Here is a 53992-nt window from a genome sequence, read left to right as displayed (position 1 = left end):
TCAGGTTGCGCGATATTTCGCCGAGGCTGGCCAGGCCCATATAGAACACCAGGGTCTGCTTGCCTTCCACCAGGCTGTTCCAGGGCAGTTGCAGCGCACCGTCTTCCTGCAGATGGCCGGTGATGAACTGGCAGGAATGCGCGAGATCGCGATGGGTCAAGGGAATGCCGGCGTAGGCGCTGCACCCGGCTGCGGCGGTGACACCCGGGACCACTTGCCCGTTGATGCCCTGTTCGAGCAGGTGCTCGAGTTCCTCGGCGCCGCGGCCGAAGATGAAAGGATCGCCGCCTTTCAGCCGCACCACGCGCAGATTCTGTTTTGCCAGGTCCACCAGCAGTTGATTGATCTGCGGCTGCGGCAGGCTGTGATAGCCGCTGGTCTTGCCGACGTAGTGACGGGCACAGCGCGCCGGCAGGAGTTGCATCAGATCGTCGCTGACCAGGCGGTCGTAGACCACCGCGTCGGCCTGCTGCAGCAGGCTCCAGGCGCGTAGCGTGAGTAGCCCGGGATCGCCTGGGCCGGCGCCGATCAAGGCGACTTCGCCTGGGGCCAGCGTGGCGCCGAGCGAAGCGGGGAGGGGGATTGGCTGGTCCATGCGAACTCCTGAAAATCTCGTCGGGCTGCGGTAAGTCATGGGCGGCGTCGGGGCCGCGCTCGGTATCAAATGGAGAGGCTGGGAATGCGCTGCGGTTGCGGCAAACCGATTTCCTGGTCACTGAGGTAGCAGCCGGGGTCTTCGCCCCAGAGGTTGCCCTCGGCCCAGGCGCGGGTACGGGTGTTGCCGTTGCAGATCGACAGCCAGCGACACTCGGCGCAGCGCCCGCCAACGGCGCGCGGATGCTGGCGCAGCTCAGTGAGCAGAGGCTCGGGCTGGTCCAGCCACAGTTCGCGGAAGGATTGCCGCCGCACGTTGCCGACGGTGTGCTGCCACCAATAAGTGTCCGGGTGCACGTCGCCGATGTTGTCGATATTGGCGATGCCGCTGCCCGACGCATTGCCGCCCCAGGCGCGCAGCATCCGCTCCAGGCGGTCGCGATGTTCCGGCAACCGGGCCTCGACCCACTGCAGCAGGAGCACCGCGTCGGCATCGTTGTTGCCGCTGACGAAATCGGTCTCGCGGCCGTTCTGGACGTCGTCCCAGGCCTGCTCGAACAGCTGGTACATGGCGTCGCGGGTCATCTGGTGATGGGCGTCGGCCTTGCGGCTGCGTTTGCCGCGGCCGCTGTAGTTGAGGTGCGAGAGGTAGAACTTCTGCACGTCGTGTTCGCGCATCAACGCCAGCAGTGCCGGCAGTTGTGGGTAGTTGTTCTGCGTCAGGGTGGTGCGCAAGCCGACGCGGATGCCGTGCTGGCGGCAGAGGTCAATGGCGTGCATGGACGCGGCGAAGCTGCCCTTGAGCTGGCGCCAGTCGTCGTGCACCGCTTCCAGACCGTCGATGCTGATGCCGACGTAGTCGTACTTCGCGGCGGCGATCTGCTCGATGTTCTGCTCGTCGATCAGCGTGCCGTTGGTCGACAGGGCAACGAAGAAGCCGCGCAGGCGCGCGTATTCCGACAGCTCGAAGATGTCGTCGCGCAGCAACGGCTCGCCACCGGAGAGGATCAGCACGCGAACGCCCGCGGCATGCAGGTCGTCGATGACCTTGAGGGCTTCGGCGGTGTCCAGTTCGTCGCGAAATTCACTGTCGGCCGAGGTCGCATAGCAGTGCTTGCAGGTCAGGTTGCAGCGCCGCAGCAGGTTCCAGATCACCACGGGCGGCCGCGCTGTACCGGTGCTGCGTGCGCCCAGCACCGGCATGGCGGGCCGGGCAAGGGCGCGCAGGTAATGGCTGATTCTCAACATGTGCTTTCTCCTGCCGCATCACGCTGGTTGTGCGGTTTGTTAGGCGCAGCATCCCCGAGCGGCACGGGCCGATCCTTGACTGGAAACAATAAAAGCCTTGGTCCCGGTAAGGGCATGCGCCGTTGAACGGCCATGAGCCGGGTCTTTTTCACAAACCGAACGCGTGCCCACTCGCCGTGGTGGACGCTGAAAATACGCCCCGCTACTGTGTCGAGCGTCCCGTTTGGATGGGATGTGGACGACCACCTGGCTGGGTTCCCGGCTGCAACGCCAAGGCATTCAAGGACGCGCTGATGAGCACTCTCGAATTCGTTGCGCTTTACCTTCTCAACAGCGCGTTCTGGAAATGGATCATCAGTTGGGGCGGGGCCCAGTGGCTCGAGGGCTGGAAGAGCATGGTCGTTCTGGACTGGTTCGCCTGGGCCTGGAACGCCGAGCAGATCCGCCTGTATGCGCTGCTGATGTGGGGCTTCTCCACGCTCTGCTTCGTGGTCGGGCTGTTCAAGCCCGAGTGGCGCTTCTGATGGTCTGGCGCGTGGCCGGAGGCGCTAGCGAGCGCTGCCCACCCGCAGGCCGGTCTTCTTGAGGATACGGCTGCTGACCAGCATTTCGTCGGCGCGGCAGGCACTGCCGAGCAGAGCGCGGATCTGGGCACGGTAGTCGTCGATCTCTTCGGCGCTGCGGCCATGCACCATGGCGAAGAGGTTGTAGTGCCAGCCATCCTGGCGCGGCCGGCGATAGCAATGGCTGACGAAGGCCTGTGCGCCGACCAGCGGGCCGAGACGGGCGATCTCGGCGTCTTCCACGTCCCAGACGGTCATGCCATTGTGCCGATAGCCCAGGCGGTAGTGATTGGGCACGGCGGCGATGCGGCGGATGGCGCCCTCGGCCTGCAACTGCTGCAGCAACGCGAGGGTGGCCTCGACACTGATCTCCAGGCGCTCGGCCAGCCAGCCCCAGGGGTCCTCCACCAGCGGCAGCCCGCCTTCGGTGAGCGCCACCAGGCGCCGGGCCAGCGCGGCCTGTTCGGCCGGGTCAAACCGCGAAGTGCAGGCCGACATGGTAGGTCTCCTCCTTGGGCAGGTTGAGCACCGGCAGGCCGGTCTCGGCTTCGATGCGGGCGATGGTGTCGGCGATGCCCTGCGGGGTGGCGCAACCGAGTACGAACCACATGTTCCAGGCGTGTTCGCGGCGGTAGTTGTGCGCCACTTCAGGCATCGCGGCCAACTGCTCGGCGACCTGATCGAAGCGCGCTTCGGGCACCGACAGGGCGGCCAGGGTAAAGGCGCCGCCGAGACGCTCGATGTCGAACATGGGGCCGAAACGGGTCAGGGTGCCGTCATCGAGCAGCGCCTGGACGCGTTCGCGCAGCTGGGCGGCGTCGGCGTCCAGCTCCTCGGCGAGGGCCTGCCAGGGGTGACGGACCAGCGGCAGGCCGTGCTGCAGGCGATTGATCAGGCGCCGGTCGAGTTCATCCATGGGCGGCCACCGGGCTTGCGGGCGGCGCGTAACGGCCGCCGCATTGCTTGAAGGCGCGGGTGCTGAACAGCAGCTGGTGCGGCACGTCGCTCAGGCCCTGCTCGGCGAGCAGCTCGGCGATCAGCCGGCAGACTTGCTCGCGCTCGCGGCCGTGGACCATGCAGAACAGGTTGTAGGGCCAGTCCGGCAGGCGTCGCGGCCGTTGATAGCAGAGGTTGATGCCGGCGGCCTGGCCGAGGCGCTGGCCGACCGCGTCGACGATCTCGTCCGGGATGTCCATCACCAGCATGGCGTTGGCGCGAAAGCCCAGGGCGCGGTGCTTGATGACCAGCCCCATGCGGCGAAACAGCCCGCTGTCGCTCCAGCGACGGACCTGCTCGAGTACCGCCTCTTCGCTGGCACCGATGCGCTCGGCCAGCAGCTGGTAGGGGCGGGCGGCGAGTGGCAGGCCGGCTTCGAGCAGACGGCGCAGCTGCAGGGCTTGCAGCTCGTCGAGCAGGGCGGTCATGGCGCGTCTCCAATAGGGAAGCCAAGGTCGATGCGGTAGGCCGCCTGCATTGGCAGATCGAGCGGCGTGAGTCCGGTGTCCGCCTCGATCTGCGCCAGCAGCGCCTCGACGTGGGCCCGGTCCGGGCCGGTCACCACGAACCAGAGGTTGTAGCGGTGCTCGCGCAGGTAGTTGTGGTTGACCTCGGGATAGCTGTTGATCAGCGCCGCGACCGACTCCAGGCGCAGCTCGGGCACGGCCAGGGCGACCAGGGTGCTGGCGCCGGCGCGGCTGTGCTCGAACACCGGGCCGACGCGCGACAGGCCGCCGCCGTGCTCCAGGCGTTCGAGGCACGCCAGCACCTCGGCTTCGCTGCACTCCAGCGCCTCGGCCATGGCGCGGTAGGGCTCTGCGCACAGCGGCATGCCGTGCTGGAAGCGGTCGATCAGGCGGCGGCTGAGGGCGTCGATCTGCATGTCACAACCCCGTCTCATGGGCGCGGCTGGTGAAGAAGATGCCGCTCGGGCTGTCGGCCGGCAGGCGCTTGAGCAGCTTCAAGGTGTAGGGGTCCCAGACCTGGATCTCGTTGCCGTCGCGCACCGACAGCCAGAGCTGCTCGCCGCGCGGGGTGAACTCCATGTGCAGCACGGCCGGGCCGGGTTCGAGGGTCTTGATGATTTCGTGGGTTTCGCTGTCGATGACCTGCACCTTGCCATTGTCCGGGTGGGCGAAATTGACCCAGATCTGCCGGGTATCCGGACGCGCCATGACGAACACCGGCTGGCCGGCCACCTCGATGGCGTCGGTCTGCTTCCAGTTCTGCGAATCCATCACCAGTACGCGATGCTGGCCGACCGCGGGCACGAAGGTCTGGTTACCGGCTACCGTCCAGCCTTCGAGGTGCGGCATCTTGTAGACCGGCAGTTTTTCCTGGCCACGGCCGTAGCCGTTGATGATCCGCTCGACGCCACGGGCGGTGTGCCAGAGGTCGACCTTGGCCATGCCGTCCTCGCCGAACAGGCCGGCGATGTAGTAGCGCCCTTCGGGCGTCAGCAGGCCGTCGTAGGGTTGCTTGCCGACGTTCTCGAAGCGGGTCACCGTCGGGGTGTTGCCCTGGCTGAAGTCCAGCAGCCAGGTCTCGTTGGTATCGAACAGGCTGTAGATGAAGCGGCGGCCCGGCGCGTCGATGACGCCAACCACACGCGAATTGCGGCTGCCATCGGCGAGTGGGGTGGCCGGTATGTCGGCCACCAGTTCGAGCGTCTGGGCATCGAAGACTTTCACGCCACCGGGCTCGTAGTTGCCCACGGCGATCAGCTTGCCGTCCTGGCTGATGGCGCCGCCGATGCTGTTGCCGCCCTGGATGATGCGCTTGTCGATGCGCTGGCGCAGCAGATCGACCTTGGTCAGTCCGCCGTCGCGGCCGAAGACATAGGCGAAGCGCTCGTCGCGGGAAAACACCACCGAGGCGTGGGACAGGTCACCCAGCCCTCCGATTCGGGCCAGTCGCGTCTGGTTAGTGGTTTCGACGATCTGCAGGCTGCCGGTGGCGCGCTCCACCACCACGCCGAGATCGCCAGTGGCACGCAACGGCTGTCCGGCACAGGCACTGAGCAGCAGGCTGGCCGCGGCCAGCAACAGGGAGGGACGCATCATGGCGTGGGTTTTCCTTCGATCAGTCGGTCGACCAGCCAGGCGATTTCCTGCTCGCTGAGCAGGGCGTTCCAGGCGGGCATTGCAGTGTCGGGCCTGCCGTAGGTCACGGTGGCGATCAGGGTGTCGCGGGGTTTGCCGGCGAGGGCGCCCGGGGTGATTGCGGGGCCAAGGCCGCCGGTCAGGCGCATGCCGTGACAGGAGCCGCAGTCCTGCAACAGCAGGCGTTCGAGCTGACCCTGGCGCTCGGCCGTTAGGTCGGCAGCCAGGGTCGTGGAAAAGGGAAGGAGGGACACCAGGGTGAGCCCCAGACCGATAACTGCGTGGCGGGACCGAAACATGATGTCCTCCTGGGCGTTACTTGAGGCTCAGAACCCACTCGGCGAGGGTTTTGGCTTCTTCTTCGGTGACAGGGTTTGGCGGCATCGGGATCTGGCCCCAGGCGCCGACGGTGCCGTTCTTGATGTGACCGGCGAGCAGGTCGGCAGCGCCTTCCTGACCGGCGTACTTGGCCGCGACTTCCTTGAGTGCTGGGCCAACCAGTTTGGAGTCGACGCTGTGGCAGGCAGCGCAAGGCTTGCTCTTGAACAGCGCTTCACCGTCCTGCGCCATGGCAGGCTGGAGCATCATCGCGCCGCCCAGGGCGAGCAGTGGGATCAGTACTTTCTTCATCAGTTACTTCCTCAAGGCTAGATGGGGGAGTCTGCGCTCCCCCGACGGGGCACTCAGTACACGTCGTGCTGAGTGTTGTAGACGTTAAATTTACCGGTTGGGGTGATCAACCTTTTGTCCTTAATCACCTTTTTCAGCTTTAGCGTCTTATCATCGACAACCACGATGGCCGAAGGCTCCTCTTGGCCGCTCCAGACGGAGAACCAGACTTCGTCGCCGGCTTTGTTGTACTCCGGCTGCACGACGCGTTTGGCACCGCCGGTCAGGCCGGACCACTCACCGATCGGCAGCACAGTGTAGCCCGCCCCCAGATCATTGATGTTGAACACCGCGGCCGACTGGCTGACCTTGGCGTCGGGGTTGAACGTGGTGTCCAGGTAGATGTGGTTGGATTTCGGGTGGGTCTTGATGAACAGCGAGCCGCCGCCCTGGCCCTTGAGGGTTTCGACCACCTTCCATGCCTGGTCGGGGTGCTTGTCCGGGTCGGTGCCGATCAGCGAGATGGTCTCGTCACCCAGGTGGCTGGTGGCCCAGACCGGACCGAATTTCGGGTGCACGAAGTTGGCGCCGCGGCCCGGGTGCGGGGTCTTGCCGACGTCGACCTGGGCGGCGAGTTTGCGCTCCTTGGAGTCGATTACCGCGACCTTGTTGGAGTTGTTCGCCGCCGTCATGAAGTAGCGATGACTGACGTCCCAGCCACCGTCATGCAGGAAGGGCGCGGTGCCGATCGTGGTGGTGGTCAGGTTGTCGATGTCCTGGTAGTTGACCAGCATGACCTTGCCGGTTTCCTTGACGTTGACGATGAACTCGGGATGCTCGTGCGAGGCGATGATCGCCGCCACGCGAGGTTCCGGGTGGTATTCCTGGGTGGCCGCGGTCATGCCACGGGTGGAGACAATCTGCAGCGGCTCCAGGGTTTCGCCGTCCATGATGGTGAACTGTGGCGGCCAGTAGTCGCCGGCAATCACGTACTTGTCTTCGTAGCCCTTGTATTTCGAGGTTTCCACCGAGCGGGCTTCGACGCCCACCTTGATCTCGGCGACCTTGGTCGGCTCCTTGGCCCAGAGGTCGATCATGTCGATCTTGGCGTCGCGGCCGATCACGAACAGGTAGCGGCCGGAAGCCGACATGCGCGAGATGTGCACCGCGTAGCCGGTCTCGATGGTCTTGACGATGTCCTTGGTCTTGCCGTCGATCAGGGCGATCTTGCCGTCGTCACGCAGGGTGACGGAGAACAGGTTGGGCAGATCGAGGCTGTTCATCTGCTTCTTCGGCCGGTCCTCCGGCTTGACCAGTACCTTCCAGGAATCCTTCATCTGGCCCATGCCCCACTCCGGCGGAGTCGGCGGGGTGTGCTGGATGAACTTGGCCATCAAGGTGATTTCATCCTTGGTCAGCGCGTTGGACGTGCCCCAGTTAGGCATGCCGGCCGGTGAGCCATAGGTGATCAAGGCTTCCAGATAGGCCTGGCCGCGCTCCTGGGTGATGTCCGGAGTCAGCGGCTTGCCGGTCGCGCCCTTGCGCAACACGCCGTGACAGCCAGCGCAACGCTGAAAGTAGATTTCCTTGGCCTTCTCGAATTCGGCGGTGCTCAGGTCTGGCGCGCCGGGCGTGTGAAGGACCTGGGCGCTGGCCGGGTCGATGACGCTGGCCTCGCCTTTGAGCGCCGCGTCGGCGTTTTCCGCATTGACCGCTGCCTGGGCGACTGCCAGACCGAGCAGTGAAAAGCCGGCGAGAACGCCTGCCAGTAAGTGTTTGCTCATACCTTTCTCCTCTGACCGCTTCGTGCGGTTCCTGCTAGTGACGGCGATGTGGCAGTTCCCGGGTCTTGCTGTGTGCGGTTGCATCCTATGGCGGGCCTTTGGCGAACGCGCTTGATGGCAATCAAGAGACCCGTAGTGATGCCCGGGGCGTGACGCCGTGTCGCGGGGCGGTGGTGGCGCGGGAGGAAAAGGGAGCGCAAAGCCGGGCGAACAGGGCTGTCCGGCGGCTTGCGAGCACCGTTTTTGGGTTGGGCTTGATCGTAATCAAGCTTCGCCGGAGGACGCCTTGAGGGCGCAGAACCTGACGGTTAGTTTGGCGGCAGATGCTTAACCAACTGCCGCCGTGAGGTATTGCCAATGAACGCGCCCGAGAATTTTGCCGACCTGCCTGGCGCTCCGTTTTATCAGTCGCTGGGCAATGAAGAGGCGCTCTTCGAACAGGCCTGGCGCCACGGCATGCCGGTACTGATCAAGGGGCCGACCGGCTGCGGCAAGACCCGTTTCGTGCAGCACATGGCCCATCGGCTGAACCTGCCGCTGTACACGGTGGCCTGCCACGATGACCTGTCCGCCGCCGACCTGGTCGGCCGTCACCTGATCGGTGCGCAGGGCACCTGGTGGCAGGACGGTCCGCTGACCCGCGCCGTGCGCGAAGGCGGCATCTGCTACCTCGATGAGGTGGTGGAGGCGCGTCAGGACACCGCGGTCGTCCTGCACCCGTTGGCCGATGATCGCCGCGAGCTGTTCATTGAACGTACCGGCGAGGCGCTCAAGGCGCCGCCGGGCTTCATGCTGGTGGTGAGCTACAACCCCGGTTACCAGAACCTGCTCAAGGGCATGAAGCCCAGTACGCGCCAACGTTTCGTCGCCATGCGCTTCGACTACCCGGCCGCCGCTGAGGAGGAGCGCATCGTCGCCAACGAGGCGCAGGTCGACGCCGCCCTGGCGCATCAGGTGGTCAAGCTCGGGCAGGCCCTGCGCCGCCTCGAGCAGCATGATCTGGAAGAGGTCGCCTCGACCCGTCTGCTGATCTTCACCGCGCGGATGATCCGTTCCGGCATGAGCCCGCGCGAAGCCTGCCTGGCCTGCCTGGCCGAGCCGCTGTCGGACGACGCGCAAACCGTTGCGGCGCTGATGGATGTGGTCGATGTCCATTTCGCCTGAAGCGAGCGCAACGCCCCGGCGGTTGCCCGGCGACCTGGCCATGTGGTTCTTCATCCTGGCCGAGCTGACCGTCTTCGCCATCCTGATTCTGGCGTTTGCCGTGGCGCAGTGGCTCAACCCGGCGCTTTTCCATGAGAGTCGGGCGGCGCTGGACAGCTCCATCGGGCTGGCGTTGACCCTGAGCCTGCTGACCTCCGGCCTGTTCGCCGCCCTGGCGGTCGAGCAGGTGCGCATGGCGCAGTCGCGCCGTGCGGCGGTGCTGCTGCTCACCGCGCTGATCAGTGCCTGCGTCTACGTGGTGCTCAAGCTCAACGAGTACAGCCACCTGGGGGCGCTGGGGCTTGGGCTCGAGCACAATACCTTCTTCACCCTGTACTGGATTCTCACCGGCTTTCATTTCCTGCACGTGCTGCTGGGCATGGTCATCCTGGCCTGGATGGCCGAGCGCTGTCGTCGCCGCGCCTACAGCCCGGGTGACAGCGCCGGGCTGGAGTCGGGCGTGCTCTATTGGCACATGGTGGACATGGTCTGGGTACTGCTGTTCCCGCTGGTCTACATCATCAATTGAGGAGCCCTGGATGTCCGCGTCGATCGTGCTGATTCTCTGCTGGCTCGGGCTCGCGGTCCTGACCACCATCACCGTGCTCCTGGGCAGCTCCGGCTCGACCCTGCTGCTCGCCGCCGGGGTGCTGGCGGTTGCGCTGGTCAAGGCCTGGCTGATATCCGACGGCTTCATGGAGCTGCGCCACGCACCCACGATGTGGCGCTTGCTGCTGCTCTGCTGGCCGCTGGTGATGGCGGGCGGGATTCTGTTGGCGATGATGGCCCGCTAGCGAGCGCCGCTCGCCAGCTGGTCAAAAGCCTCGCGGTCAAGACCACTCCCACGGTGTGCACAGCCTTGTGGGAGCGGTCTCGACCGCGAGCTTTCCAGTATCTGCATATATCCCAAGCCGCCCCAGTACCAGCCGGTGCCGCCGTGGTGCATTTGAATCAAAAGCCTTCGCGGTCAAGACCGCTCCCACGTATGCACGGGCCTGGGGGAGTGCATTGCCTGCTGAGGACGGCTTGATCGTGGGCGCTTGGGTGCCTCTGCTAAACCCGACCTTCGCGTTCAGGTTTTTCTTGATTGCTATCAAGCAGGTTTGGATAGCTGCCTTCTTAAACTGGCCACGCCAACGCCATGAGGAGGCGACCATGTCCGAGACCTTTACCAAAGGGATGGCCAGAAATATCTACTTCGGAGGAAGCGTGTTCTTCTTCCTCGTATTTCTCGGTCTCACCTATCACACCGAACAGACTTTCCCAGATCGATCCAACGAAACGGCGCTGACCGAATCGGTGGTGCGCGGCAAGGCGGTCTGGGAAAACAACAACTGCATCGGCTGCCACAGCCTGCTGGGTGAAGGTGCCTACTTCGCGCCGGAGCTGGGCAACGTGTTCGTCCGTCGTGGCGAGGATGCGGCCTTCAAGCCCTTCCTGCATGCCTGGATGAAAGCACAGCCCCTGGGCGTTCCAGGTCGCCGTTCGATGCCGCAGTTCAATCTGAGCGAACAGCAGGTTGACGATCTGGCCGAATTCCTCAAGTGGACCTCGAAGATCGACACCAACAACTGGCCGCCAAACAAGGAAGGTTGATCGTTCAACAACCTTGTTTTCGTAATCTTAGGAGGGTCACGAGATGGGCATTCTCAATCCGCATCTCAAGTTTCAATCGCAGGCCGTCGCCAAACCGTACTTCGTGTTTGCGCTGATGCTCTTTGTCGGCCAGATCCTGTTCGGCCTGATCATGGGCCTGCAATATGTCGTCGGGGATTTCCTGTTCCCCATCCTGCCGTTCAACGTGGCGCGCATGGTGCACACCAACCTGCTGATCGTCTGGTTGCTGTTCGGCTTCATGGGCGCGGCCTACTACCTCATTCCCGAGGAAGCGGACCGTGAACTGCACAGCCCGAAACTGGCGATCATCCTGTTCTGGGTCTTCGCCGCCGCGGGCGTGCTGACCATCCTCGGCTACCTGTTCGTGCCCTACGCCGGCTTGGCCGCGATGACCGGCAACGACCTGCTGCCGACCATGGGCCGCGAGTTCCTCGAACAGCCAACCATCACCAAGATGGGTATTGTGGTGGTCGCTCTGGGCTTCCTCTACAACATCGGCATGACCATGCTCAAAGGCCGCAAGACTGCGATCAGCATGGTCATGATGACCGGCCTGGTCGGCCTGGCGGTGTTCTTCCTGTTCTCCTTCTACAACCCGGAAAACCTGGCGCGCGACAAGTACTACTGGTGGTTCGTGGTGCATCTGTGGGTCGAAGGCGTGTGGGAACTGATCATGGGTTCGATGCTGGCCTTCGTCCTGATCAAGATCACCGGTGTCGACCGCGAAGTGATCGAGAAGTGGCTCTACGTGATCATCGCCATGGCCCTGATCACCGGCATCATCGGTACCGGTCACCACTTCTTCTGGATCGGTGCGCCTGAGGTCTGGTTGTGGCTGGGTTCGATCTTCTCTGCCATGGAACCGCTGCCGTTCTTCGCCATGGTGCTGTTCTCGCTGAACATGGTGAACCGTCGCCGTCGCCAGCATCCGAACAAGGCCGCGTCGCTCTGGGCCATCGGCACTACCGTGACAGCTTTCCTCGGCGCAGGTGTATGGGGCTTCCTGCACACCCTGGCACCGGTCAACTACTACACCCATGGCTCGCAACTGACGGCTGCCCACGGTCACCTGGCCTTCTACGGTGCCTACGCGATGATCATCATGACCATGATCAGCTACGCCATGCCGCGTCTGCGTGGCCTGGGTGAAGCGCCGGATGCACGGGCACAGCGCGTCGAGATCTGGGGCTTCTGGCTGATGACCATCTCCATGGTGATGATCACCCTGTTCCTCACCGCCGCTGGCGTGGTGCAGGTCTGGCTGCAGCGGATCCCTGCCGACGGGGCGGCGATGTCCTTCATGAATACCGCCGACCAGCTGCGCGTGTTCTTCTGGCTGCGGCTGATCGCCGGGGTGTTCTTCCTGATCGGTCTGGTCTGCTACCTGACCAGCTTCAGGCAGCGTGGCCGGGTCACCGCCGACGCACCTGCTGCTGTCGCTGCGGCTTGAGTTCCATCGCAACATGAGCAACGGCCCGGCTGACATGAGCGGGCCGTTGCCGTTTTCACACGGCGTAACGGAGTAATCGAAATGGCCTTTACCGTCGAAGTCGAAGAGTGGGTCGGCAGTGTCTGGCACCGCTTCATTACCCGCCGCGCCAGCCCCGATTTTCCCGAGGCCAGCGTCGAGCTGCAGAGTATGCAGCGCAGCCTGTCGGTGCTGTTTCGCGCCATGGGCGGGGCCAGCGGCGTCGGGGTGGAGGCCGCCAGCGCACGGGACCTGATGCTGCGGCGCAACCTGCTGCAACAGGTCGCTGGCACCTGCAAGCAACTGCCGGTCGCCTGGTGCGACGGCAACAACCTGCGCCTGCCGCAGCACCTCGCGGTCTACCCCGAGGTCACGCTCAACCAGGACTTGTATCGCTGGCTCGCGCTGCTCGCCGCGCAAGCGGGCGACATGCGCCACTGGGCGCGCGACAACCAGCGCTGGACCCAGGCCATCCTCCAGCGTTTCCCGGCGATGCGGCCACGCTACGAACGCCTGGTCGAGGCCCATCTGCAACTGCGCCCCGATCCGGCCAGCCTGCCGCGCGCCGAGGGCGAACTGGAGCGTGCCTTGTGCCAGGCCCTGCGCGAACCGGGCAGCGTCACGCAGTTCCCGCGTAGCGAAGTGGCGCCCTGGCCGCTGCCGATGTGGCTGTATCCAGCGGAAAACCTCGGCGTCCCCCAGGCCACCGAACTCACCGAAGAGGACCCGGACAACCATCTGCAGGCACCGCCGGCCGAGCAGAAAGGCCTGCGCAAGCGTGCCAAGCGGGTCGAGGACAGCACCAGCAAGGGCGGCCTCATGCTGTTCCGCCTGGAAAACCTGTTCAGTTGGTCCGAGCATGTCGAGCTCGATCGCCAGGGCGATGACAGCGAGAACGAGGACGCTTCGCGCGTCGCCGAGGACCTCGACGAAATCGCCATGTCGCGTCAGCGCATGCAGAAGGGTGGTGGCCTCAAGCTGCACCTCGACCTGCCGCCCTCGGACGTCGACGACATCCCGTTGGGCGAGGGCCTCAAACTGCCGGAGTGGGACTACCGCAAGCAACGCATGCAGGACAACTTCGTCAGCCTGCAGATGATGTTGCCGCGTGGCTCCGAACCCATGGGCCTGCCGACGCGGCTCGGTCCGCTGGCGCGCAAGCTGCGCCGGCAGTTCGAACACCTGCGCAACGACCGGCAATGGTTGCGCGGGCAGCCCCAGGGCTCGGAGCTGGACATGCAGGCCTGGCTGGATTTTCACGTCGAGCGCCAGCACGGCCAATGCGCCGAGCGTGGCCTGTTCATGGAGCAGCGGCAGAATCGCCGCGACCTGGCCTGCCTGCTGCTGGCCGACCTGTCGATGTCCACCGACGCGCACCTGGACGACGAGCACAAGGTGATCGATGTGATCACCGACAGCCTGCTGCTGTTCGGCGAAGCGCTGTCGGCGGTGGGCGACGATTTCGCGCTGTACGGGTTTTCCTCGCTGCGCCGGCATCAGGTGCGCATGCAGGAGCTCAAGTCGTTCAAGCAACGCTATGGCGATGACACCCGCGGGCGCATCCAGGCGCTCAAGCCCGGCTACTACACCCGTATGGGCGCGGCCATCCGCCAGGCGACCGAGCTGCTCGGCAACTGCAAGCAACGGCGCAAGCTGCTGTTGCTGGTTACCGACGGCAAACCCAACGATCTGGATGTCTACGAAGGGCGCTACGGCGTCGAGGACACCCGTCAGGCGGTCATGGAAGCGCGCAAGCAGGGCCTGCTGCCGTTCTGCATCACCATCGACCAGGAAGCCGGTGACTACCTGCCCTACATGTTCGGCGCCAACGGCTTCACCTTGATCAAGGACCCGCAACAGCTGCCGTTCCGCCTGCCACAGCTGTACAAGCAACTGACCCAGCGGTAAGCGCCAGGATGGAAAACGGGCGAGGCTTCGGCTTCGTCCGTTTCGTTGTTGGGTAGCTGTGGATTGTTACGTGGCGCCGCTCGGTGGATGGCCACCCCGTGGACCGGTGAAACGTGATCCACCCTACGGGCCGCTTTTGTGGGAGCCCCGCCCTCGGGGCGAAGTTTTTCAGGCGGTAGGATGTAGGTCGCCTTTTACATCCAGCGGGACGCCGCTCGGTGGGCGGCCACCCCGTGGATCGGTGCAGCGTGATCCACCCTACGGGCTGCTTTTGTGGGAGCCCCGCCCTCGGGGCGAAGCCTTTCAGGCGGTAGGGTGTATGTTGCTTTTACATCCAGCGGGACGCCGCTCGGTGGGCGGCCACCCCGTGGATCGGTGCAGCGTGATCCACCCTACGGGCTGCTTTTGTGGGAGCCCCGCCCTCGGGGCGAAGCTTTTCAGGCAGTAGGGCGTATGTCGCCTTTACATCCAGCGGGACGCCGCTCGATGGATGGCCAACCGGTGGATCGGTGAAGCGTGATCCACCCTACGGGCTGCTTTTGTGGGAGCCCCGCCCTCGGGGCGAAGCTTTTCAGGCGGTAGGGCGTAAGTCGCCTTTACATCCAGCGGGACGCTGCTCGGTGGATGGCCACTCCGTGGATCGGTGTGGCGCGATCCACCCACGGTCGGACGCCCGGCGCCGTGGCCATTCAGCCTTTAAAAGAAATGGCGCGGCAACCAGACGATCATCACGGCGCAGAACACGGTCATGGCGATGCAGAACCAGAAGAATTTGCGCTGGCGTCGCTCGCATGCGGTGTCGGCATGCGCCGGCAGGGGCATGCCGCAATGGCTGCATTCGGCCTCTTGCGGCGGGTTGGGTTGCTGGCAGTACAGGCAACTGGACATGGCAGTGTTCTCCGTAGGTCACGTCCAGCTTGCCATGCCCGGTGGCTTTCCAGGCTTGACGGCAATCAACCCTGGTCAAAGCCGTGCGCGGGGCGCCATCGCCGCTGCTGGCGGCATCCCGGCCTGTCCTATCACTCGAATTGTTCCAGCCGCTGGCGATCGAGAATGGTGATCTGCCGGCCTTCCTGGGTAATGATCCCTTCGTCGATCAGGCGACGGATGATCCGCGAAAAGGTCTCCGGCTGGATCGACAGGTGGCCGGCGATCAGCTGCTTGGCCATCGGCAGTTCGAAGCTGTTGCCATCGTCTTTCAGGCGCGCCAGTTGCGTCATCAGGTAGCGCACCACGCGGTGGGTGGCGTTCTTCAGCGACAGCGTCTCGATTTCGTTGATGCGCTGGTGCAGGCGCACGCTGAGCTTGCCGAGCAGGGCGAAAGACAACTTCTGGTTCGCCTCCAGCAGGCGCATGTAGGCCGTGTTGGAGAACCGGTACACCTGCGTCGGGCAGACGGCCTGGGCCGAGGCGACGTAGTTCGGCGTGTCCATCAGCATCATCGCTTCGGCGAAGGTCTGCCGGTTGCCGATGACCTCGAATACCTTTTCCTGCCCATCCGGGGTCAGCCGATAGATCTTGATCGCACCGGAAATCACGAAATAGAACGAGTGTGCCGGCTCGCCCTGGTGAAACAGGTTGTCGCCCTTGTCGAGGTTGAGCAACTGGCTGGCACTCATCAGCTCGTCCATCTGCTCGTCGTTCAATGGCTCGAACAGGTGGTGGCTGCGAAGAATCTGGTTATGTACGCGGTGAAGCACCATGCAAGGCATCCTGTCATGTTCAAAAATATGGGCGCTCTCGGGCCGGGCGCCTCAGGGCGGGCTGGGCCCGTCACGTTACTGAGCCTAGCCCAGATAGCCCGTCGTAGTGTTGACCCAGGCCGGTTGCAGGGGCGCGCTCAGGGCGTGAGGGTACGGGTTTCTGTGCTGCCAGGCTGCAGGCTGCCAACCGTCAGGTCGAGCGCCACATTGCTGGCCAATGCCAGCATCGAGGCCATCGCCAGGCCCCACACCATTGGTTGGATGATCGCTTTCATGTATGCCTCCGGTACTACAGGGGGAGCGGGCCGCGGCGGCCCGCTAGGTGCGTGCGTGCCTCAGCGTGCCGAGGCGTTGGTGAACAGGATGTTGTTCTCCAGGTGGATGTGCTGCATCAGGTCGTCGCGCAGCTCCTCCAGCCCGCGGTACAGCGCGCGCCAGGTATTGCATGCGTTGGCCGGCGGGGTGATGTCCTGGGTCAGCTCGGCCAGTCGCGCAAGGGCGGCACCGTGCTGGTCGTGCTCGAAGCGCATCACGGCGATCGGCCCCTGGGTCTGCGGCAGCTGGATGTTGCGTTGCAGCATCGGGAAGAGGATCTGTTCTTCCTTGAGCATGTGGCTCTCCAGCTCCTGCTGCATGCTCCACAGGTGCTCGGCAAGGCCGAGCGGGCAGTCGGCCTTGTTGCCGTGCACCTGCTCGACGCGGCTGGCCAGGCGGATCAGTTCGGGGAACTGCTCACGATGGCGCTCGTGGTAGCGCTCCAGGAGAAACTCGATCAGCGCTGCGGCCGGCTCGTTGCGCCAATCCGGCTCGCTGGACGGGTCGCTGCCCAGCGCCGCGAGCTCCTCGGCGATAGCCTGTGCGTCGAGATTGCGCTGCTGCGCCGCATCGCGCAGCGGCGTGTTGCCACCGCAGCAGAAATCCAGCTTGTACTGGCGAAACACGCGGGTGGCGCCGGGAATAAGGCAGGCCAGGCTGCCCAGGGTCTGTTCGGTAAGCGCGATGCTCATGGTGGCCTTTCCGTGGGTGGGGATAGGCCAACAGTGGCAAGCTCTGTGCCATGGCTAACCCATTGATCTGCAAGGCTTTGAAATTAGCATTGGTGAAAACTACCGATCCGCTGTAGGGTTTAAAAAACCTCGAGGGTAGTAAACACCATGATGGAAGAAGCACTGCTGGCCGATCTGGTCACCGAGCTGCCCAATGCCGTTCGGCTGCAACGGCTGGTTCACACGCTGCACCAGCGCTTCAACTGTGGCGCGGTCGTGTTGCTGCGACTCGACGAAGACACGCTGCGCCCGCTGGCCGCGGTAGGGCTGGTGCAAGAAGCGCTGGGCCGGCGCTTCGTGGTGGCGCAACACCCGCGGCTGGCGGCGATCCTCTCGCAGCGTGAACCCACCTGGTTCGAACCCGACAGCCGTTTGCCGGACCCGTACGATGGCCTGCTGGACGAGCACGTCGGCGAGCCCCTGCCGGTGCACGATTGCATGGGCGTGAGCCTGTTCGTCGAGGGCAAGCTGTGGGGCGCGCTGACGCTCGATGCGCTGCATGCCGGCACCTTCGATGACGAGGCGCGGCGTGATCTGCAGCGTTATACCCTGGTGATCGAGGCGGCGATCCGTATCACCCGGCTGGAGCACGAGAACCGTGGCTTGCGCCTGGCCCGTACCGACGTGCTGGAGAGCACGCCGCTGCCGGGCGACGGCGAAATTCTCGGGCAGAGCCAGGTGATCGCCGACCTGTTGCGCGAACTGGAAGTGGTTGCCGACTCCGAGCTGCCGGTGCTGCTGCTCGGCGAAACCGGCGTCGGCAAGGAGCTCTTCGCGCGCTGGCTGCACCGGCATTCGCGGCGGCGCAACAAGCCGCTGGTGCTGGTCAACTGCGCCGCCTTGCCCGAATCGCTGGCCGAGAGCGAGCTGTTCGGCCATGTCAAAGGGGCGTTTTCCGGGGCTACCACCGATCGTCCCGGCCGCTTCGATGCAGCCAACGGCGGCACGCTGGTGCTCGATGAGGTGGGCGAGCTGCCGCTGGTGGTGCAGGCCAAGCTGCTGCGGACCCTGCAGAACGGTGAGATCCAGCGCCTGGGCGCCGACAAGCCGCGGCAGGTCGACGTACGCGTCATCGCCGCGACCAACCGTAACCTGCGCGAGAGCGTGCGCGACGGGCATTTCCGCGCCGACCTCTACCATCGCCTGTCGGTCTACCCGGCGCCGATCCCGCCGCTGCGCGAGCGCGGCAACGATGTGCTGATTCTGGCCGGCTACTTTCTCGAACTGAACCGTGCGCGCCTGGGGCTGCGCAGCATGCGGTTGTCGCCTGCGGCCGAGCGCGCCTTGCTCGGCTATGCCTGGCCGGGCAACGTGCGCGAGCTCGAACATGTGATCAGTCGCGCGGCGCTGCGGCTGCTCAGTCGCGGTGCGTCTCGCAGTGAGATTCTGACGCTGGAGCCCGACCTGCTCGACCTGGACAGCACCCGCTCCGGTGCACCGGTTCCCGCAGCCGAAGTGCCGGTTGAGCCAGTGCAAGCGCAGATCGTTCCGCTGCGCGAGACCGTCGATGATGCTCAACGCCAGGCCATCGTCCGCGCGCTGGAGGCCAGCGGCGAGAACTGGGCGCAGGCGGCGCGGCTGCTCGACGTGGATTCGAGCAATCTGCACAAGCTGGCCAGGCGGTTGAAGTTGAAGTGACGCGGTGGGCATCGCCGCGCCTGCCATCAGCCGGCGCGAATCATGTCGAAGGGGCGGTGGTCTAAGCTGCAGACATTACCCCCCTTCACCGAGGAGAGCCCCATGGCCCTGGACCACGCCCAGTTCGACGCACTGCTGACCGAGGCATTGAGCCACGCCGAGCGCGCCGCCAGCGAAAACAACCCGCAGCATTATCAGCAGGCCTTCATGGCCAGCATCAAGGCCATGCGGCTGCTGGCCGAAGAGTCCGGCGCCTGGCGGCAGATGGTCGCGCGGGCCACCGAAGAGTTCGAAGGTGACGAAGGCATCTGAGGCTTCCCGCCATAGGCGGCGGTGAAACGGCCGGCGCCGGCCGCTCGCATGCCAGGCGCCGGTCCTGATTGCCCTCGTGCCTGCCGGCACCACCTTCCGCCCGTAATACCGCCATCCGTTGGAGCGTCGGCACGCGCTACAGCGCTCCAGCTGGCATCCCTGAAGAAGCCAGGAGGGGAGTGACCGCCGCACTGGCTCGCTCCCTTGACGTTCATCAATGCCTGTTCCAGGCCTGCTACCTAGACTGCCGGCTTTCCGTCCGGTCCGGGCGGGCACCGTCGCCATTGCGCGGTGCGCACGATTTGCATGTCTAGGAGTTGCCATGCACCTGGTCTGTCCGGCAGGTAGCCTGCCCGCGCTGAAGGCCGCCGTCCAGCAGGGCGCCGATGCCATCTATGTCGGTTTTCGCGACGACACCAACGCCCGTCATTTCGCTGGTCTGAACCTGGATGAAAAGCAGCTCGACAAGGGGCTGCAACTGATCCGCGAGAAGGGCCGGCAGCTGTATATAGCAGTCAACACCTATGCCCAGCCCGACGGCTGGAACCGCTGGCAACGTGCGGTAGATCAGGCCGCCGCCTTGGGCGTGGATGCGCTGATCGCCGCCGATCCCGGGGTGCTGGGCTATGCCGCCAAGCGCCACCCGCAGCTCAATCTGCACCTGTCGGTACAGGGCTCGGCAACCAATGCCGCGGCGCTGGCGTTCTACCAGCAGCGCTACAACATCAAGCGCGCCGTGCTCCCTCGGGTGCTGTCGCTCAAGCAGGTCAAGCAGGTCGCCGCGAGCAGCCCGGTGCCGATCGAGGTGTTTGCGTTCGGCAGCCTGTGCATCATGGCCGAGGGCCGCTGCCACCTCTCGTCCTACCTCACCGGCGAGTCGCCGAACCTCTGCGGCGTGTGTTCGCCGGCCAAGGCGGTGCGCTGGAGCGAGGAGCCTGAAGGGCTGACGTCGCGCCTCAACAATGTGCTCATCGATCGCTACGCCGAGGGTGAGTCGGCGGGCTACCCGACCCTGTGCAAGGGCCGCTTCATGGTCAACGGCCAGCGCTTCCACGCGTTGGAAGAGCCGACCAGCCTGAACACCCTGGACCTGATTCCCGAACTCGCCGCCATCGGCGTGACCGCCATGAAGATCGAGGGGCGCCAGCGCAGCCCGGCCTATGTCGAGCAGGTCACCCGCGTCTGGCGTGCCGCGCTGGACAGCTACCTCAAGGCACCGCAGCGCTATGCCGTCGAACCGGGCTGGCGGCGGGTGCTGGACGGCCTGTCCGAAGGCTCGCAAACCACCCTGGGTGCCTACCACCGCGCCTGGCAATGAACGAGGAACCGCGCATGAAACTCTCTCTCGGTCCGGTGCTGTTCTTCTGGGATCGCCAGCAGACGCTGGATTTCTACGCCAACATGGCCAGCCAGCCGCTGGATGTGATCTACCTGGGCGAGACGGTGTGCTCCAAGCGCCGGGCGTTGATGCTCGACGATTGGCTGGGCCTGGCCCGCGACCTGGCCGAAGCCTCCTCGGCGCAGCTGGTGCTGTCCGGCCTGACCCTGGTCGAGGCGGCGTCCGAGCTGTCCAGCCTGCGCCGCCTGTGCGACAACGGTGAGCTGCTGGTGGAAGCCAATGACATGGGCGCGGTGCAGCTGATGTCCGAGCGCAAGTTGCCCTTCGTCGGCGGTCCGGCACTCAACCTGTACAACGGCCATGCGCTGGCCGAACTGGTGGCCAGTGGCATGAGCCGCTGGGTGCCGCCCGTGGAGGCCTCCGGTGCGCTGATCAAGCGCGCCCGGGCGCAGATGCTGGAGCTGGACGTCGCGCTACCGGAGATCGAGATCTTCGCCTACGGCCATCTGCCGCTGGCCTATTCGGCGCGCTGCTTTACCGCGCGCGCCGAGAACCGGCCCAAGGACGACTGCCAGCTGTGCTGCCAGAACTACCCCGAGGGCATCGCGCTGTTCAGCCAGGAAGGCGAGGCGCTGTTCACCATCAACGGTATCCAGACGATGTCGGGCTCGGTCAGCAACCTGCTCGCCGATTACCAGGGGCTGGTGGACAGCGGTGCGGACCTGTTGCGCTTGAGCCCCCGTGCGGCCGGCATGGAAGGGGTGATCAGCGCCTTCGACGCCGTGCGCAAGGGCGCACAGCCGCCCCTGGCGGTGGACGGTTGCAATGGTTATTGGCATGGCCAGCCGGGCATGCTGCGTGCCGAGGAGGCCGGTTTATGCTGAAGCCGCGTGCCCATCTGGTGAATCTCGGCGGACGGCTGTTGCCGCTCGCGGCCAAGACCCCATTCCTGCTCCAGCGCCTGGCGCTGGAGCGCAGCCTCAATCAGGTCTTCGCCGAGGCCTTGGACGACGGCGCCTTCGCGGTGCTCGACGGCCACTGGATGAAGCTCGAGGTCGCCGACCTCGGCCTGGCCTGGTGCCTGACCTGCGAGCGCGGCAAGCTGCGCATCGCCGCCCAGGCGCCGGTCGAGGTGAGCATCCGCGGCAACTGGCGCGAGTTCCTGCTGCTGGCCAGCCGCCAGGAAGACCCTGACACCCTGTTCTTCCGCCGCCGCCTGGTCATCGAAGGCGACACCGAGCTGGGTCTGGCAATCAAGAACCTGATCGACAGCCTCGATCCGGACACCCTGCCCAACTGGCTGTGGAAGTTGCTGCAAGGCGCGGGCGAGGAGGTCGCCGCTGCTGGACGGGTGCAAACGGCGAGGGCCTGACGCCGCGGTTACCGCTGCGGGTTGGGGGGGCGCTCCGGGGTTACGGGGCGGCCTTCTGTCGACCAGACCGGCACGCGGCGGGCCCGAGGCCAGTCGAATGTCGCACCTATGGTTTGCCCCGGTCAGCTGCCATCGACGCCGATGGCGCAACCGGTGCGCACCTGCATGCGGTCGCTGGTGATGATGCCCTTCACATCCTCGAACAGCGCGGTGAGCTCCTGCTCGCTACAGTCTTCCCGATAGCGCTTGCGAAGGCCGTAGCTGCTGAGGGTGATGTGCACGTCAGGCGTGACGCCGTGCTGCGTCAGGCAGGCTTTTACGCAGTGCAGCGGACACCCGTCTATGGCGAGCATCGGACGGCCCGAGCGGGCCTTGTTGACCAGCGGCGCAACGCCTCCGCCGACGCCGGCGATGCAGGACATTTCCGCCAGCCCGGTGCGGTCGAGGCGCACCGCGAGACTGTTGGCCAGCTGCGCCACGTTGGAGCAGCCTGAGCAGGCGTACACCAGCGGCAGGTGAGGCGTCGGCATCGTCATCTCCTCGTGCGAACGGTCGTGACAGTATCCAGGCCCCGCCGCCGGGGGCGTTTGATGATCATCAAGAACCCGGGGAGGTGGCCGTCATCACTCCTGGTAAGCGGCCAGGCCCTGGCTGTCGAGGATCTCGATACGACGCCGCTGCACGCTGATCATCCCCGACTCGATCAGCCGGTGCAGGATCCGCGAGAAGGTTTCCGGCTGAATGCCCAGCTTCGAGGCGATCAGCCGTTTGGGTACGTCGAGGGTCACCACGCCGCTGTTGCTCTCCTGCGCCTGGTAGAGGAAGCGCACCACGCGATGGCTGGCGTTGGCCAGGGTCAGGGTGTCGATTTCGTTCAGGCGCTGGTGCAGGCGAATGCTCAGAGTCGCGAGGATGTCCAGGCAGATGCTTGGATGCTGCTCGAGCATGCGCCGGTAGTGCGCGCCATGCAGGCTGGCGACCAGGCTGGCCTTGAGCGCGGTGGCGCTGACCGGGTAGTTGGGGGCGCCGGTGAACAGCAGGGCTTCGGCGAAGGATTCGCCGCCGCGGATGACCTCCACCAGCTTTTCCTGGCCGTCGCAGACCACCCGGTGCAATTTCACCTGACCACTGAACAGGAAGTAGAAGCGCTCGGCCTTGTCGCCCTGGTGGAACAGCGAGGCACCGGCGGGGAGACGCTTGAGGTTGGCCGAGGCGCAGACCTCCTGCAGCGCACCCTCGGGCAGGCGGCTGAACAGGTGGTGGCGGCGAAGCTCCGCAACAAGGGTTGTTTCGGTGAGCATGGTTCCTCCACCGGTACGCGTCCGGGATTGTTCGAGGTTGCATGCTAGAAGCGCCGATGACGATCCTTCCTTGATCCGAGACAAGATCGCGCCCCGCAGGCGCCTCATGCCGGCTTTGAAAAACAGCCGGTGGGGATTGACTCTGGTCAATTCGCTTTGGGCGGTCATCCTCTAGATTTCACATCATCTTGTGGTTTCGATTATTTGTTTATCTACATATGGTGATGGAGACGTGATGCCTGGGCTCGTGGATGTGGATCAACCCGTGTCGCTGCGCAAGCGCGACGGCCGCCTGGTGGCGTTCGAGTTGAGCAAGATCGGTGCGGCGATCGAGGCGGCAGCCCGGGCGACCGGCGAATTCGAGCCCGCCGAGGCGAGCGAACTCGCCGCCCGGGTGCTGGCGCGCTTGTCGCAGCGCGAGGTGGCGGTGGAGCAGGCGCAGGACGCGGTCGAGCGGGTCCTGATGGAGGCCGGCTATTACGACACGGCGCGCGCCTACATCGTCTACCGTGAGCGCCACGCGCGACTGCGCCGGGATCGCAAGGCGGTGATCGACGTCGCGGCCTCGATGAATGAATACCTCTCGCGGGAAGACTGGCGGGTGCGTGCCAACGCCAACCAGGGCTATTCGCTGGGTGGCTTGATCCTCAACGTGGCCGGCAAGGTCACCGCCAACTACTGGCTGGACGAGGTCTACAGCCCGGAGATAGGCACCGCGCACCGCGAGGGTGACCTGCATATCCATGACCTGGACATGCTCGCCGGCTATTGCGCCGGCTGGTCGCTGCGCTCGCTGCTCAACGAAGGCTTCAATGGCATTCCCGGGCGCGTCGAGGCGGGGCCGCCCAAGCACCTGTCCAGCGCCCTGGGGCAGATGGTCAACTTCCTCGGCACCTTGCAGAACGAGTGGGCCGGTGCCCAGGCGTTCAGCAGCTTCGATACTTATCTGGCGCCGTTCGTGCGCAAGGACGGGCTCGGCTATGACGAGGTCCGCCAGGCGATCCAGGAGTTCATCTACAACCTCAACGTGCCGTCGCGCTGGGGCACGCAGACGCCCTTCACCAACCTGACCTTCGACTGGGTCTGCCCGGAAGATCTACGCGAGCAGATTCCCTATATCGGCGGCGAGGAAATGCCGTTCGCCTACGGTGACCTGCAGGCCGAGATGGAGATGATCAACCGCGCCTATATCGAGGTGATGCAGGCGGGCGACGGGTTGGGACGCGTGTTCACCTTTCCGATCCCGACCTACAACATCACCCATGATTTCCCTTGGGACAGCGAGAACGCCGAGCGTCTGTTCGAAATGACCGCGCGCTACGGACTGCCGTACTTCCAGAACTTCCTCAATTCGGACATGCAGCCCAACCAGGTGCGCTCGATGTGCTGCCGCCTGCAACTGGACGTGCGCGAGCTGCTCAAGCGCGGTGGCGGTCTGTTCGGCTCGGCCGAGCAGACCGGCTCGCTCGGTGTGGTGACGGTCAACTGCGCGCGGCTGGGGTACCTGCATGCCGGCGACTGGGCCGGGCTGGTCGAGCACCTGGACGCACTGCTGGACATGGCCATGCAGAGCCTGGAGGTGAAGCGCAAGGTCATCCAGCACCACATGGACGCTGGGCTCTACCCCTACACCAAGCGCTACCTCGGCACCCTGCGCAATCACTTCTCCACCATCGGCGTGAATGGCCTGCACGAGATGGTGCGCAACTTCACCGAGGATGCCGAAGGGCTGCACACCGAGGCGGGGCGGCGCCTGGCGGTCGCGCTGCTGGACCACGTGCGGGCGCAGCTGGTGCGCTTCCAGGAACAAACCGGGCACCTCTACAACCTCGAGGCGACACCGGCCGAAGGCACCACGTATCGCTTCGCCAAGGAAGACCGCAAGCGCTTTCCGGACATCCTCCAGGCGGGCTCGGCCGAGGCGCCGTACTACACCAATTCCTCGCAGCTGCCGGTGGGCTTTACCGACGATCCCTTCGAGGCGCTGATGCTGCAGGACGAACTGCAGACCAAATACACCGGCGGCACCGTGCTGCACCTGTACATGGCCGAGCAGATCTCCTCGGCGCAGGCCTGCAAGAACCTGGTGCGCACGGCGCTCAGTCGTTTCCGCCTGCCTTATCTGACGGTTACGCCCACCTTTTCCATCTGCCCGGTGCACGGCTATCTGGCCGGCGAGCATGAGTTCTGCCCGAAGTGCGACGAGGCGCTGATCGCCAGGCGGAGCTGCTGCGCTGAGTCTGTAGATAACTGAAGCGAGTGGCACGCCACCAACTAATCACCCTGAAGGAGCGACACATGACCCAAGCCACTCAACTCCCCGCCGATCAACGCCAGCGCTGCGAAGTCTGGACCCGCGTGATGGGTTACCACCGCCCGGTGGCGGCATTCAATCCGGGCAAGCAGTCCGAGCACCGCGAGCGCACCCACTTCACCGAACAGGCGGCGGGGCTGGCGCGCTAGCGATGGGCGCTGCACTGCGGGTTGGGGGCCTGGTGCCCCTGACCACCCTCGACTTTCCCGATCATCTGGCCTGCGTGCTGTTCTGCCAGGGCTGTGGTTGGCGTTGCCGCTACTGTCACAACCCGGAACTGATTCCCGCGTGTGGCACGCAGGAGCGCAGCTGGGAGGACATCCTCGGTTTCCTCGACCAGCGTGTCGGCCTGCTCGAGGCCGTGGTCTTCAGCGGCGGCGAGCCGACCCTGCAACTGGCATTGCCGGAGGCCATCGCCCAGGTGCGCGCCAAGGGCTTCAAGGTCGGCCTGCACAGCGCTGGCATCAAGCCCCGGCTGTTCCGCCAGGTGCTGCCCTTGGTGGATTGGGTGGGCTTCGACGTCAAGGCATTGCCGGAACACGGCCGTCTCATCACCGGGGTCGAAGGCAGCGGTGCCGCCAACTGGAAAAGCCTCGAAGCGCTCATCGCCAGTGGCGTGGACCATGAGTGCCGCACCACCGTGCATTGGCAGCTGTTCGATGCCGAACGGCTGTGGGAGATGGCGCAGCGACTGCGCCGGCTGGGTGTCGAGCGCTTTGCCGTGCAGTGCGTACGTACGGCGAAAATGCTCGACGAATCGCTCACTGAAAGCCGTGCGCCCTATGACCAGCAAAAGCTCTGGGAACGGATGGGGCGGTTGTTTCCGTCATTCGTATTGAGGGGCTGACGCCGGGCGATGAGAAGCCGCTTTTGTCTGAGCGGCCTCTGGTGGCGAGCTGGACGCTTCGTGGCCGCGGGTCGCAAGCAGAGCTTGCTCCTACAGAAGAGCGGGTGCAGTGATGGACACCGTTGCTCTTGTAGGAGTGGCCTCTGGCCGCGACCCCGGGGCTGCGTGGTCGCGGTCGCAAGCAGAGCTTGCTCCTACAGAAGAGCGTGGTGCAGTGATGGACGCCGTTGCTCTTGTAGGAGTGGCCTCTGGCCGCGACCCGGGGCTGCGTGGTCGCGGTCGCAAGCAGAGCTTGCTCCTACAGAGAAGCGCCGTGTAGCGGTGGAACCGTTGCTCTTGTAGGAGCGGCCTCTGGCCGCGACCCCGGGGCTGCGTGGTCGCGGTCGCAAGCAGAGCTTGCTCCTACAGAAGAGCGTGGTGCAGTGATGGACGCTGTTGCTCTTGTAGGAGTGGCCTCTGGCCGCGACCCGGGGCTGCGTGGTCGCGGTCGCAAGCAGAGCTTGCTCCTACAGAGAAGCGCCGTGTAGCGGTGGAACCCGTTGCTCTTGTAGGAGTGGCCTCTGGCCGCGACCCCGGGGCCTCACGTGGCCGAGGTCGCAAGCAGAGCTTGCTCCTACAGAGAAGCGCCGTGTAGCGGTGGAACCGTTGCTCTTGTAGGAGTGGCCTCTGGCCGCGACCCGGGGCCTCACGTGGCTGCGGTCGCAAGCAGGGCTTGCTCCTACAGAGAAGCACCATATAGCGGTGGAACCCGTTGCTCTTGTAGGAGTGGCCTCTGGCCGCGACCCCGGGGGCTACGTGGCCGCGGTCGCAAGCAGAGCTTGCTCCTACAGAAAAGCGTGGTGCTGCGGTGGGGTGGGTTTCAGACCTCCCTCTACTGCGAACGCATCAGCTCCAACCCCAGAACTGCAGATACCAACCGTACCCGACCACGGCCGTCGCCAGCCCGGCGCAGCCGAAGGCCAGCAGGCGGCGCAGGCCGTTGGCGCCATGACGGGTGATCACTTTCCACGCCAGCGTCAGGGTCCAGCCGATGGCGCCGGCCAGCAGCAGGGCACGGGTCGGTTGCGCCCAGGCGAGGATGAAGCCCTCATAACGCAGCAACTTGATGGTGGTGGCCGAGAGGCCGAGAAACAGCCCGGCGCCACCCAGCGGCGTGAACGCCAGCGCCAGGTGATGGAACACCTCGCCGCGGCGATTCATCAGGCGCACCGCGCCTTGCAACAGCAGCCACAGCGCGCCACCGATCAGCAGCGAGCTGGCGCCGATATAGGTGAGGATCGCCGCGCCGTCGAGCCAGGTGAAGGCGTCGTTGTTCTGCGGGTAATGGGTCAGCAGCCACCAGGGTGCGTTGGCTTGCAGCGGCCAGAAGATGTCGCGATCGACCAGCCACTCGGCAGCGGTCTGCTTGAGGGTGATGAACCAGGGGCTGACCGTCCACTGGAAGGCGCCCATGGCCAGACCGATCATGCCGAACAGCAGCAGCGTGCTGTCCCAGTGGCCGTGCTGCGCCTGGTTGCCGACGATAAGGATTTCCTGGTTTGGCGAGCGGGCGGCGAGGGCGACGGCACCGCGCTGGCCGCTGCAGCGACCGCAGGCGTGGCACTCGCTGTTGCCCTGCATGCGGCGGATGTCGATCAGCGGCGCGCAGTTGGGTGTCGCCAGCTTGGGTCCCTGGTTGGCCTGCCACTGCTCCTCATCGACCTTGTAGTGCATCGGCGCCAGGCGCGCGAGCAGGCCGAACACGCCGCTGACCGGGCACAGGTGGCGACACCAGACGCGTTTGCCGCGGCCATAGAGGAAGCCGACGATCATCGCGGCGACGGTCGAGCCGCCTAGAATCAGCGCGGCGGCGCGGCCGTAGTCGTACACGCTGATCAACTGGCCGTAGACCGTGGTCAGGACGAAGGCGATGGTCGGCCAACCGCTCCAGCGTATCCACTGCGGGGTGCGCTTGTTCAGCCCGCGCCAGCTGATCCATTCGCTGAGCGAGCCTTCCGGGCAGAGCACGCCGCACCAGAGCCGGCCGAAGATGACCATCGACAGCAGCACGAAGGGCCACCAGAGGCCCCAGAACAGGAACTGGGCGAACACCGTGATGCTGTCCAGCATGCGCGCCTCGGAGGGCGGCAGGGAGAGCACCGCGGGGACCAGCAGCAAGACCAGATAGAAACCAACCACCAGCCATTGGATCAGGCGGATGGTCTTGGCATGCTGACGCATCAGGTCACCGATGCGCGCCAGCCAGGGGCTGTTGGCGATCATGCGGTGCGAGTCTCCAGGCGAGCCTCCGACTTGGGCCGCAGCCAGGCCCAGACCGCCAGCCAGTACAGCGCCATGACGATGACCGCCGCCAGCGAGGGCATCGCGCGGTAGCCGGTGAGCCCGGCCAGCGTGCTGCCCAGGGTGCCGCCGTCATCGAGCAGGGCGGAGGTGTCCCACAGCGGGTCGCCGAACACCGTGTACAAGACCTCGGGTACGTCCATCCCCATCAGCTGACCACTGAACCGGTCGAGCCCGGCCATCAGCAGAGCGGCGCCGAGCAGCAGCAATAGGGCTTCGCTGACCTTGAAGAAGCGCTTCCAGGAGAAGAACCGGCTGCCGGCCTGCAACGCCGCGTAGCTGAGCAGGGCCAGCACGAATCCCAGCACGCCGCCGACAACGAAGCCGGTCAGGTCCGCGCCTTCCTGCTGGTGGCCGATGCCGTAGAGGAACACTACGGTCTCGCTGCCTTCGCGCGCCACGGCGAGCATCGCCAGTACCAGCAGCCCGATGCCGCTGCCCTGGTTGAGGCTTGCCGCCGCGCTGTCGACCAGATTGCGCTTGAGGTCGCGACCGTGATGGTGCATCCAGCCGACCATCTGCAGGATCAGCAGGGCAGCGATGATCAGCATGGCGCACTGGAACCATTCACCGGTCGGCCCAGCCAGCCAGTCGCCGGCGCTGAGGATGCCCCAGGCCAGCAGCGAGGCCAGGCCAACCCCGGCAACCACGCCGCCCCAGAGCATGCGCAGCGCGTGACGGTTGTCCGGTTGCTGGCTCAGCCAGGCATGCAGGATGCCGATGACCAGCAGTGCCTCGACGCTTTCGCGCCAGACGATGAACATTGATTGGCCCATGTCGCTTCTCCTGTACGGCAACTACTTGGCGATGATCTCCCCTTCCGGCAGGTCCATATGGAACTCGTCGAAGAAGGGGTAGCGACCCGGTTTCAGCGGATGAATGACGACAAACGAGGACACACCGGGCGAGAGCACCTTTTCCACCCGCAGCGGTGTGCTCTCGAACTCGGTGGGACCCTTGCCCGCATTGGTGACCACGATCTTGAAGCGCTGGCGAGCCGGCACCTCGATCGTGGACGGCTCGAAATGGCCGTCACGGATGGTCAGCTCGTAAGTCGGCAGCCCGGCCTGGGCGCCGCCGGCAAAGCCGGCAGCGAGCAGCGCGAGGGCGGGGAGCAGGGCGCGTCGCATGGTGTGCCTCCGGCTCAATAGCCGCCTTTCTTGCCGATGCCGGCGTAGGTGAATTCGTAGTCGAGCTTGCAGGTCTTGAACCAGGGCGCGACGCCGGTTTCCTTGTCGACGTGGCGGCCGAACATGCTGTGCTGGCCGTCCGGCGGCGAGACGGTGAGGGTCAGCTGGTACTTGCCCGGGCCCATCAGCTTGACGTTGTCGCCGTAGTGCGGGCCATCGTTGGCGACCATTGGGTGGAATTCGCCTTCGATCTTCTCGTCCGAACCCTTCTTGCTCAGCGCGTAATGGATGTTCAGGTAGGAGACGAAGCTGCCTTCCTGCCAACCGTTGGGGTTGTTCTCCAAGGCGGAGATGTCGGCTTCCAGGTGCACGTCGGACTTGGCCGCGTCGAGCATCATCCCGGCCGGTTCCATTTCGACCGGCTGCAGGTAGACCGCACCGACCTCCATACCACCGCACTGCTGGGGTTCGCCGATGGGGTATTCCTTGGCCTGGACGAGCGGGGCGGCGAGCAGGGAGAGAACGGCGAGAGTAGCGGGAATGCGCATGAAGGCCTCCGGTAATGGGTCTGTAGGTTGACGCGTTAAGGTTCGCACCTGTGATGCTTAACGATAATGATTCGCGTCAATTGTGAAGGAAATACTTTGTAACGTATAGCCCCCAGCTCAGGGGAGAGTGACTGCCGATACGCCGCAGGGCGCGGGCTTTGGTGGCTTGGCCGGCGTGGGTGCGCCGGGTTGTCGCACCCCGGGCGATGGAACCGCCATCGGGCCGTGCCCTGCCGCTAACAGGCGGGTGCTGCCGCGACGATAAGGGGCTGCGGACAGACCGTTAGGGGCCTACCATATGCTTTTCGACCCGGAAAATGCCAATGCCTCAAGCCGCCATGTTGGATGCCCGCACCGCCCGCGTCTTGCCCTGGCTGGTCGCCATCGCCTTCTTCATGCAAACGCTCGACGGCACCATCCTCAATACCGCACTGCCGGCCATGGCGCGCGATCTGGCCGAGGATCCGTTGCGCATGCAGGGCGTGGTCATCGCCTACATGCTGACCGTGGCGCTGCTGATCCCGGCGTCGGGCTGGCTGGCCGACCGCTTCGGCACCCGGCGCGTATTCCTCAGCGCGCTCATGCTGTTCACCCTCGGTTCGCTGTTCTGTGCGATGAGTGCCAGCTTCAACCAACTGGTCGTCGCGCGCGTCGTGCAGGGCGTGGGCGGTGCGCTGATGCTGCCGGTCGGGCGCCTGGTCGTCCTGCGCGCCTATCCGCGCAGCGAGTTCGTCCGGGTCATGACCTTCATTGCCTTGCCCGGCATGGTCGGCCCTTTGATAGGCCCGACGCTCGGGGGCTGGCTGGTCGAGTACGCCTCCTGGCACTGGATCTTCCTGATCAACCTGCCGGTGGGGCTGATCGGCTGTTTCGCCGCGGCGCGTTTCATGCCGGATCTGAAAAGCCCGGAGCGGATGCGCTTCGACAGCTTCGGCTTTTTGCTGTTTGGCGGCGCCATGGTGCTGATCACCATCGCGCTCGAAGGCCTGGGCGAAATGCAGATGCCGCACGCGCGGGTGCTGTTGCTGCTGGTGATTGGCAGCGCCTGCCTGACGGCCTATTGGTTGCGGGCAGGGCATGTCGATAAACCGCTGTTCAGCCCGACGCTGTTCCATACGCGCAGTTTTGCGGTGGGCATCTTCGGCAATCTGTTCGCCCGTCTGGGCAGCGGTGCGCTGCCGTTCCTATTGCCGTTGCTGTTGCAGGTGGCGCTGGGCTATTCCCCGGCTCAGGCTGGTATGACCATGATTCCCCTGGCCGTCGGGGCAATGCTGATCAAGCCCTTGGCCAAGCCGCTGATCGACCGCTTCGGCTACCGCCGCATCCTGATTGGTAACACGCTGCTACTCGGCAGCCTGATCGCCAGTCTGGCGACCATCGATGCGCAGACGCCGACCATTTTGCTGTTGGTGCACCTGAGCCTGATCGGCATGGTCAACTCGATGCAGTTCACCGCGATGAACACCGTCACCCTGGTCGGCCTGAGCCAACAGAACGCCAGCAGCGGTAACAGCCTGCTGTCGGTGGTCGTGCAGTTGTCGATGAGCCTCGGTGTGGCGTCGGCCGGCGCCTTGCTGGGCGGCTTCACCGAGCCGGGCGCTGACGGCGCGGCGGTATTGCAGGCGTTTCACCTGACCTTTCTGTGTGTCGGGGCGATATCGCTGATGGCGGCCTCGCTGTTCTTCCAGCTGGACAGCAAACAGGCGATGGCCGCGCGTTTGATCGACGACGAGTGACGGACCGATCAACCGGTGCAGCGTTCGGTCTGTTCGGCTTCTTCTTCGTCGTCGGGGATCTGGTCGGTCACGATCACGCGGGCGTGATAACCGTTGTCCTCTTCCATGCGCAGGCCATAGTAGCGGCTGTCATACGCATCCCAGAACGCTTCGACCTGCGCCATGGTGCCCGCTTCGAGGAGCACTTCCAGGCTGTTTTCCAGGACAATTGTGTAGAGTTTTTCGCAAGACATGATGGACTGGCTCGTGCTCGATCTCAGGAATGACCACTGCTCGGCGGTGGTGATGTCATTCTGACAGCTTGCGTGCACGGCGCAGTGCCCGCTCATCGCCTGGTGGCAGAATCCCGCTGAACGGTTCTTCGTCCGTGTGGTCATCGCGCACCGGGCGAGCGGGCCTGGGTGGGTCGATCTTCAGCCTGAGCCTGCGAAACGACGACGGCCGCCAGCCAAGCGGGGCTCAGCGTGGCGGCCGTGCGCGGGCTTCGCCGGCAATGGCTAGAAGGTCTTGCTGACCCCTACCACGAGGGTGGCGGAGCAGACGTCGTCGAACCCGTTGAAGCTGGCGCATTCATCCTTGCCAAGGCTGGTATCGACGTAGCCCAGCGACCAGTCGAGGCCCTTGAACGCGCGCGAAACCTCGATCTGCCATTCGCGGTAGCTTTCCCGCTCGCCGCCGTTCGCGGTAAAGAACACCGGGTCCTTGTAGTCCACCCGTCCATAACGAACCTCCAGGCCCAGCTCAGCGGGCAGTTCGGTTCGATAGCCCAGGTAGCTGTACAGATAGCTCTGGTCGCCACCCATGTCGTCGGCGTAGTTACCGCCGAGAAACATCCCGTAGGCGCTGAGTTCCGCGTGGTACTCGTCGTAGTCGAAGCCGCTGTGTCGCGGATACAGGTACTTGATGTAGGAGAGGTCCAGGCTCGCGTCGTCGCTGATCTGCCAGAAGTAGCCTGCGTAGAGGTCGATCTCCTGGCGCGTGTCGATTCCGTCGCCGAAATCCACGTTGGACGACCAGGCTCCCGCGTACCAGCCGCTGCTGTGAATGAGCGTTGCCGAGCCCTGCAGGGCGGGGTCGTTCTGCGTCTGTGACACGCCGCGCGTGCGGTAGTCGCTGTACAGGCCCACCTTGGCTTCCAGAAACAGATCGTCGTTGATCTCGACGGCACTGGCGGCCGATGCGCAGAGCAGGCTTGCAAGGGGTAGCAATAGGATGTGCTTCATGCGGGTTCTCTTGTTGTTATTAATGGAGGCTTCTCGGGTGTTACAGGGGCGATGTCCCGGGCCCGCTGCGTTTCGGGTGCGTTCGAGGCGTGCAGGCGCCGTCGGCCTGCCGCCGGTACGTGGGCTAGATGAGGTTCGCTGGCAGGATGCTGCCGTTGCGTTCGGCCGGGGCGGCGTCCACCTCGGCCATGTCGAGATGCGCGGTTTCGCGCAGCAACCATGAGCAGACGGCCACGATGGACAGCGCCAGGGTGCCGTACAGGGCCACGCCAAAGGGGTTGTGATCGCTGGCGATGAGGATCGCGGTCGCTGCGCTCGAGGCGGTTCCGCCACCGAGCGCGGCGCCGATCTGGTAGGCCGCCGACATGCCCGAGTAACGCATGGTCTTGGGGAACTGCTCGGCCAGGAACGCCGGAATCGGTCCCTGCGTGGCGCCCATCAGCGCACCGACCATGACGTAGGCGGCGCAGGCGGCGGGCAGGCTGCGCAAGCCGACCAGGGTGAAGAAGGCGAACAGCCCGGCGGCGAGTATCACGGCGCCGAACACCATCACCGGCCGGCGCCCGAGGCGGTCCGACAGCGCAGCGAACAGCGGCGCGGTGAAGACGATGGCGACGGACATCGAAATATCGAACAGCAGGGCTTCGGTGCTGCCATAGCCGACCTGCGTCGCATACGCCAGGAAGAAGGTGCTGCCGATGTAGGCGATGGTGACGTAGCCGAACGCGATGCCGGTGCACAGCAGCATCTCGCGTGGCCGCGCGCGCAACGCGGCAACCAGCGGGATGCGTGCCTTTTCGCGGGGCTTGTGCTGTTCCTGGCTGGGGTTCTGCAGCCGCGCATACAAGCCGATCAGGACCAGCACGCCGCCCAGCCAGAAGGGAATCCGCCAGGCGAAGTCGGTCAGGTTGTCGTCGTAGGCCATGCCGACCAGGGCGAACATCAGCGAGCCGAGGATGCCGCCGATCCCGATACCCATGCTGGTGAAGCTGCCCCACAGGCCACGTTTGCCCGGCGGTGCCGACTCGATGCCGAAGAGCGCCGCGCCACCCCATTCGCCACCGGCGGCAAAACCCTGGATGAGGCGCAGCAGCACCAGCAAGACGGGCGCCGCCGGGCCGATATCGGCGAATGTCGGCAGGCAGCCGATCAGCAGCGTGCTGGTACCCATCAGCAGCAGGGTGATGACCAATGCTTTCTGCCTGCCGATGCGGTCACCGTAGTGGCCGAAGACGACGCCGCCCAATGGGCGCGCGAAAAAGCCCGCGCCGAACGCGGCGAAGGCGACCAGGGTCGCCGTGAGCGGGGGCAGGTCAGGGAAAAATACCGTCGGGAACACGAGCGCGGCAGCCACGCCGTAGATGACGAAGTCGTAGAACTCCAGTGCCGTTCCCATCCCTGACACGAAAAAGGTGCGTATGGCGGTAGGCCCGCCCGTTCCAGATTGATCAGCCATTTGGTTTTACCCGTTCAGTGCTCGTTGGCGGGCGGTGATACGCCGCCCGCTGTTGATGCCTCAAAAGCGCAAGTAGCCGTTCTCGGCGAGGGCCATGGGTGTCCCGGTGCGATAGAGCAGGTCGCCACGCTCGCTATCGATGGCGACGGTGAGCAGCGTTTCCCAGCGCTCCTGCGGGGCCAGGTGCAGGTCCGGATGGAAGCAGATCGGTGCCTGCTCGCCTTCGGCGCCGCAGAAGGCGCGGGCTCGTTGCGCCAGATCGCCCACGCGCATCGCATCGCGCTGGGCGTCTACATGAGCCAGACGGTTATGGGTCGTGTCGTCGACGGTGCGATCACCGGTCACCAGCTCGGGCGCCAGGAAGTGGTTGGTGTGGGTGATCCAGCCATCGGTGCCCGGCAAGACCAGCGCGGTGGCCTGGGGCGACATCTCGATACTGGCCGCGCGCGGACGCTGGTTGTGCCGGCTGAACACGGTCAGCACGGTCGAGGCGCTGACCCGCGCCGAGCGAGCCAGTTCGATGGCCTCGTCCACGTTGCGCGCTTCTTCCAGGACGCGGCGGGCGACCGCATGCACGGGAACGCCGCCACTGGCGTTGTCGCTGCGGTGATGCAGGATGTTGAAGTGCAGGCCGAGCCCGGCGCTGTTCACGCCGATCTTGCCGAGCATGCCGAACTCGGTGAAGAGCTTGACCGTCAGGCCGGTGGCGGCGGTCAGTTGCAGCAGCAGGCCATGGGGGACCAGGGCGTCATGCCAGTCCCAGGTCTGCAGGGTCCGAGGGGCCTCGTCGGTCGTATCCGGGGCATACACCGCTGTGGAGCATTCGCCCAGGGTGGCCTCCGCCAGCGCCGCCAGGATCTCGGTGCGTGCATTGAGCGCCGCCAGCTGCCAGACCGGCAGGCCGGCACCCTCGGCGGTGGCCGTCAGTTCCTCGGCGAGCTCCGGGCACCAGCCCTGGAGCGCGTCCAGACTGGACTCGGCGATCGCGCGAACCTGCCGAGGATCGATATCGACCTGCGAAAAGAAATCCAGATACAGCGCGCAGGTGTGCCTGATTTGCGGCGCCCAGCGGTCGCCGATCTCGCGGCCGCGCTGCTGCGGATTCTTCGTCTCGGTAACCTGTGTTTCTAACTTCACTGCATTTATTCCTAGGGGTGGTTCAGGCATGGCTTCGCCATGGCAGGCCTCACGACCTGCCTGGAAGAGAGGGGGATCAACGAGAGAAGACTTCCCGTCCGGCGAAGTAGGTCTTCACGACCTGCGTATCGCGCAGGGCTTCGGGCTCGACATCGAAGACGTCGCGGTCGAGGACGATCAGGTCGGCTTGTTTGCCCGGTTTCAGCGAACCGATGCGCTGGTCGAGCAACAAGGCGCGGGCGGCGTTGAGCGTATAGGCCTGGAACATGACCTCGCGGTCGATCGCCTCCGCCTCGTTGAGGACGCCCTTCGGGCCTTTGCGGCTCACCGCCTGGTAGATGGCCTTCCACGGGTCTGCGGTGGTGATCGGCCAGTCACTGGCGCCGGCGATGGTGGCGCCGTGCTTGAGCAGCGATCTGGCCGGGTACATGAACTGGTTGGCCATCGCGGTGATGTAGGGGCTCACGAGATCGACGCTCATCTCGTCCGCGGCGGCCCAGTACAGCTGCATGGAGGCGATCACGTCGAGTGGTTTGAAGCGGCCGAACTCTTTCGGGTTGACCAGCTGCAGGTGGGTGATGGAGTGCGGGATTCCGCTGTTTCGATGGCTGCGGGCGAACTCGATGGCATCGAGCGTGCTGCGGACCGCTCGGTCGCCGATGGCATGAACGTGCACCAGCCAGCCACGCGCGTCGGCGGCATCGACCAGTTGGGCGAAGCCTTCGGGATCGAACAGCAGCTCCCCGTTCTTGCCCGAGTTCGTGTAGGGCTCGAGCACGGCCGCGCTCTGCGCGGGGTATTCCGCGACGCCATCGGCGAAGACCTTGATCCCCGGCAGGCTCAGGTTGGGGATGTCGAGGAACTGGCGTCGTACCTTGTCCAGCTCATCGAGATCCTTGGGGGTGGCCTTGGAGTCGGCCATGAGCAGGGCGGCCACGTGCGCCGTCAGCCCGCCTTTCTCGGCCAGGGCCTTGTAGGCCGGCAGCACGCCGACCGAGGTGTTGTCGATGTCGCCACCGGGGTTCTCGTTGATCAGCGGCTCCATCCAGGCGGTGATGCCCAGGCTGTGCAAATGCTGCTGGGCGTCCTCGAGCGCGGCCAGCAGTTCGGCATTGCTGGCCAGCGGGAGCAGGGCTTGCACCGGATACAGGCCCGCGTCGACGAGAAAGCCGTTGGGCTGCCCGTCGTCGTGACGGCCGATGGTGGCCGACTCCTCCGGGCCCAGGCTGGCGATCTTGGCCGCATCGATACCGGCCCGGCTCAGCAGGGCGCGGTTGGCCCAGCCGGTGTGATAGTCGCCACCGGCCAGCAGAATCGGGACCTGCGCCCATTCACCGTGGTTGAAGCGGCGTTCCAGCTCATCGATCCGGTCCCAGTAGGCGGCCGGCACCCCACCGACGCTGAGGAATTCACCGCGGCGGGCGGTGCCGTCGTCACGCCACTGGCGCAGCTTGCGCTCGAGTTCGTCGACCGGCATGTTTTCGTCCGCCAGGTTGGCCTGGCGCCGCTGAAGTCCGCCTTTGACCACGTGTGCGTGGGAGTCGATGAAGCCGGGCATGAGCACCTTGCCGCCCAGATCGATCACCTCGGTGGCCTGCTGCCGCAGGGCCAGGATCTGCTCGTTGGTGCCGACGGCCTGAATCCTGCCGTCCTCGACCGCAATGGCCTGCTGCAGGGGTTGGCCGCTTTCGGCGGTGTAGACCTTGGCGTTGTGGATGATCAGGTCTGTGGCAGCGATCGTTTCCATCGAGGCACAGGTGATGGCGCCGGCAAGTAGCGTGGTGAGCGTGAGTTTCATGCGATTGCTCTATTATTGTTAGTGTTCGGTCAGGCTAGCGAGTGGTCCGTCTCGGAAAAATGCCTGTTCGCTCATAACTCTTGTGCCGTTTAGGAAAAGATCTTGGACAAGCTCAGCGCGCTTCAGATGTTCGTTGCCACGGCCGAGCACGGCAATTTCAGCCGTGCGGCTGAGCAGCTCGGCAAGACGCCGTCGGCCCTCACCAAGGCGGTGGCGCTGCTGGAAGCGGAGCTGGGTGCCCGGCTGTTCGAGCGCACCACCCGGCGCATGGCGCTGACCGAAGCGGGGCACCTCTACCTCGATGGGGCGCGCCAGGCCTTGTTGCAGTTGCAGCTGGCCAGTGAAGAGGTGGAGTCGTTGCAGCGCGACCTCTGTGGGAATCTGCGGATATCCGCGCCGCCGTCCTTCGGCCCGGCGTTTCTGTCCCAGGTGTGCTGCGGTTTTCTTACCGAGCATCCGCAGGTGCATCTGGAAGTGGAGCTCAACGACACCTACGTCGATCTCATGGATGGCGGCTACGACCTGGCGCTTCGCGACGGCCCGATCGACCTGCCCGGCGTGATCGCCCAGCCGTTGATGGAAAACAATCTGCTGCTCTGCGCGAGCCCGGCCTACATCGCGCGCAAGGGCGCGTCCGTTACGCTGGACAACTACCAGGAACACGACTGGCTGATATTCCGCCATCCGCTGATCAATCGCCGCTTCTGGTGGGTCCAGCGGGAGCACGAGCGCATCCGGATCGACCAGCCGGTGCCACGCCTGGCCAGCGACAACTACGATTTCCTGCTGGCGTGCCTGCTCGCTGGCCAGGGGTTGCAGTTCGTGCCCCGCTGGAGCGCGGCGCCCTATCTGGCACGTGGTGATCTGGTCGAAATCGACGCGCTGTACTGGCGCGAGCCCAGCGCGTTCGGGCCGCAGATCTACCTGATGTATCTGCCGCACCGCCGTAATACGCGCAAGGTGAAGGTGTTCATCGAACACCTGAAAAGCTATTGCGGCACGCATCTGCCCGGGTTGTGCCAGGACAGCGCCGGACTCGCCGCGCCGATCGCCGACCCGGCCTAGTCCGTGCCGCCGGCGGGCATGCCGGCGGTTGGCGCCAGGTCAGCCGTTGGCCAGCAGCCGGGCTCGGAGGAGTTCGGCCAATTCATTGAAGAACACGTGGACCGAGCGAAGCGACAGGCTGTCCGGGCGTGTGAGCAGCCAGATATCGGTATCGCAACCCTCGAGCGGACCGCTCAAGCGCTCGGTGCCGTCCAGGCTGCTGATCAGGAAGTCGGGCAGGGCGGCGACGCCCAAACCCGCACCCACCAGGCTGCCCACCGCCGAGATACTGCTACAGCGATAGCGCGGCACCACGCTGGGGTGCGCCTGCAGGCGCCAGGCCACGGAGACGTGATCCGACAGCGAGTCGTCCGGCGCGATCCAGGCGAGCTCCGTTGGCGCCTGCTGATACAGCGCCTGGTAGCTGGGGTGGCCGCAGACGTAATAGGAGCTTTTGCTCAAACGCCGGCCGGCGAGGTGTTCGGGCGGGGCGTTGGAGAGACGCAAGGCGATGTCCGCATCGCGCCTGCTCAGGCTGGCGAAGGCGTTGGACGTCGCCAGTTCGAGCGAAATGGCCGGATAGCGCGTCATCAGTTCTGACAATACCGGGATCAGCAGGCTGCGCAGCACGGCGTCGGTGCAGGTCAGCCGGACGGTGCCGCTGATGGTCTTCTCGCCGAGCGTCAGCGCGATTCGCGCCGTTTCCAGCGCCTGCTCGGCCCGCTCTGCCTGCTCGGCCAGCGCCTGGCCGCCCTGGGTGGGGGTGTAGCCCCGGCGGTTTTTTTCGAACAGCGCCACTTCCAGGTTGGCTTCGAGTTTGCGCAGCGCGCGGAACACCGTGGAAACGTCCACCTGCAGCAGCTCGGCGGCTTTGGCCAGGGTGCGTCCGCGCACCAGGGCGAGCACGAGACTGAGGTCCGCGTGAGTGATTTGATATTGCATCAGCGCAAACATCCTTTGCGATTTTGCCGCTATGGGTTGCTTCGGCGCGCATTTTATACTCGGCCCGAGACTGCGAATCAAATCGCTCACAGGCCTGCGATAGCCGCTTAGCGCCATCGGCGCCCGCAGCCAGTGCCAATAACAAATTCGCTGCGAAACCAGCGCGTCAGCAGCCAGGATGTAGCCAAAATGATCTCCGTATCCCCCCGTGTCATACAGCTCAACGAAGCAAACAGCTTTCTGAAGGAGCATCCCGAAATCCAGTACGTCGATTTGCTGATCGCGGACATGAACGGGATCGTCCGTGGCAAGCGCGTCGAGCGAGCAAGCTTGCACAAGGTGTACGAGAACGGGATCAAGCTGCCCGCCTCGCTATTCGCCCTGGACATCAACGGCACCACGGTGGAAAGCACCGGTCTGGGCATGGACATCGGCGATGCCGACCGCGTGTGCTATCCGATCCCCGACACGCTGAGCCCCGAGCCTTGGCAGAAGCGTCCGACCGCCCAATTGCTCATGACCATGCACGAGCTGGACGGCACGCCGTTCTTCGCCGACCCGCGTGAAGTGCTGCGTCAGGTCGTGCAGCGCTTCGATGAGCTGGGGCTGACGATCTGCGCGGCGTTCGAGCTCGAGTTCTACCTGATCGATCAGGACAACGTGAACGGCCGGCCGCAACCGCCGCGCTCTCCGCTGTCCGGCAAGCGGCCGATATCCACCCAGGTGTACCTGATCGACGACCTCGACGAGTATTCCGACTGCCTGCAGGACATCCTCGAAGCCGCGCGGGAGCAGGCGTTGCCGGCCGACGCCATCGTCAAGGAGAGTGCCCCGGCGCAGTTCGAGGTCAACCTGCACCACGCCGAGGACGCCATCAAGGCCTGCGACCATGCCGTGCTGCTCAAGCGCCTGATCAAGAACGTCGCCTACGACCACGAGATGGACACCACCTTCATGGCCAAGCCCTATCCCGGCCAGGCCGGCAACGGGCTGCATGTGCACATCTCGCTGCTGGACAAGAAGACCGGGAAGAACATCTTCGCCACTGACGATCCGGAGCAGCACGCGCCGCTGCGCCATGCGGTGGCCGGGATCCTCGAAACCATGCCGGCGTCGATGGCCTTCCTTTGCCCCAACGTCAACTCCTACCGCCGTTTCGGTGCCCAGTTCTACGTGCCCAACGCCCCGAGCTGGGGGCTGGACAACCGCACGGTCGCGGTGCGCGTGCCCACCGGCAGCAGCGAGGCGATCCGCATCGAACACCGGGTGGCCGGCGCCGACGCCAACCCGTACCTGATGATGGCCGCGATACTCGCCGGCATTCACCACGGCCTGACCAACGAGCTCGATCCGGGGCCCGCGGTGGAGGGCAACGCCTACGAACAGCTCGAGCAGGCCCTGCCGACCAACCTGCGCGACGCCTTGCGCGAACTGGACGACAGCGAGGTGCTGAACAAGTACATCAGCCCCGATTACATCGACATTTTTGTCGCCTGCAAGGAGGCGGAAATGGCGGAATTCGAAAGCACCATTTCCGACCTGGAATACAACTGGTACCTGCACACGGTCTGAGGAGTTGAACGGATGACCACCCTGACCGCAAACGATTGGGAACAGCGCGCCCGCGCGCTGCACATCGAAGGCCGTGCGTTCATCGATGGGCACTACCGTGACGCCGTGGGCGGCGCGGTGTTCGACAACATCAGCCCCGTCGATGGCCGCCAGCTGGCCCGCATCGCCAGTTGCACCGGCGAAGATGCGGAGCTGGCGGTAACGGCCGCGCGCGACAGCTTCGAGCGCGGCGACTGGGCGCATCGCGCGCCGGCAGAGCGCAAGCGCGTGCTGATCGCGTTCGCCGATCGTTTGCTCGCCCACGCCGAAGAGCTGGCGCTGCTCGAGACCCTGGACATGGGCAAGCCCATCGGCGATTCGCTGAGCATCGATGTGCCGGCGGCGGCCAACGTGATTCGCTGGAGCGCCGAAGCCATCGACAAGGTCTACGGCGAGGTCGCAGCGACGCCTCACGACCAGCTTGGTTTGATCACCCGCGAGCCGGTCGGTGTGGTGGCGGCGATCGTGCCCTGGAACTTCCCGCTGATGATGGCCTGCTGGAAACTCGGACCGGCCCTGGCGACCGGCAATTCGGTGGTGCTCAAGCCCTCGGAGAAGTCGCCGCTTACCGCCATACGCATCGCCCAGCTGGCGCTCGATGCCGGCATTCCGGCTGGCGTCTTCAACGTGCTGCCCGGCTATGGCCACACCGTCGGCAGCGCGCTGGCGCGGCACATGGACGTCGACACGCTGGTGTTCACCGGCTCGACCCGGGTCGCCAAGCAACTGATGATCGATGCCGGTCAGTCGAACATGAAACGGGTCTGGCTCGAAGCCGGCGGCAAGAGCCCGAACATCGTCTTCGCCGATGCACCGGATCTCGAGGCGGCGGCCGAGGCGGCGGCCGCGGCCATCGCCTTCAACCAGGGAGAGGTGTGCATCGCCGGCTCGCGGTTGCTGGTGGAGCGCTCGATCAAGGATCGCTTCCTGCCGCTGGTGGTCGCCGCGTTGCAACGCTGGCAGCCGGGGCACCCGCTGGACCCGAACACACGCATCGGCGCGTTGGTCGACGGCGGGCATCTGGACACCGTGCTCGGTTTCATCCAGGCGGGACGGGACGAGGGCGCCGTGCTCATGAGCGGTGGCCAGCGCGCCCTGCAGGACACCGGCGGCAGCTATGTCGAGCCGACGCTGTTCGACGGGGTGACCAACGCCATGCGCATCGCTCGCGAAGAAATCTTCGGTCCGGTGCTGTCGGTGATCGCCTTCGACAACGATGAGGAGGCGGTGAACATCGCCAACGACACCCCCTATGGCCTGGCCGCCGCGGTGTGGACCGCCGATCTCTCGCGGGCCCATCGCACCGCCCGCGCGTTGCGTGCCGGCAGCGTCTGGATCAACCAGTACGATGGGGGCGACATGACTGCGCCGTTTGGTGGCTACAAGCAGTCGGGTAACGGTCGGGACAAGTCCTTGCATGCCTTCGACAAGTACACCGAGCTGAAGGCTACCTGGATCAAGCTCTAGCGAGCCATCCACGACTGGCGGCCGCTGGCGCCGCTTCGTTCATTCACCGTCGCGCATCGCGTCGCTGCGCCAAGCCGCTGGCTGGCCACGACAGATGCGCGTTCAACCAGGTTTGGGGATTTCCCTATGACTCAACACGTCAACAGCTACTACGCCGCTTCGCGCAACATCCGCGTGGACTATCCGCAACTCAGCGAGTCCGTCGAATGCGACGTCTGCGTCGTCGGCGCCGGCTATACCGGCCTGTCGACGGCCTTGTTCCTGCTGGAGAACGGCTTCAGCGTGACCGTGCTGGAAGCCGCGAAAGTCGGCTTCGGCGCCTCGGGGCGCAACGGCGGGCAGATCGTCAACAGCTACAGCCGCGACATCGATGTCATCGAACGCCAGCTCGGTGCCACCCAGGCGCGGTTGCTTGGCGACATGGCCTTCGAGGGCGGGCGCATCATCCGCGAGCGCGTCGCCCGCTATGGCATCGACTGCGACCTGAAGGACGGCGGTGTGTTCGCCGCTATCACGCCCAAGCAGCTGGGCCATCTCGAGGCGCAGAAGAAGCTCTGGGAGCGATACGGACACACCCAGCTGGAGCTGCTGGACGAGCGCCGCATCCGTGAAGTGGTCGGGACCGAGCGTTATGTCGGCGGCATGCTGGACATGAGCGGTGGCCATATCCACCCGCTCAACCTGGCGCTGGGCGAAGCGGCGGCGGTCGCCTCGCTGGGCGGCGCGATCTACGAGCAGAGCGCGGCGGTTCGTATCGACCGCGGCGCTCAGCCGGTCGTGCACACCGAGCGCGGCCAGGTCAAAGCCCGCTTCGTGGTGTTGGCGGGCAACGCCTACCTCGGCGGGTTGGTCCCGGAACTGGCCTCCAAGTCGATGCCCTGCGGTACTCAGGTGATTGCCACCGAACCGCTGTCCGAGGAACTGGCTCGCAGCCTGCTGCCACAGGACTACTGCGTCGAGGACTGCAACTACCTGCTCGACTACTTCCGCCTGAGCGGCGACAAGCGCCTGATCTATGGCGGTGGCGTGGTCTACGGGGCGCGGGATCCGGCGGACATCGAGGCGATCATCCGGCCGAAACTGCTCAAGACCTTCCCGCAGTTGCGCGATGTCCGCATCGATTACACCTGGACCGGCAACTTCCTGCTGACCCTGTCGCGCCTGCCCCAGGTCGGGCGCATCGGCGACAACCTCTATTACTCCCAGGGCTGCAGTGGCCACGGCGTCACCTATACCCACCTCGCCGGCAAGATGCTGGCCGAGGCGCTGCGCGGGCAAGCCGAGCGCTTCGACGCGTTCGCCAGTCTGCCGCATTACCCCTTCCCGGGTGGTCAGTTGCTACGTGTGCCGTTCACGGCCATGGGCGCCGCCTATTACCAGCTACGTGATCGCCTGGGCGTCTGATGCGATCTCCGCCAGCGTGACCCGCTGGCGGGCTTTTCGGAGAATTGTTTATGTCCCGCGTGCCCTTGATTGGCGTTACCGCCTGCCGACAGCAGCTCGGCAAATACGATTCACACACCGTCGGCGACAAGTACGTCGAGGCGGCGGCCTTTGCTGGCGTGCCGCTGGTGCTACCGGCGCGTAGCACGCCGAGCGATCCGCAGCGGCTGCTCGACAGCCTGGACGGCATCCTCTTCACCGGCTCGCCGTCCAATGTCGAACCCCACCGGTACGACGGCCCGGCAAGCCTGGCCGGCACCGCGCATGACCCGCACCGCGATGCCAACACCCTGCCATTGCTGCGTCTGGCCATCGAACGCGGCGTGCCGGTGTTCTGCATCTGCCGTGGCTTCCAGGAACTCAACGTCACGCTCGGCGGCAGCCTGCACCAGCGCGTGCAGGAACTGCCGGGCTATCTCGACCACCGCGAACCGCAAAGCGATTCGCTGGCCGAGCAGTACGTGCCGCAGCATGCGGTGACGGTTCGGCCGGACGGCGTGTTCGAGCGGATCGGGTTGCCCGCGGTGTTCCAGGTCAACTCGTTGCACAGCCAGGGCATCGACCGGCTGGCCGCGCCTCTGCGCGTCGAAGCGGTGGCGCCGGACGGCCTGGTGGAAGCCGTCTCCGTGCGTGACGCTCCGGGTTTCGCCATTGGCGTGCAATGGCATCCGGAATGGCGCATTGCGGAGAATCCCGAATCGCTGAAGCTGTTCCAGGCCTTCGCCTCGGCGTGCCAGGCCTACGCGGCGGCCCGTTAGCGATCGCAAGGTTGCCGGCCCTCGCGAGGCGTTGCTGTCGATCAGGCGGCGTCAGTGCGCCGGGCCGTAGCGCGTTTGATCAGCCGTTCGATGCCACCGGCGACCAGCCAATAGAATGCAAGCCAGGCCGTCAGCGAAAGCAGCCAGCCCAACAGGCTCGGTGACGGCAGCCCCCAGCCGCTCGCGCCGCTGCCCTGCAGTACGGGCAGGCCGCTCGGCTGGAGCAAATAAGGAATCGCCAGCACCGTCATCCCGACGGCCTCGAAAGGCGTATCGCGCAGCGCCGTGGTGAACACGGCGAGCATCAGCAGCAGCGCATGCAGTGTGCTGAGAAGCAGCCATAGCCGAACCCGGCGCTGGCCGGTGATTCCGCTCAACGGCGCGCCCGCTCAGTCGTATTCGGCATGCTGGGGCAGGTCATCGGTGATGTGAAACCACGGCGCCTTGCTATCCACGAACACGTGGCGCTGCGCTTCGACGCCTGGGTCGGTGTCGAGCGTGCCGAGTGCGAATCCATAGATGTCCGGATTGGCATCGAAGCGCGTGTACAGGCTGGAGCCGCAGTTCGAGCAGAACCCCTTGTATTCGCCTGGAGACGATTCGTAGAACTTGATCAGGTCCTGGCCATCGAGCAGCGTCCAATCGGCCGCGCGAATCTTCGCTCGTGTCCTGAACGCCGCGGCGTGCAGCTTGCGGCACATCGAACAGTGACAGTTCAGGACGTCGGTCAGCGGCCCGTCGATTTCGTATCGAATGCCGCCACACAGACAACTACCGCTTTGCTTCATGACTCGCCTCCTTGTGATTGCCGTCGTGCTTGAATCCCCGGCTGTGTTACTGCCGCGGCGTCTCGCCTCGTGCCCTGAATGCAGGGGTGTCGATCAAACCACGCCGAACTGGATTTCGATACGGTTTTCGCTCGACGCGGGGCCGTGCCAGGCGTGTAAACCTCTCGCGGTCGACTGCGGCAGCCGGTTGCTCTTCGGCCGGCGGTCAGGCCCTCATCGATCCGAGGCCGCCAGTTGCACGCCGAGCGCGGCGAAGGTGGTGGCGAAACCACGGCGCATCCAGGTTTGCACCCGAGGCGATTCGATGACCGCGGTGCGGAACGCATGGGCAAGCAGGCCGTACAGCACGAAGACGGTGAAGGTCATCGCCATGAACACGGCGCTGAGCGTGAGTAGCTGCAGGGTAGGGGAGGCGGCGGTGGGGCTGATGAACTGCGGCAGGAAGGCGAGAAAGAAGATCGTCAGCTTGGGGTTGAGGATGTTCAGCAGAAAAGCCTTGAGTACGAGGCCGAGTGCACCGTTGCTGACCGCCACCGACTGGGTGGCGAACGCCGACCGGTCGCGCCATGTGGCGATCGCCAGATAGAGCAAGTAGGCGACGCCTGCATACTTGAGCGCCTGGAAGGCCAGGGCACTGGTATGCATCACGGCAGCCAGGCCGAGCACGGTCGCCAGCAGATGCGGCACGATGCCCAGCGTGCAGCCCGCCGAGGCGAGCAGGCTGGCGCGCCGGCCCATCGTCAGCCCGGTGGAGACGGTGAAGACGACGCCGGTTCCCGGGATGAGCACGACGATCAGCGATGTGATGAGAAATTCGAGGCTGGGCATTACGGGAGTGTCCTTGCAGGCCTGGCGTAGTCAGGCGAGCGGTTATCGATTGATCGTGTAGGTCAGGTCGCGGACTTCGTCACCGGTCATTCCCCGGAAGCCCCACTGATAGGGCTGCTGCTCCGTGATTGTGATTTCCACATCCACTGGCGCGAGATCAAGCTGGCGTTCGATCTCACTAAACAGCATCTTGATCAGCGCCTTCTGCGTCTCGGGTTTGCGCCCAGCCATCATATTGATCTCGATGACGGTATACGCGTCGCTTCGGCCACCCGGATAGTAGAAATCCGCTCTGTCCATGGGGACGAAACGATGGGCGCGTTTGTCCTCCGGCATGCCGAGAACCGCCTGCATGCACCCGTGAATGACCTCTGACAGCCGTGCCTTGATCGGGTCGAGCCGTTCTCTGATGCCATATACAACAATCATTGCGGGTTCCTTGGGCCAGGCAGCGGCGCACGCGTTGCTCAAGCGGCGTGAGTGGTTTTTACAGGTGCGGGCAAGTGTAGCCAGCGACCGTTATGGTCGCTGGCTGATGTGAAAGAAAAAATGGATGACTACTGGGTGCGGGTTACTCGCCAGACGACGTTCGCCAGGTCGTCGGCGACGATCAGCGCGCCCTTCGGATCGACGGTCACGCCGACCGGGCGGCCATGGGTCTTGCCGTCACTGGTGCGGAACCCGGTGACGAAGTCCACCGGCTCGCCGCTGGGGCGGCCATCACGAAAGGGCACGAACACCACCTTGTAGCCCACCGGGTTTTCACGGTTCCAGCTGCCGTGTTCGCCGATGAAGACGCCGTCGGCGAATTCCGCGCCCATGCCGGGATCGGAGAAGGCCAGGCCGAGCGCCGCGACGTGCGAGCCGAGGGCGTAATCCGGCTTGATCGCGCGGGCGACCAGCTCCGGCTTCTGCGGGCGCACACGGTCATCGACGTGCTGGCCCCAGTAGCTGTACGGCCAGCCGTAGAAACCGCCATCCTGGATCGAGGTGAGGTAGTCGGGGACCAGGTCCGGGCCCAGTTCGTCACGCTCGTTCGCTACCGCCCACAGCTGGCCCGACCCTGGCTGGATGGCGAGTGCCGTAGGGTTGCGAACACCGGTGGCATAGGGCCGGTGGGCGCCGGTCTCGGCATCGACCTGCCAGATCATCGCGCGGTCCACCTCGGCGTCCAGCCCGCGCTCGGTGATGTTGCTGTTCGAACCGATGCCGACGTACAGATAACGGCCGTCCGGGCTGATGGTCAGCGCCTTGGTCCAGTGGTGGTTGATCCGCGAGGGCAGGTCGGTGACCTTGGTCGGCGGACCGTCGGCCTTGGTCTGCCCCGGCTGGTAGTCGAAGCGCACCAGGGCGTCCTGATTGGCCACGTACAGGGCGTTTTCATGCAGTGCCAGCCCGTACGGCGCGTTGAGGTTGTCGGCGAATACTTCCTGCAACTCGTAGGTGCCGTCACCGTCGGCGTCGCGCAGCAAGGTCAGGCGGTTGCCGCTTTTCACCGAAGTCGTGCCCTGCGCCTTGATATAACCGGCGATCACATCCTTTGGCTTGAGCTTAGGCGCGTTGCCGCCTTTGCCTTCTGCCACGAGGATGTCGCCGTTGGGTAGCAACAGCGTCTGGCGCGGAACCTTGAGATCCTTGGCGATGGCGCTGATGGTAAAGCCCTGTGGCACGGATGGCTTGCCGCCCGCCCATTTCGCCGGATCGGCGATGGTCATGCTGGGCAACAGCCCGCGCTGTGGGTCGGGCAGCTTGGGATCGCCACCATAGGATTGCGCGGTCTCCTGGCCCTCGCCGCCGCAGGCGGCCAGTAGCAGGCTCAGGCTCAGGGTGGCGAGTGCGTAACGAGTCTTCATGCCGCACCTCCTGTCCGCCGCTTGGTGAGGCCGACGCCGGTTGCCAGGCAAGCCAGCACCGTGACGATCACCGAAAGCACCAGGCCCAGGGGCATGGTGGCCCAGGCGTCCTTGGCATGTTCGAGGGCGTCGATGAAGCCCACCACCCAGGTCGCGAGTAGCAGCAACAGGTAAACCAGCGGGCGCCCTTGCTTGCGCGTCGCGCGCAGCAGGTTGACCAGCGCGAACAGGATCGCCAGGCCACAGAACACCAACGCGCCGGCGATCAGCCAGCAGGAGAAGTTGATCCACTGAACCTCGTACGTCCGGTAGTAGGCGTAGTCACTCAGGGTCGCGCCCAGAAACAGCGGAACGGTGCCGGCCAGCAGCGTAGCGTGCAGTGCCCCGGGTCTGCTGCGGTAGATGCGCGGTGCGCGGGCGGTAGTGGTCGTCACGGCTGGCTCCTTATCACTTGGCAATCCAGATCGGATGCCCGGCAAAATGCCGGTGCTCCGGGGTTGCGATGGCCCTGTATAAGGGGAGCGTTCGGACGCCGGGTTAGTTCACCCTGATCGATGAAGCCTACGTTCGGGAGCCGCTCCACCGCTGGTAGGCGGCAAAACACAGCGCCGATACGCGACAGTGAGGTTGTGGGGAGCAGGGGATGCGCTTCGCGTTCATCCCTAGGATCGCTCAGCGGCGCGGCTTCGTCGTGCCCGCGGGTGCACCCTGCTGTACATCGATCGCCTCCGCTTCCCACAGCTCCGGATAGGTCGTGACAAAACCCGCGTCCCCAACGTGCAGGCTGGCAACGTAGTCGAACAGAGGCGCCTCGTACCGATACACCTCGACGCTGAGCCGCTCATAACGCTGATGCAGGACCCGCAGGCCGCCGTCGGGCACATCGAGCCAGGCAACCGGAACATCCGCTGCCTGCCCCACCGCAAGGGCCATTCGCCGCAACTGGAACAGGTTGGTGGCTGGCGTGAATCCCAGGTCGAGATCCAGGCATTCATCGAGTCCCGCTATCGCCTGATCGCCAAGCAACCACGTTCCGCTGGCGGTGCGCCTCACCCGCAGATCCAGCGCATGGTCGCCGACCCAGCCGGTCACCGCGCCTGCGCGCGTTCGCCAGCCTTCGTCACAGTCGACTGCATAAGACACGCAGGCCGGAGCGCCGCTTTCGTGACGAAACGCTGCGACCCCTTCCAGGCGCCACCCGGATCGCTGCCGCACCAGTCTGCAGGCGTCGTGACCGGGAACATCGAGGCGCCGCCAGATGACGCTCACCATGGACATCGGCATGTCCTCCTAAGATGTCCGTCGTTGGGGCACGACCGGAGGCTTGAAGGGCGACAGCCGCGAACCTCCGCTCGATGAAGGCCGGGCGACACGTCCGCACCGGTGGTCGCATGCACACTATTGCGGGCGGGACAGCTCACCCTCGACGATGTCGGTGTTTTGCGAGTCGATGATGACCCAGCCCGTTGGCGTTAACGACAACACGTTGAGCAATAGCCCGCTGCGGGCCGGAAGTGCTGCACCCGCTGGACTGACATGCCCCTCGAGAACCCACCGGGCCCGTGCAATGGCGATATGCGCCGCAGGAAATCGCACCTTCACATCCGTAATCGCCAAGCGGCTGTGCTTGAACATCGTTGCGTGCGTGAATTCATGGGCCCGCTTGATTTCTTCTCGTCCATGCCACCACAAACCAACCACGTTGACGAACTCAGCATCGTCAGCGAAAAGCTCGGCAAATTGATCCATGTCGTGACGGTTCCAGCAGTCGGCGAACGCGTGAACCACGGCGGTGATCTCGGCAATACGATTCGACATCGAACCCTCCTGTCCTTTGTACAGAGCACATCGGTCATGACACCCGACGCCCGCGTGCTGGTGGCTACCGGCCCGTGAACCGGCCTGAGGTCACCGGCTGTCGGTGGTCAGATGCCGGACGGCTGCACCTATACAAAGCAATCGGTCGCACCCGGGTCGTGACCAAGCTGGTGCAACAGGGTTGTGATCTGCCCACGGTGGTGGGGCTGGTGATTGAACAAGTGAGCGACCGCAAGCCAAACGGGATGCTCGCGGGGGTGGCCCTGGGAATTACTGTAGCGCATCGTTTTCGCCAGCAGCTCATCCGTGAGCGCTTCGGCCCAGTCCACGATCACCCGATCAGTCGTTGTTTTCCGTGCCGAAGGGTCACCGTCACGGCGCGCGGGCGGCGATGAAGGGACGAAGGTCGCTGTCCTTCGAGCCGTGCCGTTCGTTCGCCAGCATATCGAAACCGGCCGCGCGGATCGCCTCTTCGAGTTCAACGGCGGAAAAGGAGGTTACGCGGGGCGCTTTGCCCACCAGGCGCATGAGCGGGATGGCGAGGCGAATGAGCGGATTCATGTCACCGACGCAGGGCGTCTTGGAGATGAAAAGGCCGCCCGGCGCAAGTAGGCGGCGAATATGGCCGAGTACGGCGGAGAGGTTGCCGGCAAGGTGAAGGCAGTTGAAGCAGATCACGACGTCATACTCGGCGCCTTCTCGTGCCAAGGTGCTGGCGGTACCCTGGCGGAAGCTCAGCTGCCCGTTCAGCTCAGCGGGGCGAGCCGTTGCGAGCTTCTCCTGCGCAATGGCGATCATGCGCGCCGAGATGTCGGTGCCGAGATAGTGCTCTGTGGCATTCGCGAGGCGCAGCGCCGTCGTGCCTGTGCCGCAGCCGAGTTCCAGCACCCGCGCGCCGGGAGTGATGAGTGCACGAGTGCGCGCCAATGTCCTTTCGAACCCGGCTGCATCGTCAATGGGAGTGGCGGCGTATTTCGGGGCGGCCTTGTCCCAGAACTGCGCGTCTTTCGTGCCCATCTGCTTCTCTTGCGCCCTCTATGCACCCGGTTCGTTCAGTGGATGCCCGGTCCACCGCTTGAATCGACGCGCGTTAGGCTTGTTCCGTGCACGCTGACGTTTGCTTGAGCGGCGGGCTGTTGCACGTATCAGGCGCTCACGTTCGGCACGCCCTTGGGCGCAGCCCCTCGGCGAACTTTGGCGTTCCATACGATGATAATGGGCGTAATGGCAACGGTAGGTGCCAGCCACACTACATACGCGGGCTCAAAGGCGATATTGGTCACCAGAAACGCCGTGATCGTTGCAATGGAGGCTGCCAGCATCATGGTGAGATGGTTGCCTATACGGGCTGCGCCCGTAACACCGCCGGAAAAGATAATACGTAGATCGTTAATGCCCAACGCGACGCCTATGCCAGAAAAGACCAGCATGGTGTAGCCATTGGTATCGCCGCCCGAAAGAAGGGCGAAGCCATAAACCGCCATGGCGACGGCGGCGATTAACATGCCAATTGACCGCATCCAATCCAGACGTAAAGCGGAGCCTTTGCGGTACTTCGCATAACACCAGCCGGACAATGCCAGGTAGAAGCTGAAAATAGCGACAAGTAGAAGAAAAATATTCCCTGTCATGAACGAAATCGGTACTGCCGTAAGAAAGATAGCCAGCATGCACCAAAAGAAAATACGGCCACAAACCACATGCACCTTGTGACGGGTATTAAAACTTTTACTCAAGGCAGCGATAAGGCTGGCGGAAAGTGCAGAGTACCCAGCCGTAATATGGAGAAAGAGCAATATTCCTTGGAGTGTTTTCATTGGTTCCCTTCACTATTCGCTTTATCGGGGCCTAACGCTAGCCACAAGCGACGCCTTGCAAGGTCGCCTGCTGGAAAGGCCGCCCCGGAGCAGGCGTCGACGGAAACGTAAGGGCACGCCAGCCCTCGTTCTCTTGAGGCGCGATAGCGCCGTATCGCTCGATGGGCCAAGAGGCGAAACGAGCGCCCGCTGATCCATCGGCCATTGTGCAGCCAGCGGCTCATCACCGGCGCCCCTTCGGTTTCGGGCACTGGGCCCCGGCGGAGTACGGCGGCCAATGGGCAGAAGCGGTAAGCCAAAGTCATTTAAAGCAGTGTTGCGGGTGCTGCTGTAACGGAATGTCAGGCGGAGCGCAGCGGTATGTTGGGTGCGCTTGAACATCGACGTTGCGCCAACATTTCACAGCGAGAGCTTGAGCTTGCGGCCGCCAGTGATCGAGAAGCCTTCGCGTTCGTAAAACGCCAGTGTTTTATCGAATTGAGGAAGCGGTGGCGTAGTGACCTCCAGACGCGTCCAGTTGCGCGACTGGCCGAACGCTCTAGCTTGGGAAAGGAGTTGCAGTCCTATCTGCTTTGAACGATACAGGGGCCGGATATAGAGTTCGGGAATCGTGCCGAAAGCGCCCTCTGCGTAGAGTGCGTAACTCTCATAGAGCGCAATAAATCCAACGGGCAAGGCACCATCCCGAGCGACGAAAACAAAATACTTCTCTTGGTTCAGCAAGTCGGTCAGGCGATCAGCTGTCTCGCGATGGTCGAAATTGAATGCCTGAATGCCAATGTTTTTCATGATTTCGGCAAGCAACTCCCCCACCATTTCAGCGACTTGAGAGGCGTCTTGTGTTGTGGCTTTTTGAATAATCATAGAACGCTCGTTGCTTGTGCCTAACGCTTGAGTTAAGCCGAGCCACGAAATGGCTTCCGCTTGAATGGATCGTCAGGCGCGGGCTTCAGTGCCTTGGCCCGCCGGTGTTTGATGATGCATGACAAGGAGCCATTGCCCATTGGAGCGCACGTACGTGGAGCTGCACTGGGCGATGTATGACGTGCCCGAGCTACCGCGGTCGGCGTGCACCCTATAGGCGAGCGCGGCCATTTCAGGGGTGGGAATCACGCAGTGTTTCGCACTGAAAGAGACATTTTTCCAGCGACTACCTGAGCGAATAGAGTCAATGGTCGCTTCGCGATCCATGATGCCCACCGGTTTCGGAAGGACCATCAGGCTCCCTGGAGCCAAGTTGCTTTCGTAAAAGTCTGCCGAGCGGAGCCAAAATTGCTCTTCTTGCTTCCAAAGTGCGATTGCCTGGTCTTGAGTCACTTCAACCTCCGAGAATGGCAGTTTGCGTGATGGATTGCTCTCGCGCTCAGCTATCAAAGCAGCGCGCCAGCTGATCAAGACACCGGTCATAGATGCCAACGACGTTCATGCCAGGGCAGTGCGCACGAAGTCCATCTGGTGCCTTCTAACACCGGCTCACCAGCGGCCAAACCGCGTAGGTTTGGCCGTCTGCGTGGAGCCGCTTGCTAGGCATCCGTGCGGCCTTGCCGATTGACGATGTACGGTAACGCCAACAGATATAGACCAGTAATAAGCATTAGAAAGAGCGGGGGCAGAGGCGAGTACGTTATCCACCATGAAGGCTCGGTGGAATTCAAAGCTCTGGCCGTGAAGTTAGTCACCACGGTCGCCGTAAAAATGATCGACAGCCAACGGTGACTTTGTCGAACCCAGGAATTCCAGCTCATTTCGCGCTCCTTGATTGCGGGCTGGGTACAGTTGAAATCATCTTCCATCCGTTGCCAGACGGATCCCGAAAGCCAGCATCGACCCTGCCATACCGCTCCATGGGTTCTTGCGTAAATTCCACGCCACACGCATTCATACGTTCGTAGGCAGCGCGACAGTCATCCACCAGGAGTACCAGCGGTGGCATAGCGCCCTTGGCTACCATTTCATGCAAGGTCTGCGCTGTTGCTGCGTCATGTACTGGCGGACCAGGCTTGAACAAACCGAGTTGGAAGGAAGGCTGATCAGGATGTTGGATCGTCAGCCAACGATAGTCGCCATTGCGAACATCTGTATGAACGATAAACCCCAGTTTCCCAACGTAGAATGCGAGTGCTTCATCTTGATCCCGCACATACACCCCTGCCGTATCCACACCAGTAGTCATCGCCTTTCCTCCATTGGATTAGACCTTTAGCTTGCCAGCAGAGCTAAGTCGGCGCTTCTCCGAAACTGCTGTATTGAGGTTTGGACGATCGACAGCGCGCATGACACATTCGGGCATT

General features: G+C 64.5%; 62 protein-coding genes (2 of these 62 only partly in view). 21 read left to right on the top strand and 41 right to left on the bottom strand.

Annotated elements, in window-relative coordinates; genetic code table 11:
- Together cobA and nirJ are read right to left on the bottom strand one after the other, a co-directional pair.
- Positions 1–595: the 5' portion of a uroporphyrinogen-III C-methyltransferase gene (cobA, locus tag KVO92_RS09390; RefSeq protein ID WP_217475311.1), read on the bottom strand. 251 nt of this gene lie to the left of the window's left edge; the window shows 595 of its 846 coding nt (coding positions 1–595); its start codon is at positions 593–595; its stop codon lies off the left edge, out of view.
- Between the two features lie 65 nt (positions 596–660).
- Complete coding sequence (nirJ, locus tag KVO92_RS09385; protein ID WP_217475310.1) at positions 661–1842, bottom strand: heme d1 biosynthesis radical SAM protein NirJ; 1182 nt, start codon at positions 1840–1842, stop codon at positions 661–663.
- A gap of 293 nt (positions 1843–2135) precedes the next feature.
- Between nirJ and KVO92_RS09380 the strand changes: the two genes are divergently transcribed.
- Positions 2136–2366: a hypothetical protein gene (locus tag KVO92_RS09380; RefSeq protein ID WP_217475309.1), complete on the top strand. Its 231-nt coding sequence runs from the start codon at positions 2136–2138 to the stop codon at positions 2364–2366.
- A 24-nt stretch (positions 2367–2390) separates the two neighbouring features.
- Here the strand turns inward: KVO92_RS09380 and KVO92_RS09375 are convergent, their stop codons facing one another.
- The 8 genes from KVO92_RS09375 to KVO92_RS09340 are packed head-to-tail and all read right to left on the bottom strand — an operon-like array spanning position 2391 to position 7896.
- Positions 2391–2903, bottom strand: a complete 513-nt coding sequence (locus KVO92_RS09375) for an Lrp/AsnC family transcriptional regulator (protein WP_217475308.1) — start codon at positions 2901–2903, stop codon at positions 2391–2393.
- Positions 2878–3321: an Lrp/AsnC family transcriptional regulator gene (locus tag KVO92_RS09370; protein ID WP_217475307.1), complete on the bottom strand. Its 444-nt coding sequence runs from the start codon at positions 3319–3321 to the stop codon at positions 2878–2880. Before KVO92_RS09370 ends, KVO92_RS09375 begins: the two co-directional genes overlap by 26 nt.
- Positions 3314–3829 carry an Lrp/AsnC family transcriptional regulator gene (locus KVO92_RS09365; RefSeq protein ID WP_217475306.1) on the bottom strand — a complete coding sequence of 172 codons (516 nt, stop codon included), beginning with the start codon at positions 3827–3829 and terminating at the stop codon, positions 3314–3316. Before KVO92_RS09365 ends, KVO92_RS09370 begins: the two co-directional genes overlap by 8 nt.
- The gene (locus KVO92_RS09360) at positions 3826–4284 is read right to left on the bottom strand and encodes an Lrp/AsnC family transcriptional regulator (RefSeq protein ID WP_217475305.1); all 459 of its coding nucleotides are present in this window, start codon (positions 4282–4284) and stop codon (positions 3826–3828) included. The genes KVO92_RS09365 and KVO92_RS09360 overlap by 4 nt, the downstream gene beginning before the upstream one ends.
- Position 4285: 1 nt before the next feature.
- Entirely contained in the window at positions 4286–5464 is a 1179-nt protein-coding gene (locus KVO92_RS09355; protein WP_217475304.1) for a cytochrome D1 domain-containing protein, read from the bottom strand.
- Positions 5461–5802 carry a c-type cytochrome gene (locus KVO92_RS09350; protein ID WP_217475303.1) on the bottom strand — a complete coding sequence of 114 codons (342 nt, stop codon included), beginning with the start codon at positions 5800–5802 and terminating at the stop codon, positions 5461–5463. The genes KVO92_RS09355 and KVO92_RS09350 overlap by 4 nt, the downstream gene beginning before the upstream one ends.
- 16 nt (positions 5803–5818) lie before the next feature.
- On the bottom strand, positions 5819–6133 hold the full coding sequence (locus KVO92_RS09345; protein WP_217475302.1) for a c-type cytochrome: 315 nt from the start codon (positions 6131–6133) through the stop codon (positions 5819–5821).
- A 53-nt stretch (positions 6134–6186) separates the two neighbouring features.
- Positions 6187–7896 carry a nitrite reductase gene (locus KVO92_RS09340; protein WP_217475301.1) on the bottom strand — a complete coding sequence of 570 codons (1710 nt, stop codon included), beginning with the start codon at positions 7894–7896 and terminating at the stop codon, positions 6187–6189.
- 357 nt (positions 7897–8253) lie between these two features.
- Here KVO92_RS09340 and KVO92_RS09335 point away from each other — a divergent pair, with 357 nt between their 5' ends.
- From KVO92_RS09335 to KVO92_RS09310, 6 genes are all read left to right on the top strand, one after another.
- Positions 8254–9060 carry a CbbQ/NirQ/NorQ/GpvN family protein gene (locus KVO92_RS09335; RefSeq protein ID WP_217475300.1) on the top strand — a complete coding sequence of 269 codons (807 nt, stop codon included), beginning with the start codon at positions 8254–8256 and terminating at the stop codon, positions 9058–9060.
- The gene (locus KVO92_RS09330) at positions 9044–9628 is read left to right on the top strand and encodes a cytochrome c oxidase subunit 3 family protein (protein ID WP_217475299.1); all 585 of its coding nucleotides are present in this window, start codon (positions 9044–9046) and stop codon (positions 9626–9628) included. Before KVO92_RS09335 ends, KVO92_RS09330 begins: the two co-directional genes overlap by 17 nt.
- A 10-nt stretch (positions 9629–9638) precedes the next feature.
- Positions 9639–9893, top strand: a complete 255-nt coding sequence (locus tag KVO92_RS09325; protein WP_217475298.1) for a cytochrome C oxidase subunit IV family protein — start codon at positions 9639–9641, stop codon at positions 9891–9893.
- A 361-nt stretch (positions 9894–10254) separates the two neighbouring features.
- Entirely contained in the window at positions 10255–10695 is a 441-nt protein-coding gene (locus tag KVO92_RS09320; RefSeq protein WP_217475297.1) for a c-type cytochrome, read from the top strand.
- Positions 10696–10738: 43 nt separating this feature from the next.
- Positions 10739–12166: a cbb3-type cytochrome c oxidase subunit I gene (locus tag KVO92_RS09315; protein WP_217475296.1), complete on the top strand. Its 1428-nt coding sequence runs from the start codon at positions 10739–10741 to the stop codon at positions 12164–12166.
- Positions 12167–12247: 81 nt separating this feature from the next.
- On the top strand, positions 12248–14092 hold the full coding sequence (locus KVO92_RS09310) for a nitric oxide reductase activation protein NorD (protein WP_217475295.1): 1845 nt from the start codon (positions 12248–12250) through the stop codon (positions 14090–14092).
- A gap of 696 nt (positions 14093–14788) precedes the next feature.
- On the opposite strand, the gene KVO92_RS09305 is transcribed toward KVO92_RS09310, so the two are convergent.
- The 4 genes from KVO92_RS09305 to ytfE form a co-directional block, all read right to left on the bottom strand.
- The gene (locus tag KVO92_RS09305) at positions 14789–14980 is read right to left on the bottom strand and encodes a DnrP protein (RefSeq protein ID WP_217475294.1); all 192 of its coding nucleotides are present in this window, start codon (positions 14978–14980) and stop codon (positions 14789–14791) included.
- A 131-nt stretch (positions 14981–15111) separates the two neighbouring features.
- Positions 15112–15795, bottom strand: a complete 684-nt coding sequence (locus KVO92_RS09300) for a Crp/Fnr family transcriptional regulator (protein WP_217475293.1) — start codon at positions 15793–15795, stop codon at positions 15112–15114.
- Between the two features lie 137 nt (positions 15796–15932).
- Positions 15933–16070 carry a hypothetical protein gene (locus KVO92_RS09295; protein WP_217475292.1) on the bottom strand — a complete coding sequence of 46 codons (138 nt, stop codon included), beginning with the start codon at positions 16068–16070 and terminating at the stop codon, positions 15933–15935.
- Between the two features lie 60 nt (positions 16071–16130).
- On the bottom strand, positions 16131–16802 hold the full coding sequence (gene ytfE / locus KVO92_RS09290; RefSeq protein WP_217475291.1) for an iron-sulfur cluster repair protein YtfE: 672 nt from the start codon (positions 16800–16802) through the stop codon (positions 16131–16133).
- A 147-nt stretch (positions 16803–16949) separates the two neighbouring features.
- Here ytfE and norR point away from each other — a divergent pair, with 147 nt between their 5' ends.
- From norR to ubiT, 5 genes are all read left to right on the top strand, one after another.
- Positions 16950–18479 (top strand): nitric oxide reductase transcriptional regulator NorR, encoded by a 1530-nt coding sequence (norR, locus tag KVO92_RS09285; protein ID WP_217475290.1) that lies wholly within the window; start codon positions 16950–16952, stop codon positions 18477–18479.
- A gap of 102 nt (positions 18480–18581) precedes the next feature.
- On the top strand, positions 18582–18791 hold the full coding sequence (locus tag KVO92_RS09280; RefSeq protein ID WP_217475289.1) for a hypothetical protein: 210 nt from the start codon (positions 18582–18584) through the stop codon (positions 18789–18791).
- A 322-nt stretch (positions 18792–19113) separates the two neighbouring features.
- A complete protein-coding gene (gene ubiU / locus KVO92_RS09275) occupies positions 19114–20109 on the top strand; it encodes a ubiquinone anaerobic biosynthesis protein UbiU (protein WP_021208810.1) in 996 nt (331 codons plus the stop codon).
- A 14-nt stretch (positions 20110–20123) separates the two neighbouring features.
- Complete coding sequence (locus tag KVO92_RS09270; RefSeq protein ID WP_217475288.1) at positions 20124–21014, top strand: U32 family peptidase; 891 nt, start codon at positions 20124–20126, stop codon at positions 21012–21014.
- Positions 21008–21502: a ubiquinone anaerobic biosynthesis accessory factor UbiT gene (gene ubiT / locus KVO92_RS09265; RefSeq protein WP_217475287.1), complete on the top strand. Its 495-nt coding sequence runs from the start codon at positions 21008–21010 to the stop codon at positions 21500–21502. Before KVO92_RS09270 ends, ubiT begins: the two co-directional genes overlap by 7 nt.
- Before the next feature lie 122 nt (positions 21503–21624).
- Here the strand turns inward: ubiT and KVO92_RS09260 are convergent, their stop codons facing one another.
- A complete protein-coding gene (locus tag KVO92_RS09260; RefSeq protein WP_217475286.1) occupies positions 21625–22032 on the bottom strand; it encodes a putative zinc-binding protein in 408 nt (135 codons plus the stop codon).
- A 93-nt stretch (positions 22033–22125) separates the two neighbouring features.
- The gene (locus tag KVO92_RS09255) at positions 22126–22803 is read right to left on the bottom strand and encodes a Crp/Fnr family transcriptional regulator (protein ID WP_217475285.1); all 678 of its coding nucleotides are present in this window, start codon (positions 22801–22803) and stop codon (positions 22126–22128) included.
- A gap of 235 nt (positions 22804–23038) precedes the next feature.
- Between KVO92_RS09255 and KVO92_RS09250 the strand changes: the two genes are divergently transcribed.
- From KVO92_RS09250 to KVO92_RS09240, 3 genes are read left to right on the top strand one after another with little or no spacing between them, the layout of a single operon-like run.
- Positions 23039–25057: a ribonucleoside triphosphate reductase gene (locus tag KVO92_RS09250; protein WP_217475284.1), complete on the top strand. Its 2019-nt coding sequence runs from the start codon at positions 23039–23041 to the stop codon at positions 25055–25057.
- A 44-nt stretch (positions 25058–25101) separates the two neighbouring features.
- On the top strand, positions 25102–25266 hold the full coding sequence (gene nrdD, locus KVO92_RS09245) for an anaerobic ribonucleoside-triphosphate reductase (RefSeq protein WP_217475283.1): 165 nt from the start codon (positions 25102–25104) through the stop codon (positions 25264–25266).
- A gap of 2 nt (positions 25267–25268) precedes the next feature.
- Positions 25269–25964 carry an anaerobic ribonucleoside-triphosphate reductase activating protein gene (locus tag KVO92_RS09240; protein WP_217475282.1) on the top strand — a complete coding sequence of 232 codons (696 nt, stop codon included), beginning with the start codon at positions 25269–25271 and terminating at the stop codon, positions 25962–25964.
- An 885-nt stretch (positions 25965–26849) separates the two neighbouring features.
- Here the strand turns inward: KVO92_RS09240 and KVO92_RS09235 are convergent.
- Genes KVO92_RS09235 through KVO92_RS09220 form a run of 4 tightly spaced genes read right to left on the bottom strand, consistent with a single transcriptional unit; the run spans position 26850 to position 29982 of the window.
- The gene (locus tag KVO92_RS09235; RefSeq protein WP_217475281.1) at positions 26850–28226 is read right to left on the bottom strand and encodes a 4Fe-4S binding protein; all 1377 of its coding nucleotides are present in this window, start codon (positions 28224–28226) and stop codon (positions 26850–26852) included.
- On the bottom strand, positions 28223–29080 hold the full coding sequence (locus tag KVO92_RS09230) for an FTR1 family iron permease (protein ID WP_217475280.1): 858 nt from the start codon (positions 29078–29080) through the stop codon (positions 28223–28225). Before KVO92_RS09230 ends, KVO92_RS09235 begins: the two co-directional genes overlap by 4 nt.
- Positions 29081–29101: 21 nt before the next feature.
- Positions 29102–29434, bottom strand: coding sequence for a cupredoxin domain-containing protein (locus KVO92_RS09225; RefSeq protein ID WP_217475279.1), 333 nt, complete (start codon positions 29432–29434; stop codon positions 29102–29104).
- Positions 29435–29448: 14 nt separating this feature from the next.
- The gene (locus KVO92_RS09220) at positions 29449–29982 is read right to left on the bottom strand and encodes an iron transporter (protein WP_217475278.1); all 534 of its coding nucleotides are present in this window, start codon (positions 29980–29982) and stop codon (positions 29449–29451) included.
- 323 nt (positions 29983–30305) lie between these two features.
- On the opposite strand from KVO92_RS09220, the gene mdtD reads away from it, so the two are divergent.
- Positions 30306–31718 carry a multidrug transporter subunit MdtD gene (mdtD, locus tag KVO92_RS09215; protein WP_217475277.1) on the top strand — a complete coding sequence of 471 codons (1413 nt, stop codon included), beginning with the start codon at positions 30306–30308 and terminating at the stop codon, positions 31716–31718.
- An 8-nt stretch (positions 31719–31726) separates the two neighbouring features.
- On the opposite strand, the gene KVO92_RS09210 is transcribed toward mdtD, so the two are convergent.
- The 5 genes from KVO92_RS09210 to KVO92_RS09190 form a co-directional block, all read right to left on the bottom strand.
- Positions 31727–31951: a hypothetical protein gene (locus tag KVO92_RS09210; protein ID WP_217475276.1), complete on the bottom strand. Its 225-nt coding sequence runs from the start codon at positions 31949–31951 to the stop codon at positions 31727–31729.
- A 264-nt stretch (positions 31952–32215) separates the two neighbouring features.
- Positions 32216–32941 carry a TorF family putative porin gene (locus KVO92_RS09205; RefSeq protein WP_217475275.1) on the bottom strand — a complete coding sequence of 242 codons (726 nt, stop codon included), beginning with the start codon at positions 32939–32941 and terminating at the stop codon, positions 32216–32218.
- A gap of 124 nt (positions 32942–33065) precedes the next feature.
- On the bottom strand, positions 33066–34397 hold the full coding sequence (locus KVO92_RS09200; RefSeq protein ID WP_217475274.1) for an MFS transporter: 1332 nt from the start codon (positions 34395–34397) through the stop codon (positions 33066–33068).
- Positions 34398–34457: 60 nt separating this feature from the next.
- Positions 34458–35534 carry a C45 family autoproteolytic acyltransferase/hydolase gene (locus KVO92_RS09195; protein WP_217475273.1) on the bottom strand — a complete coding sequence of 359 codons (1077 nt, stop codon included), beginning with the start codon at positions 35532–35534 and terminating at the stop codon, positions 34458–34460.
- Positions 35535–35610: 76 nt separating this feature from the next.
- Entirely contained in the window at positions 35611–37332 is a 1722-nt protein-coding gene (locus KVO92_RS09190) for an amidohydrolase (protein ID WP_217475272.1), read from the bottom strand.
- Positions 37333–37434: 102 nt separating this feature from the next.
- Between KVO92_RS09190 and KVO92_RS09185 the strand changes: the two genes are divergently transcribed.
- Positions 37435–38397 carry a LysR family transcriptional regulator gene (locus KVO92_RS09185; protein WP_217475271.1) on the top strand — a complete coding sequence of 321 codons (963 nt, stop codon included), beginning with the start codon at positions 37435–37437 and terminating at the stop codon, positions 38395–38397.
- 39 nt (positions 38398–38436) lie between these two features.
- Here KVO92_RS09185 and KVO92_RS09180 read toward each other — a convergent pair whose 3' ends face one another.
- Positions 38437–39318, bottom strand: coding sequence for a LysR family transcriptional regulator (locus tag KVO92_RS09180; RefSeq protein ID WP_217475270.1), 882 nt, complete (start codon positions 39316–39318; stop codon positions 38437–38439).
- A gap of 192 nt (positions 39319–39510) precedes the next feature.
- Here KVO92_RS09180 and KVO92_RS09175 point away from each other — a divergent pair, with 192 nt between their 5' ends.
- The 4 genes from KVO92_RS09175 (at position 39511) to KVO92_RS09160 (ending at position 44597) form a co-directional block, all read left to right on the top strand.
- Positions 39511–40890 (top strand): glutamine synthetase family protein, encoded by a 1380-nt coding sequence (locus tag KVO92_RS09175; RefSeq protein WP_217475457.1) that lies wholly within the window; start codon positions 39511–39513, stop codon positions 40888–40890.
- A 12-nt stretch (positions 40891–40902) separates the two neighbouring features.
- Positions 40903–42396 (top strand): aldehyde dehydrogenase, encoded by a 1494-nt coding sequence (locus KVO92_RS09170; protein ID WP_217475269.1) that lies wholly within the window; start codon positions 40903–40905, stop codon positions 42394–42396.
- A 126-nt stretch (positions 42397–42522) separates the two neighbouring features.
- A complete protein-coding gene (locus tag KVO92_RS09165; RefSeq protein ID WP_217475268.1) occupies positions 42523–43800 on the top strand; it encodes an NAD(P)/FAD-dependent oxidoreductase in 1278 nt (425 codons plus the stop codon).
- A gap of 50 nt (positions 43801–43850) precedes the next feature.
- Positions 43851–44597 carry a gamma-glutamyl-gamma-aminobutyrate hydrolase family protein gene (locus tag KVO92_RS09160; protein ID WP_217475267.1) on the top strand — a complete coding sequence of 249 codons (747 nt, stop codon included), beginning with the start codon at positions 43851–43853 and terminating at the stop codon, positions 44595–44597.
- A 41-nt stretch (positions 44598–44638) separates the two neighbouring features.
- Here KVO92_RS09160 and KVO92_RS09155 read toward each other — a convergent pair whose 3' ends face one another.
- The 15 genes from KVO92_RS09155 to KVO92_RS09085 form a co-directional block, all read right to left on the bottom strand.
- A complete protein-coding gene (locus KVO92_RS09155) occupies positions 44639–44974 on the bottom strand; it encodes a hypothetical protein (protein WP_217475266.1) in 336 nt (111 codons plus the stop codon).
- Positions 44975–44986: 12 nt separating this feature from the next.
- Entirely contained in the window at positions 44987–45385 is a 399-nt protein-coding gene (locus KVO92_RS09150) for a GFA family protein (protein ID WP_217475265.1), read from the bottom strand.
- A 213-nt stretch (positions 45386–45598) separates the two neighbouring features.
- Positions 45599–46213 (bottom strand): LysE family translocator, encoded by a 615-nt coding sequence (locus KVO92_RS09145; protein ID WP_217475264.1) that lies wholly within the window; start codon positions 46211–46213, stop codon positions 45599–45601.
- Positions 46214–46255: 42 nt separating this feature from the next.
- A complete protein-coding gene (locus KVO92_RS09140; RefSeq protein ID WP_217475263.1) occupies positions 46256–46642 on the bottom strand; it encodes a tautomerase family protein in 387 nt (128 codons plus the stop codon).
- 128 nt (positions 46643–46770) lie between these two features.
- Positions 46771–48066: a PQQ-dependent sugar dehydrogenase gene (locus KVO92_RS09135; RefSeq protein ID WP_217475262.1), complete on the bottom strand. Its 1296-nt coding sequence runs from the start codon at positions 48064–48066 to the stop codon at positions 46771–46773.
- Positions 48063–48500: a DUF2231 domain-containing protein gene (locus KVO92_RS09130; protein WP_336512615.1), complete on the bottom strand. Its 438-nt coding sequence runs from the start codon at positions 48498–48500 to the stop codon at positions 48063–48065. Before KVO92_RS09130 ends, KVO92_RS09135 begins: the two co-directional genes overlap by 4 nt.
- Positions 48501–48738: 238 nt before the next feature.
- Positions 48739–49344 carry a putative glycolipid-binding domain-containing protein gene (locus KVO92_RS09125; RefSeq protein WP_217475261.1) on the bottom strand — a complete coding sequence of 202 codons (606 nt, stop codon included), beginning with the start codon at positions 49342–49344 and terminating at the stop codon, positions 48739–48741.
- A 120-nt stretch (positions 49345–49464) separates the two neighbouring features.
- Positions 49465–49884 (bottom strand): SgcJ/EcaC family oxidoreductase, encoded by a 420-nt coding sequence (locus KVO92_RS09120; protein ID WP_217475260.1) that lies wholly within the window; start codon positions 49882–49884, stop codon positions 49465–49467.
- A 128-nt stretch (positions 49885–50012) separates the two neighbouring features.
- Positions 50013–50219: a DinB family protein gene (locus KVO92_RS22920; RefSeq protein ID WP_217475259.1), complete on the bottom strand. Its 207-nt coding sequence runs from the start codon at positions 50217–50219 to the stop codon at positions 50013–50015.
- Between the two features lie 37 nt (positions 50220–50256).
- Positions 50257–50901: a class I SAM-dependent methyltransferase gene (locus KVO92_RS09110; RefSeq protein ID WP_217475258.1), complete on the bottom strand. Its 645-nt coding sequence runs from the start codon at positions 50899–50901 to the stop codon at positions 50257–50259.
- A gap of 128 nt (positions 50902–51029) precedes the next feature.
- Entirely contained in the window at positions 51030–51701 is a 672-nt protein-coding gene (locus KVO92_RS09105; RefSeq protein ID WP_217475257.1) for a hypothetical protein, read from the bottom strand.
- Positions 51702–52100: 399 nt separating this feature from the next.
- The gene (locus KVO92_RS09100) at positions 52101–52565 is read right to left on the bottom strand and encodes a GNAT family N-acetyltransferase (RefSeq protein ID WP_217475256.1); all 465 of its coding nucleotides are present in this window, start codon (positions 52563–52565) and stop codon (positions 52101–52103) included.
- A gap of 72 nt (positions 52566–52637) precedes the next feature.
- Complete coding sequence (locus KVO92_RS09095) at positions 52638–53096, bottom strand: nuclear transport factor 2 family protein (RefSeq protein WP_217475255.1); 459 nt, start codon at positions 53094–53096, stop codon at positions 52638–52640.
- 346 nt (positions 53097–53442) lie between these two features.
- Positions 53443–53874 (bottom strand): VOC family protein, encoded by a 432-nt coding sequence (locus tag KVO92_RS09090; RefSeq protein ID WP_217475254.1) that lies wholly within the window; start codon positions 53872–53874, stop codon positions 53443–53445.
- A gap of 18 nt (positions 53875–53892) precedes the next feature.
- Positions 53893–53992: the 3' end of a helix-turn-helix transcriptional regulator gene (locus tag KVO92_RS09085; RefSeq protein ID WP_254621318.1), read on the bottom strand. Its footprint extends 308 nt past the window's final position; only the last 100 of its 408 coding nucleotides appear in the window; its start codon lies off the right edge, out of view; its stop codon occupies positions 53893–53895.

Origin of the sequence: Stutzerimonas stutzeri, from assembly GCF_019090095.1 — a bacterium.
In the GTDB taxonomy this organism is placed as follows: Bacteria; Pseudomonadota; Gammaproteobacteria; order Pseudomonadales; family Pseudomonadaceae; genus Stutzerimonas; species Stutzerimonas stutzeri_AN.
The sequence above is the reverse complement of the archived record's forward strand: the minus strand, read 5'-3'. Positions and strand labels throughout refer to the sequence as shown.

Coding starts and splice junctions, on each gene's coding strand:
- nirJ (WP_217475310.1), bottom strand. CDS start 1,842: ATGTTGAGAATCAGCCATTACCTGCGCGCCCTTGCCCGGCCCGCCATG.
- KVO92_RS09380 (WP_217475309.1), top strand. CDS start 2,136: ATGAGCACTCTCGAATTCGTTGCGCTTTACCTTCTCAACAGCGCGTTC.
- KVO92_RS09375 (WP_217475308.1), bottom strand. CDS start 2,903: ATGTCGGCCTGCACTTCGCGGTTTGACCCGGCCGAACAGGCCGCGCTG.
- KVO92_RS09370 (WP_217475307.1), bottom strand. CDS start 3,321: ATGGATGAACTCGACCGGCGCCTGATCAATCGCCTGCAGCACGGCCTG.
- KVO92_RS09365 (WP_217475306.1), bottom strand. CDS start 3,829: ATGACCGCCCTGCTCGACGAGCTGCAAGCCCTGCAGCTGCGCCGTCTG.
- KVO92_RS09360 (WP_217475305.1), bottom strand. CDS start 4,284: ATGCAGATCGACGCCCTCAGCCGCCGCCTGATCGACCGCTTCCAGCAC.
- KVO92_RS09355 (WP_217475304.1), bottom strand. CDS start 5,464: ATGATGCGTCCCTCCCTGTTGCTGGCCGCGGCCAGCCTGCTGCTCAGT.
- KVO92_RS09350 (WP_217475303.1), bottom strand. CDS start 5,802: ATGTTTCGGTCCCGCCACGCAGTTATCGGTCTGGGGCTCACCCTGGTG.
- KVO92_RS09345 (WP_217475302.1), bottom strand. CDS start 6,133: ATGAAGAAAGTACTGATCCCACTGCTCGCCCTGGGCGGCGCGATGATG.
- KVO92_RS09340 (WP_217475301.1), bottom strand. CDS start 7,896: ATGAGCAAACACTTACTGGCAGGCGTTCTCGCCGGCTTTTCACTGCTC.
- KVO92_RS09335 (WP_217475300.1), top strand. CDS start 8,254: ATGAACGCGCCCGAGAATTTTGCCGACCTGCCTGGCGCTCCGTTTTAT.
- KVO92_RS09330 (WP_217475299.1), top strand. CDS start 9,044: ATGTCCATTTCGCCTGAAGCGAGCGCAACGCCCCGGCGGTTGCCCGGC.
- KVO92_RS09325 (WP_217475298.1), top strand. CDS start 9,639: ATGTCCGCGTCGATCGTGCTGATTCTCTGCTGGCTCGGGCTCGCGGTC.
- KVO92_RS09320 (WP_217475297.1), top strand. CDS start 10,255: ATGTCCGAGACCTTTACCAAAGGGATGGCCAGAAATATCTACTTCGGA.
- KVO92_RS09315 (WP_217475296.1), top strand. CDS start 10,739: ATGGGCATTCTCAATCCGCATCTCAAGTTTCAATCGCAGGCCGTCGCC.
- KVO92_RS09310 (WP_217475295.1), top strand. CDS start 12,248: ATGGCCTTTACCGTCGAAGTCGAAGAGTGGGTCGGCAGTGTCTGGCAC.
- KVO92_RS09305 (WP_217475294.1), bottom strand. CDS start 14,980: ATGTCCAGTTGCCTGTACTGCCAGCAACCCAACCCGCCGCAAGAGGCC.
- KVO92_RS09300 (WP_217475293.1), bottom strand. CDS start 15,795: ATGGTGCTTCACCGCGTACATAACCAGATTCTTCGCAGCCACCACCTG.
- KVO92_RS09295 (WP_217475292.1), bottom strand. CDS start 16,070: ATGAAAGCGATCATCCAACCAATGGTGTGGGGCCTGGCGATGGCCTCG.
- ytfE (WP_217475291.1), bottom strand. CDS start 16,802: ATGAGCATCGCGCTTACCGAACAGACCCTGGGCAGCCTGGCCTGCCTT.
- norR (WP_217475290.1), top strand. CDS start 16,950: ATGATGGAAGAAGCACTGCTGGCCGATCTGGTCACCGAGCTGCCCAAT.
- KVO92_RS09280 (WP_217475289.1), top strand. CDS start 18,582: ATGGCCCTGGACCACGCCCAGTTCGACGCACTGCTGACCGAGGCATTG.
- ubiU (WP_021208810.1), top strand. CDS start 19,114: ATGCACCTGGTCTGTCCGGCAGGTAGCCTGCCCGCGCTGAAGGCCGCC.
- KVO92_RS09270 (WP_217475288.1), top strand. CDS start 20,124: ATGAAACTCTCTCTCGGTCCGGTGCTGTTCTTCTGGGATCGCCAGCAG.
- ubiT (WP_217475287.1), top strand. CDS start 21,008: ATGCTGAAGCCGCGTGCCCATCTGGTGAATCTCGGCGGACGGCTGTTG.
- KVO92_RS09260 (WP_217475286.1), bottom strand. CDS start 22,032: ATGCCGACGCCTCACCTGCCGCTGGTGTACGCCTGCTCAGGCTGCTCC.
- KVO92_RS09255 (WP_217475285.1), bottom strand. CDS start 22,803: ATGCTCACCGAAACAACCCTTGTTGCGGAGCTTCGCCGCCACCACCTG.
- KVO92_RS09250 (WP_217475284.1), top strand. CDS start 23,039: ATGCCTGGGCTCGTGGATGTGGATCAACCCGTGTCGCTGCGCAAGCGC.
- nrdD (WP_217475283.1), top strand. CDS start 25,102: ATGACCCAAGCCACTCAACTCCCCGCCGATCAACGCCAGCGCTGCGAA.
- KVO92_RS09240 (WP_217475282.1), top strand. CDS start 25,269: ATGGGCGCTGCACTGCGGGTTGGGGGCCTGGTGCCCCTGACCACCCTC.
- KVO92_RS09235 (WP_217475281.1), bottom strand. CDS start 28,226: ATGATCGCCAACAGCCCCTGGCTGGCGCGCATCGGTGACCTGATGCGT.
- KVO92_RS09230 (WP_217475280.1), bottom strand. CDS start 29,080: ATGGGCCAATCAATGTTCATCGTCTGGCGCGAAAGCGTCGAGGCACTG.
- KVO92_RS09225 (WP_217475279.1), bottom strand. CDS start 29,434: ATGCGACGCGCCCTGCTCCCCGCCCTCGCGCTGCTCGCTGCCGGCTTT.
- KVO92_RS09220 (WP_217475278.1), bottom strand. CDS start 29,982: ATGCGCATTCCCGCTACTCTCGCCGTTCTCTCCCTGCTCGCCGCCCCG.
- mdtD (WP_217475277.1), top strand. CDS start 30,306: ATGCCTCAAGCCGCCATGTTGGATGCCCGCACCGCCCGCGTCTTGCCC.
- KVO92_RS09210 (WP_217475276.1), bottom strand. CDS start 31,951: ATGTCTTGCGAAAAACTCTACACAATTGTCCTGGAAAACAGCCTGGAA.
- KVO92_RS09205 (WP_217475275.1), bottom strand. CDS start 32,941: ATGAAGCACATCCTATTGCTACCCCTTGCAAGCCTGCTCTGCGCATCG.
- KVO92_RS09200 (WP_217475274.1), bottom strand. CDS start 34,397: ATGGCTGATCAATCTGGAACGGGCGGGCCTACCGCCATACGCACCTTT.
- KVO92_RS09190 (WP_217475272.1), bottom strand. CDS start 37,332: ATGAAACTCACGCTCACCACGCTACTTGCCGGCGCCATCACCTGTGCC.
- KVO92_RS09180 (WP_217475270.1), bottom strand. CDS start 39,318: ATGCAATATCAAATCACTCACGCGGACCTCAGTCTCGTGCTCGCCCTG.
- KVO92_RS09170 (WP_217475269.1), top strand. CDS start 40,903: ATGACCACCCTGACCGCAAACGATTGGGAACAGCGCGCCCGCGCGCTG.
- KVO92_RS09165 (WP_217475268.1), top strand. CDS start 42,523: ATGACTCAACACGTCAACAGCTACTACGCCGCTTCGCGCAACATCCGC.
- KVO92_RS09160 (WP_217475267.1), top strand. CDS start 43,851: ATGTCCCGCGTGCCCTTGATTGGCGTTACCGCCTGCCGACAGCAGCTC.
- KVO92_RS09150 (WP_217475265.1), bottom strand. CDS start 45,385: ATGAAGCAAAGCGGTAGTTGTCTGTGTGGCGGCATTCGATACGAAATC.
- KVO92_RS09145 (WP_217475264.1), bottom strand. CDS start 46,213: ATGCCCAGCCTCGAATTTCTCATCACATCGCTGATCGTCGTGCTCATC.
- KVO92_RS09140 (WP_217475263.1), bottom strand. CDS start 46,642: ATGATTGTTGTATATGGCATCAGAGAACGGCTCGACCCGATCAAGGCA.
- KVO92_RS09135 (WP_217475262.1), bottom strand. CDS start 48,066: ATGAAGACTCGTTACGCACTCGCCACCCTGAGCCTGAGCCTGCTACTG.
- KVO92_RS09125 (WP_217475261.1), bottom strand. CDS start 49,344: ATGTCCATGGTGAGCGTCATCTGGCGGCGCCTCGATGTTCCCGGTCAC.
- KVO92_RS09120 (WP_217475260.1), bottom strand. CDS start 49,884: ATGTCGAATCGTATTGCCGAGATCACCGCCGTGGTTCACGCGTTCGCC.
- KVO92_RS09110 (WP_217475258.1), bottom strand. CDS start 50,901: ATGGGCACGAAAGACGCGCAGTTCTGGGACAAGGCCGCCCCGAAATAC.
- KVO92_RS09105 (WP_217475257.1), bottom strand. CDS start 51,701: ATGAAAACACTCCAAGGAATATTGCTCTTTCTCCATATTACGGCTGGG.
- KVO92_RS09100 (WP_217475256.1), bottom strand. CDS start 52,565: ATGATTATTCAAAAAGCCACAACACAAGACGCCTCTCAAGTCGCTGAA.
- KVO92_RS09090 (WP_217475254.1), bottom strand. CDS start 53,874: ATGACTACTGGTGTGGATACGGCAGGGGTGTATGTGCGGGATCAAGAT.